We start from the raw sequence: 54724 nt of genomic DNA on the forward strand, positions 1-54724 counted from the left end.
GGTGCGGTTGAGGGGGTGGGGCGCGGGGCTTGGGTGGTTGGTGGGGTTGTGCGCGCGGGTGCGGCTGGGCAGGTGGGGCGCGGGGCTTGGGTGTTGTGGGCGGGGTGGGTTCGCGGGTGGCGGTTGGGTGAGGGTTGGGGCTAGCGCCCCAATGTGGCATTGGGTGCGTGGGACGCACCGAACGCCACATTGGGTGCGTGGGACGCACCGAACGCCACATTGGGTGCGTGGGACGCACCCAATGTGGCATTGGGGCGGGCGCGGGCGGTCGTGAAGGAGCCTTGAGGGAATCTAAGTCCGGGAAGGAGCCCTTCGCGGACCGTCGAAGGTCGTGAGGGGAACCCTGGGGGAATCTGGGTCTGTGAAGGTTCTCCTCACGGAAAGGACTGCCGTGAGGGGAACCTTCACAGCCGAGCGTCAGCCGCGGATGTCGAAGGTCCAGCGGGCGTGGGCGCCGGGGCCGACGGTGAGGGTTGAGTGGCCCAGTTGTTCGACGTGGCGGGTTCCGGCGGGGTGGTTGAGGGCCAGGTCGATCTGGCGCAGGCCGACTTGGCTCGCGGGGACGGTTTCGAAGCGGATGGTGGTCATGCCGTCGGTGGCGACGGCACCGGTCGGGGACTGGCGTACGGACATTCCTCCGGCGCGCAGCAGCGGCAGGGTGTTGCCGAGGTCGCGTGCGGTGATGCCCAGGCGGATGCCGGTGACGTCGCGCATCAGGTGGTCGCGGTAGTCGTCGGGGAGGTAGCGGCTGCGGCTGATGTCGCCGGGGTAGGCCGCCGGGCCGGTGTTGCTGCGCGGGTCGGCGAAGTACTCCGGGCGGTATTCCATGCCCCAGGCGCCGAAGGTGTCGTACTGGTCGGTGGTGAAGACTCCGGTGAACCACGGGACGGGCTTGCCGTCGCCGAAGTCGCGGGTTTGCTGGAACTCCAAGGGGTTCGTGACGCCCGCGTCGTGCAGGTGCTGGATCACTTCGGACAGTTGACCGGTGTGTTCGACCGAGACTCCCAGGCCCGTCGAACCCAGGTCGCCGTCCTTGCCGGGGACGTCGCCGACGCCGAGCAGTTCCAGGTAGGTTTCGCGGCCCATCAGGTAGCGGCCGGTCCACTTCTCGCCGCCCGCGCCGGTCGTCGTGCGGACCTGGAAGTTGGCGAAGTCCTTGAGGTAGGCCGAATGTTCGATGGCGTCGGCGGTCTCGCGGTCGAGGACGCCGTAGGAATGGTTGTAGTGCAGCAGAGTGGACTCGCCCGCTTGCGCGGTGCCGGTCCCGGTCGCGGCCAGTGCCAGGAGGACGGCCAGGAACTGGAGGATCGTCCGGGTTCTTCGCTGTGTCGACATGGCGGAGGAGAGTAAGCCGGACGCGGCGCGCCGGCGGCGTTTTCGGCGAATTCGACCGCAACGGCCTACCGAGAATGTCTTTCTGGTTGTCCGGTCAAGTGGAAATTAGTTCACTTGGAGCAGTGACAGTGCATCACATTTAGTAACAGAATCAGGTCCTCGTGCCGCCTGATCGGGTGGCGCGTCGCGAGGGCATCCGAAAGGACCTGTCATGACCACTCACCACTGGGGACCCGCCGGGAGGGCGCGCCGGCGCCTGACCGGAGCGGTGTTCGCCGCGGCTGCCGCCCTGCTCGTGGCGACCGCGCCGAACGCGTCGGCCGCACCTGCCGCGGCCGCGAGCACCTCGGCCGAGACGCCGGACAACCACCAGATGGGCGCCTCTATCCGGGCGCACGAAGGAGGCGGCGCGCCGGTCGCGCCGGCGGCGGTCGAGGAGACGACGCCGGGCATCGACGTGAGCAGCTACCAAGGGGCGGTCGACTGGCAGTCCTACTGGAACCAGGGCAAGCGGTTCGCCTACGTGAAGGCGACCGAGGGCACCGGCTACCAGAACCCGGACTTCACCCAGCAGTACAACGGTTCCTACAACGTCGGCATGATCCGCGGCGCGTACCACTACGGCCGCCCGGACCTCTCCGGCGGCGCGGCGCAGGCCGACTACTTCGTCGCGCACGGAGGCGGCTGGTCCAACGACGGCAAGACCCTGCCCGGCACGCTCGACATCGAATGGGGGCCCAATTCGGCCTGCTACGGGCTGAGCCAGTCCGCGATGGTGTCGTGGATCAAGGCGTTCAGCGACGAGTACCACGCGAAGACGTCGCGCTGGCCGGTGATCTACACGGCGACCAGCTGGTGGACCCAGTGCACCGGCAACCAGGGCGACTTCAGCTCGACCAACCCGCTGTGGGTGGCGGCGTACTCGTCGTCGCCGGGAGCGCTGCCCTACAACTGGGGGTTCTACACCTTCTGGCAGTACACCTCGACGCCGCTCGACCAGGACTACTTCAGCGCGGGCATCGACCGGCTGAAGGTGCTGGCGACCGGCTGAGCCGGAGCCGTGCGGGAGTCCGGTCCGGCCGGGCTCCCGCACGGGGCCGTGCCCAGGGGCGGGCAGTCCGGTCGCGACTTTCGCGGCGGCAAGGACCGCCGCGGTGCCGACTGCGATCGTGTTGCGCGGTGCGAGGACTGCCGAGGGAATCGCGGAATATCGCCCGGTACAGGCCGGGTTCGGCTATCTCGGACCTGAAGACAGCGTGCGACGTTAAAGGTCGCCCAGCGCGCCCATGACCGCACTGACGATCCGCCGGGTCTGCGGCTGGCAGGCAGCCCAGGTCGTCAGGGGGACGTTCGGCTCGACAAGTTCGCTCCAGGCCCAGCCGGGCAGCAGGCGGTTCGCGCTGTGGCGGCTCAGCAGGACAGCGTCCGCCTCGACGGCTTCCGCGCAGGCCATCGCGTTCTCGCTGAACTGCGCGAACCGCCATTGCGGCGACACGCCGAGTCCTTGCGCCGCGGCGATCATCTGGTCGTATCCGGCCGCGACCTGGGCCCGTGCGTGCGCGAGCACCCGGACCTCGTCGAGGTCGCGCAACCGGCAGCGCGCGCGCCCGAAAAGCGCGTGCCCGGGCCGCATCGCGACCCCGAACGGATGCTCGAACAGCAACCGCCCCTGCAGCGTCGACGGCGGGTTCTGGTGGACCAGCCCGATGTCGATCCGCCCCTCGCGAAGCATCCGCAGCTGCTCGGTGCTGCTGGCGTCCAAAAACGACAAAGCCGCGTCCGGCACCTGACGGCGGATCTCGGCCAGCGCCGCGAGCACCCAGTCCTGCGGGATCCCCGGCGGCAGCGCGATCTCGACCTGCTCCTTGACCGGGGCCGCGGACCGTGTGACCTCCCGGGTCGCGTCGGCGAGCCGCAATAGCTGCCGCGCATGCTCGTGCAGCGCCCTGCCGGCCACCGTCGCCTGGACGCCGGTGGGCACCCGGTCGAACAACGGCGTCCCGAGTTCTCGCTCCAGCACGCGGATCTGCCGGGTCAGCGCGGGTTGCGACATCAGAAGCGACCCGGCCGCCCGGCTGATCGACCCCTCGGTGAAGACGGCGACGAAGTACCGCAGCTGACGCAGTTCCATACCCTGGGGTTATACCCGCTTCGTTTGCGCGACGTCGTCCGGCGGCGGACGCTGGGGCTGACGGAACCTCGACGCGGAAGGAGCCGCTGCCCCGATGAGCGAACGCCGAGTCCAGGTGCGCCGGGTCTACGACCCGCCCGAACCCGCCGACGGCACGCGGGTCCTGGTCGACCGGCTCTGGCCGCGCGGGCTGAGCAAAGACCGCGCGCACCTGGACGACTGGTTCAAGCAGATCTCCCCGTCCACGGAATTGCGCAAGTGGTACGCGCACGATCCGGACCGCTACGACGAATTCGCCGACCGCTACCGCGCGGAACTGGAAGAACCCGGACGCGCCGAAGCGCTGGACCAGTTGCGCGCACTCGCCGAGAAAGGCCCGCTCAGCCTGCTGACCGCGACCAAACGCAGCGACATCAGCGAAGCGGCGGTGCTGGCCGATCTGCTCCGCTCCTAGCCAAGGTCCCTGCCCGGCTCAGCGAACGCCCGGCCGTCGGCGCCGAGGAGTCCCGCCGGTTCAGGAAGCGCCGACCGGAATGCCGTTGCGCTCGGCATACCGGCTGCCCCACTCGTACAGCGCGGTCAGCGCCGGGCGCAGCTCGTCGCCTTCCGGAGTCAGCCGGTACTCCACCGTCGGCACCCGGCCGCCCACCTCGGTCCGGTTCACCAGACCGGCCGCGGCCAGCTCCCGCAGCTGCTCGGTCAGCACCTTCTCGGCGATCGACGGAATGGCCCGGCGCAACTGGCCGTAACGGTGCGGGCCTTCCTTGAGCCGCGCCAGGATCACCGGCTTCCATTTCCCGCCCATGACGTCGACGGCCAGTTCGACCGCACAGGAATAGCGCGCTTTCATTCCGCCATCATCGCCTGCCGCGGGTACGCACCGGCAAGTGCGTACTAGGCGGCCGGTCCGGCGCGTGCTTGGGTGACACGGTGATCATCGAGTACATCCGGTACCGCATTCCGGACGGCGAGCGCGCGGCTTTCGAAGCCGCCTACGCACGGGCGGCCACGTCGCTCGCCGCGGCGGAACAGTGCCACGACTACGAACTCGCCCGCGCCGCCGGCGAACCGGGCAGCTACATCCTGCGCATCGCCTGGACTTCGGCCGAGGCACACCTCCAGGGTTTCCGGGGCGGGCCTCGGTTCGCCGCGTTCCTCGCCGCGATCCGGCCCTATGCCGAGCACATCGAGGAGATGCGGCATTACGAACGCACTGGGGTGGCCGGTGCGGGCGGTGCGGTGCCGACGCTCTACGAGTGGGCAGGCGGATCAGCCGCGCTGGCCAGGCTGACCGAGGCGTTCTACGCGAAAGTGGCCGGGGACGACCTGCTCGCCGAGGTGTTCGCCGGGATGAGCCCCGAACATCCCGCGCACGTGGCGGTGTGGCTCGGCGAGGTGTTCGGCGGCCCGGCCGAGTACACCGCCCGCCACGGCGGGCACGAACACATGATCGCCAGGCACGCCGGCCGCGCGATCACCGAACCGCAGCGGCGCCGCTGGGTCTCGCTGCTGCTGGCCACCGCCGACGAGGCCGGGCTGCCCGCCGACCCGGAGTTCCGCGCCGCGCTGGCGGGATATCTCGAATGGGGCAGCAGGCTCGCGGTGGTGTTCTCCGCGCCGGGAGCCGGAGCGGCGGGCGATCAGCCGGTGCCCCGCTGGGGCTGGGGATCGGCTCCGCCCTGGAACGAACACTGACCTAGGCCACGGTCAGGTCCGCCGATGGCGGGCGACGCGGGACCCGGTCGGACAACCGGCGAATCGAGCGGCGCGTTCCGGGGTGCTGCCGTTTTTCCGGACTGGCGATCACGGCAGGTCCCGGCGGGGAGGTGCGCTTCGCCTGGACGCGGCAGTCAGCCCGGCGGCGATACCCGATCCGCCAAGGGCCTCCGCGGCGTCCGGCTCCGCCGAAGACGACGTCTTGCGCTGACGATTTCGGCCTTTCTCCGGTGCGGCTCGCGGCATAGGTGCCCGCGAATCGGGCAATAAGTGCACGCATCAGCTTTTGTTCCGTGGCCGAAACCAGTTCCGGCGAACGCTGCCCGGCAGGTCGCGTTCCCGCCCGACGGCGCGGGCGTTAATGCCCGACGAACGCGTTCAGCCGGGCAGCCGGTACTTCGTGCGCCAGTCGGTGATCCGGCCTTCCGCGGCGAATTCCGCGGCAGCCGCGACCGCGGTGACGAATCGTTCGTATCCGTGCTGCGCTTCGATGCGGCGGCCGTAGGCGTGGCTCGCCGACGCGATCGTCCCGCGGCCCGCGCGCAGGAACCACCGCCAGTCTATTCCGTGGTCGTGGGTCAGTTCCATGCGCGTGCGCGGGAGATTCGCGCACAGCCATTGGATGGCCGCGACGCATTCCTCCCCGTTCCGGTAGTCGACGGTGCCCAGGCCCAGCGACGCGTTGTTCGTGCCGAGGAGCCGCCACCTCGTCGCGTTCCCCGGGCCGCCGATCAGCTGGAACCGGGGAGTCCGACGTGGACTTCGAGCGCTTTTCATGTGTCGCAACCTCAGTCCGGCTCGGACGGCCGTCCGGTGACGAGCCGTCGCAGTCAGAAAGGACATCGCGGACGTGCCGCCGGAAAGTTACCGTCGACGGTTAAGCGGCGACGGCCACCCGGTGAACAGCGAGTGCGTGCGGGCATTCCACAGTAGACCGTCGGCGGGCGGGCGCCGCGGACGGTCACGCTGGAGATTCCTTTCGCCACTCCTGGCGATGACATCGCCCGTTCCCGCGCCGGTGTTTCGCGTGCGGAGCGGTTCGCGGCGAGTTCGACTGTTCGCCGCAATCGCGATTCGGGCGTTCGGCGGCACCCGAGGCGAGGTCATTGGGGCACTCTCGGTGTCCTTCGGGGCGCGAAAATCCCGCCCGGCGCGGCCGGGAACGGTATTTCGCGTCGTGGCAAAAGGGGAGGGAACCGCGGTGGCGTCTACTGTGGACTTCCGCGGCCGGGTGTTTCGGATATGGTTGGCGGAATGGCTGATCTGACGCTCACCGGCCTGCGGGTCGTGGTCGAGGTGGCCCGCACCGGGTCGTTCAGTGCTGCCGCGCACCGGCTCGGCTACACGCAATCGGCGGTGTCGCGGCAGATCGCGGCGAGCGAACGCGCTACGGGGACCGCGCTGTTCGAACGGCACGCGCGCGGAATCCGTCCCACCACGGCGGGAGAAGTGCTGATCCGGCACGCCGGGCGGGTTCTGGACAGCGTGAACGCGGCCGGAAAAGAGCTGGCCGGACTGCGCGACCGGCTGGCCGGACGGATCTCGGTCGGCGGATTTCCCGCCGCCTCGGCGGTTTTGCTGCCGCGGGCGGTCTCCCGGCTGCTGCGCGCGCATCCGGGCGTGGAAGTGCAGCTCGCCGAATCCGCGACGCCGGCGCAGCTGCAGTCGCTGCGCCGCGGCAGGCTCGAAGTCGCGGTGGCGGTGACCGGGGACGGGCTGCCGGAATACGATTTCGACAGCCTGCGCCGCACCGAATTGCGCACCGGAACCGGCTACGGCGTGGCGGTAGCGGAGTCGCATCCGTTCGCCGGGCGCAGCTGGGTCGAGCCGGACGAACTGGCCGAACAGCAGTGGATCGTCGGCGCGGGCAGTTCCCCGGAATTCGGGGCGTGGCCGGGGATCGCCGGGCCGTCGATCGCGTTCGCGGTGCGCGCGTGGCCGACGCGGTTGGGGCTGGTCGCGGCGGGCCTGGGCATTTCGCTGGTGCCCGGCTTCGCGGCGGATTCGCTGCCCGCCGACGTCCGGTGGATCCCGGTGCGCGACGAATGCGGCGGCCTGCGGCGCGCGCTGTGGGCGGTGACGGGGGATCAGCCGGAACCGGCCGCGGTGGCGATGGTGCGCGCGCTGGAGGAAGAGGCTCAGCGGTCGCTCCAGCCCCAGAGATAGCCGGGGCCTCGTCCGGTGGCTTGCGACGTCGAAATCGCTGCGGTAGAAGATCATCGGCCGGTCGTCGGGCGCGAGCACCCGGCCGGGCGCGGGCAATTCCGGTGTGCGCCACCGGGAATGCTCCCAATCCAGTGCTTCGAAGCGGAGGCCTCGGCGGGATCCGAAGCGACCGCAGAGATCGGCCTGCGGTTCGGCCAGCGCGTTGACGCATAACCACTCGCGGCGCATCTCCGGCGGAGTCGGTGCTTCGGCGGCTTGCCTGGCTTCGCCAGCAGAAGCTGCCGGGTGCCACCTGCTCTCTCGTTTACCGGGGCTTCCGGCCCGCGCATCTGACGGCTGGCTGGCTTCGGCGTGATCCCGCATCCGCGAGCAAGAGGTCAGCCAGGCCGGAACTGAGCCACAACGCGGCGCGGCGCGAACTCCGCGCCGTGCGCTACCACGAAGCAGGCGACGGGTCGCCGGTCCGTACTCGGGTCCCGGCGTCACCCGGATGGCAGAACTCCCGTGCGAATCTGCGTCGTTCACCGCCACCTGCCCCGCGATCGAGCGGCTGGGCGGCGCGGGCAACTGCATCGTCGGGGTGGCGGTCATCCTGCTGATGAAGCACGGCCGCAAACCAGCGCAGGGCGGGTTGGTCGAGGACGCGACCGCCCGGGTGCCCGTCGCGCAAGCCTGACGCCATACTGCGTCTCGTGGAGCAATCGGTGCGGACCGAAGACGGTCTCCGGCTTTGGGCGGCCCGGACAGGCGACGGCGAACCGGTCGTCTTCTGCCACGGCGGCCCCGGGCTATGGGACATGATGGCGGACGTCGCGGCCGACCTGTCGGCAGCCGCGACGGTCTGTCGCTGGGACCAGCGAGGATGCGGCCGGTCGCAGCGGCGGGGACCGTACTCGGTCGAGCGGACAATGGCGGACCTCGACGCGGTGCGGGCCCATTTCGGCTGGGACCGCGTCGCGCTGCTGGGCCATTCGTGGGGCGCGCAGCTGGCCTTGCGCTACACGCTGGCGCATCCGGAACGCGTGACGAAACTGGTTTACGTCTCTGGCACCGGAATCGACGACGACTCGACCTGGCACCCGGACTACCAGCGAAATCTCCGCACCGCACTCGGCGGGCACCTCGCGCGGTGGGAGTCGCTGCGGGACCGGTCACGCTCTGCGGAGGAGGATCGGGAGTACTGCGTCTTGCAATGGTCGGCCGACTTCGCCGACCGGGAGCACGCGTTGCGGCACGCCGAAGCCATGGCGGACCCGTGGTTCGGCGTGAATTTCGAGTGCAACGCAGCGCTCAACCGCGAAGGCAAGCTTTCGCCAGATCTGCGCGCCCAGTGCGAGACGCTGAAGGTACCGACCCTGATCGTGGACGGCTCCGCGGACATTCGCCCGCGCTGGGCCGTGGATTCACTGGAACAGGCGCTGCCGAGCGCCACGCGGGTACAACTGCCCGGTGCTGGTCATCTCCCCTGGGTGGAAGACCCGATGGGCTTTCATGCCGCAGTCAGCGGGTTCCTGGCTGGCCGGGGGTCGTGAGGGAAACCCTGGGGGAAATCAGATTCCGTGAAGGTTCCCCTCGCGGCCCCAACTGGTGCGGAGGCCGTCAAGGCGCGGCCGTTGGCTGCTTCGCCGGGAACCGCTTCCGCGTCGCCTCGTGCGCGGTCAGCGCGAGTTCCGCGCGCGGGACCCCGCGGATGATTCGGGTACCGGACGCTTCCCAGAGTCCGTTGTGGACAGTCAGTTCCAAGCGGGTTCGGCCGTGCGGAGCCGGACCATCGGGTACAGCTCCTGGGTGACCTGCCGCGCGGCGACCACGACCAGCGGCGCGACCCGCTCCAGCGCGGTGTTCTCGTCGCCGACCAAAGAGATCGCCGCTTCCGGCCCCTCCGGGCCTCGGATGGCAGCGGCGACACAAGCGATGTCGGAAAAGCATTCGCCGCGTTCGAAGGCGAGGCCGTTGCGGTCGCGGATCCGGCCGAGTTCGCGGTGCAGGGTCACCATGTCGCAGATCGTCCGGCTGGTCTGGCGGCCGAGCGACGGCATGACCCGGTCCTCGACCTGTTCGGCGGGGAGCCACGCGAGCATCGCCTTGCCGAGCGCGGTGCACTGTGCGGGCGCGCGACCGCCGACGCGCGACGGGACGGCCGCGGCGCACCGGCCGCCGAGCTTGTCGAGATACCGGACGTCAGCGCCGTCGAGGATCGCCAGGTGCGCGACCATCCCCGTGCGCAACTGCAGTTCGTGCAGCACGGCGGCGCTTGCCTCGCGCAGTTCGAGGTGATTGCCGCCAGTGCCGCCGAGATTCAGCGCGCGGGTGCCGAGCGCGTAGCCGAACGACGAATGCGACAGCCACTGCAGCCGCACGAGCTGGTCGAGGATGCGGTGCGCGGTCGAACGGGGGAGATGGGTCGTGCGCGCGACCTGTTCAAGGGTGAGCCGGGTGCTCGGCGCGTCGAAGGCGTCGAGGATCAGCGTCATCCGTTCGACCATCGACGGCGGCAGGCCGCGGTTCCGCGAGGCGTCCGCGGCGATGGGGTCCGTTTCGATCGCGGCAACCGGCATGCTGTGCTCCTCGCGGCCGAAGTGAAATCATTTCTAGTTTGGAACGTAACACGGCGGCTGCGTGCTGCGTCAACACACGGCGGGTCACGACTGCGGCACGGCTCCCGGTCGCTGAGAGGCCCACCCGCGCCGGTGCGGTGGCTGGGGTGCAGGGACATCGGTGTGGTGAGCGTCGCGAATCGTCATGCTGGACAACGGGTTCTACGACAAGGCAGCTTCCGGCTCGCCGGTGACGCTGGCCTGTCGCGCCGCACCAATGTCGCCGCGGCGTGGCGCGCGATGGACGAGGCGGTCGCCCGACGGCAACGGCCTGCGGATGGCCAACCCGGTCCAGCGGTTCTGGTGCGACGTGGGCCTGGCGCCCGCGATCCACGTGCCAGGTTCGGTGTTCCACGCGTCCGCGCTGACCGACCGCGACGTCGAGCCGCCGCCCGGCCCGATGCTCTCGATGATCTGAGGTCTCTTATTTCGCAAGGAGTTTCGCTGTGACCGAGATCCGCGGGCTCGACGGCGAGCAGCGCACCCGACCGGAAACCTCGCCGGGTGCGGTTCCTGGACGTCAACCAGCGCCACCACAGCATGGCGATCTGCCCGGTCCCGCGCGGCGAACCGCCGAGCCTGGCGCACCTGACGGTCGGTCGGCTCCCTCGACGCTCGGGCGGCACACCAACGAGCTACTGGGGAGACGACTGGTCCGCGGCGGAGCACCTGGCCGCCTTCACCCCGCCGAAATGACAGCGCGGTCTAGCGAGTGTTCTCACCGGCGCGAACGCTCACGAGCCCCGCGGCTTCTCCCAGACTGACACATGCTGCTCGCTCTCGTGGGTGAACGGCTCGCCCGTCCAGCTTTCCCACCGCGACCGCAGCCGCAGTCCCGCCAGCTGCGCCATCAAGTCCAGTTCGGCAGGCCACACGTACCGGAACGGAATCGCCCGGAACTCGCCCCGCCCGTCCGCCACCCGCGCGTGGTACGAACTCATCGACTGCGTCGAGACGTCGTAAAGATCGAACCCCCAGTGCGTCGGGCTCAGATCGAACGGCACGACAGTCTGCCCGGGCGGCAGCTTCCGCAGCTCCGGCACCCCGACCTCGATCACGAAACACCCGCCCGGTTCGAGATGTGCCGCGGCATTGCGGAAACAGGCCACCTGCGCGTCCTGAGATGTCAGGTTGCCGATCGTGTTGTACACCAGATATGCCACCGAAAAGGCCCCAGCGACCCGGGTTGTCGCGAAGTCGCCGATCGTGACGTCGATGGCGTCGCCGCCCGGTTTCGCGCGCAATTGCGCGGCCATCGCCGACGACAGGTCGATTCCCGACACCGGCACGCCCCGCGCGGCGAGCGGCAGCGCGATCCGGCCGGTGCCGATGCCCAGTTCCAGCGCCCGGCCGTCGTCGGCGAGCCCGGCCAGGACGTCGACCGCCGGGTTCACCGCTTCCGGCGAAAACATTTCAGCCGACGATTCGTCGTACCGCGCAGCGACACTTTCCCCGAAGTAGTCCTCCACTCCGGAGACGGTAACCGACCCGATCGCCGGCGCGCAGGTCATTTTCCAGCCTGTGCCACCAGATCGTCGACGGCCCGGGCGGCGAACGCCATCGCCGTGCCCAGCGGAATTCCCGGCCCCGGGTAGTACTGCCCGGTCATGGACGCCGCCGAATTGCCGACCGCGTAAAAACCTTTCACCACCGAGCCGTCCGCGCGCAGCACCCGCGCGTCCGGATCGGTCACCAGCCCGCCCTTCGTGCCCAAGTCCGACAGCACCAGCCGCGCCGCGCGGAACGGCGGGCGATCCAACGGCACCAGCACCGGATTCGCGAAATGCCGGGCGTATTCGTCCTCGCCACGGCCGAAATCCTCGTCGCGCCCGGCTTCGGCGAACGCGTTGAACCGGGCGACAGTCTCGGGCAGCTCCGGCGCGTCGATCAGTTTCGCCAGCTCCTCGAGGGTGTCCGCTTCCACCCAGGTCCCCGCCGCCAGATGGTCGTCCGGCCGCCCGCCGGGCAATGCGATGGCGGGCAACCGGCCGCCCTCACGACTGTCGAACACGATGTGCGATGGAATCCGCCGCGCAGGGTCCGCTGCCATCTCACGACCCATCTGGTCGTATGGCAGCGATTCGTTCGCGTACCGCCGCCCGTCGCGGTCGACGACAATTCCGCCGCGGAAGCCGAGAGTGAAGGACGCGCCGCCGTCCGGCATCGCGACCCCCGGGCACCACCAGCCCTCGTCCATCAGGTCGACCGCCGCGCCGAGCGCGATCGCCGCCTCGAGAACCTGGCCGCGGTTGGTCTCCGCGGGCGCCATCGACCAGGCCGCCGAGCCCGGCACTCCGGACTGTTCCCGGAAGCCTGCGTTCCGCTCGAACCCGCCCGCACCGACAAGCACGCCGTACGTCGCCCCGATCCGCTGCGGTCCGACGCCGACCACCCGGCCGTCCTCGACCACCAGCTCGTCGACCGGCGTCCCGGTGAATACGGTGCCGTTGCCGGTCGCGTCGAAAGCCAGCAGCAGCCGCCCGATCAGCGCCCGGCCGCCGTCCAGCGGAGCGTCCCGGTGCCCGCGGCCGGCGCGGTCGCGGTCCACCGGCGGACGCACCAGCTCCGCGCGGTCGCCCAGCTCGGAAAGTGGCAGGTCGACCGGCACGAACGACCGTCCGCCGGGAACCCGGCCCGGCCGGTCGAAGTAGTCCGGGAACGCCCGCCACTCGAACTCGAGCGCCGGATCCGCCTCCAGTGCCGCGACCAGCTCCGGTGCCTTCGCCAGGAACGCCTCCTGCCGCCCGGTCCGGTCCTCGCCGAGCAGCGCGCGCAGGTACTCGCGGGCGGCCTCGGTGGAATCGGCGACGCCGAAGCGCTGCTGGACTTGCGTGCCGGGCAGCCAGCAGGCCGCGCCGGAGTACGCCGACGTCCCGCCCAGCCGGTCCGCGCCCTCGACCACCGCGGTCCGCAACCCGGCCCGGGCGGCGAGGTACGCGCCGGTCAGCGCACCCGCTCCGGATCCGACTACCACCACGTCGAACTGGTCGTCGAAAGCCATGAGTCCTCCAAATCGTCGCGACCTGCCGAGCCAACCGCATCCGCGCCGCGCTGGGCCGCGGTCGTCCCACTGACCGGTAGCGGCGGCTCCCGATGGGAGGATCGTGGGCGAGAATGCCCTGATCACGAGCGGAGGAGTCGCGGTGCCGAGAGTCGCCGAGAACCGGGCGCCGGCCACGCCGAGTTCGCCCGCGCAGCAGGAGCGCTACCGGCGAATCCTGCGAGCGGCCGCGGACCACGGCACCGAGCACGGTCTCGACCGGATCCAGATGCTCGACGTTGCCCGGGACGCCGGCGTCGCCATCGCGACGCTTTATCGCTATTTCCCGTCGAAGACGGTCCTGTTCACCGCGCTGCTGCACAGCCAGGTCGAACAGCTGGACCGGGTCAGCGTCCCGGTCCAGCCCGGTCAGGAACCGGCTGAGGCGGTCGCACGCGTACTGGTCGACGCCGCGCGGCAGCTGCTGAAACGGCCTCGGCTGGCGCAGGCGATGCTGCAGTCGAACAACGCGACGGTCGCGGGGGAATCGCCGAATATGGCCGCGACGGTCGAGTTCGCTGAGTTGATCCTGCGCGTCGCCGGGGTGGCCGACGCCAGCGAGCACGACCGCCGTTTGGTCCGGCTGATCGAGCAGACCTGGTACGGCGTGCTGACCTCGCGGCTGAACGGGCACATCACCGCGGAGGAGGCGGAGGCGGACACAGTGCTGGCGTGCCGGTTGCTGCTGGCGGAACTGGGCCGGGGTGCGCGGTGACGGGGTTGCTGTGGTGTCGTGGTTTGGCGGGTTGATATCTCAGGTGGGATGGCGCTGTCTGGTATGTCAGCTGCTGGCATCGAGCTGGCTGGGCTGGGTCGGGTTGTGGGGTAGCGGGACTGCCGTGATGTCGTGGTTCGGCAGAGTGGTATCTCAGGCGGGCGCCAGTGACGCTGTCTGGCATGCCAGGTGCTCGCGCTGAGCAGTTCTGGGCCGGGTGCGGGGCGGCGGGACTGTTGTGGAGTTGTGGTTCGGTGAGCTGATATCTCAGGTGGGATGGCAGCGACGCTGTCTGGCCTGCAAGGTGCTTGCGTCGAGCTGGTTTTGGTCGGGCTTTGCGGTAGCGGGACTGTAGTGGCGTCGTGGTCCGGCGAGTTGGTATCTCAGGCGCGCGGCAGCGGCACTGCCTGGCATGTCAGGCGCTCGCCCCGAGCTGATCTAGGCCCGGCTGCACGTCTTCCAGGCAGCCGCGGTGCCGTGTCTGCCCCGGTGCGGTGAGATCTCAGCCAGAGGCATTGCGCGGCGGTCGAGTCCGGCCTTCCGGTCCTCCTCGCCCAACCGTTCTTCCCGAAGACCTCCCCGGACCGTAGGCCGCCCGGATCGTTTCTCCCGGTGACCGGGATGAACCAGTCACGCGCGGCGGAGTTCCCCGTAGCGTCGCGGCCGTTCCGGGAACCCCGCCTCAGGAGGCCGTCATGCCGCGCACTGTCGTCGTCACCGGAGCCAGTTCGGGGATCGGTGCGGCGCTCAGCAGCCTCCTCGCCGAGCGCGGCGATCAAGTCCTCGGCGTCGACCTCGCGGGCAGCACCGTCGACGCGGACCTCTCCGCTCCGCCCGGCCGGATCGCCGCCGCCGAGGAGGTCGGCAAGCGCACCGGGCACGTCGACGCGGTGATCACTTGCGCCGGAACGTCGAACCCTGGCGAGGCCATGGTCACGGTGAACTACTTCGGCAGCACCGAGTTCGTCGAAGCCCTCCAGCCGCTGCTCGCGAAGTCCGAAGCACCGCGCGTAGTCCTGGTCGGCTCGATCTCCGGCACCCAGCCGAACGACCCCGCGGTGGTCGACGCCTGCCTGCACGGTGACGAACAAGCTGCGTTGGCCGCCGCGCGCCAGGCGATCGCGGACAACCGCGCGTTCCAGCTGTACCCGTCCTCGAAGTCCGCGATCGCGCAGTGGGCGCGCCGGACGTCCGTTTCGGAAGGCTGGGCCGACGCAGGAATCGCGGTGAACGTGGTCGCGCCCGGTGCGGTGTTGACGCCGATGACCGACGAGCTGTTCGCCGACCCGAAGATGAAAGCCGTGATGGACAAAGCAGTCCCGATGCCGCTGCACGGTTACGCGGACGCGGAGGACGTCGCGCGAGTTCTGGCGTATTTCGCCGACGCCGCGACGACGCATATCACCGGCCAGGTCGTCTACGTCGACGGCGGTGCCGAGGCGACCCTCCGCCCGGCGGCGCATTACTGATGACGACTTACGCCGAAAACGTCCCGTTGTCGCCCGTCCCGAATGACGACGGCATTGACGCTGCTGTCGCGGCGGCCCGACGGGTGGTCAGCGCGCTCCTGCACGCGGGCGCGGACAGCGCCGCGCCGATGGCGGACATCGCCTGCGACCTCAACCGGATCGCTGACCAGCTCGAAGAACACGCGCCGGAGCGACAGGATCGGTTCGTCGGAATGTGGGCAGGGAGACCGCGCCACGATCCCGTCACTGGCCCGGAAAACGCGCTCGCGCCGCCGTTGCACCTGCACGGCCTGCCGGACGGATCGGTGACCGGCACGGTGACGCTCGGCCTGCCGTACCAGGGCCCGCCGGGCTGCGTGCACGGTGGGATTTCCGCGCTGCTGCTGGATCACGCGCTCGGCGTCGCCAACAGCTGGGGGCCCGGGCCGGACGGGATGACCGGCACGCTCAGCGTCCGCTACCACCGGACGACCCCGCTGTTCGAGGAGTTGACGATCCGCGCGCGGCAGCGATCCAGCGAGGGCCGCCGGATCCACACGACGGGCGAAATCCTCGCCGACGGTCAGGTCTGCGTTTCCGCGGACGGGATTTTCGTGGCGAAACACGTCGCGCGACCGGTTGCCCAAGACGAAGGAGGCCGATGAACAAGCTCGCGGGCCGGGTGGCCCTGGTGACCGGTGCCGGACAAGGCGTCGGCCAAGGAATCGCGCTGGCGCTGGCGGGGGAGGGCGCGTCGGTCGCCGTTCTCGGGCGTACGAGGAGCAAGCTGGACGAGACCTGCCGTCTTTTGCGGGAACGGGGTGCTTCCGCGGAACCGTTCGAGTGCGACGTCGCGGAGACCGCCTCGATTCCCGGGGTCGTCGACGAGGTCGTCTCGCGGTTCGGACGGCTGGACATTCTGGTCAATAATGCGTACTCCGGTGCTTTCGGCCCGTTGCTGGAAATGAGCGACGACGATTTCGTGCGCGGTTTCGAAACCGGCCCGTTCGCCGCGTTCGCGTTCATGAAGGCCGCCCACCCGCATTTGAAAGCGACCGGTGACGGGTCGATCGTCAACCTGGTCACCTCAGCGATGGTGCGCTGGGATCCCACGACCTACGGTGCTTACGCGGCCGCGAAACAAGCCTTGCGCTCGCTGTCGCGCACCGCCGCCGTGGAGTGGGCGCGCGACGGGATCCGGGTCAACGCGATCGCGCCGCATGCGTTGTCGCCCGGATTGAAATGGTGGACCGAGCACAATCCTGAAGAGGCCGCCGCATTCGTCTCGACCATTCCGATGGGCCGGATCGGCGAATGCGAGGAGGATATCGGCCGCGCTGTCGTCGCGTTGGTCGGCTCCGATCTGCGCTATCTGACCGGAGCCACCGTGCCGCTCGACGGCGGTCAAGCCTTCTTCGGCTGAGGAGGCAGCGCCGTGCCCGACCCGCCCTCGACACCGCCGCCATCCGTCGCGGCGACCTGTCCGCCCTGGGAGGCTGCCGAACAGGAGATCGTCCGCATCGAAGAGCCGGTGCCTCAGTAGCGGTAGCCGGACGATCCGCTGCCCGGCAGATTGGCCATGATCACGATGATCCCGATCGAGGTCAGGATCGCCCACATCACGACTATGGTGGCGATGACCAGCGCGTGCCGCCGGATCGCCGCGAGCTGTCCCAGGATCTCCAGGTTGATCCGGTTCGCGTAGTCCGTCGGTCCGTCTGTCTCAGACGCGTCCTTGAGCCGCTGAGCGACCGCGACGGGGCCGGTGAACGCGTCGGCGTGATAGCGAGGACGGGGTTTGACGTCGGTCATCGGCGATCTCCTCCGGCGAAGCTCGAACACGGATGCACAGGAGTCGCCGGGGCCGGCCGGAGCGTTACCGCGCTCAGGAGTTCCCCGCAGGTCAGCGAGCTCTCCCGGTCACCGAGATCGCCGGAGCGGGCCTCCCCTCCGTTTCCTACCGTGGCAAGGTGACTTCTACGACCCCCGCCCCGCCCGATCCGCTGGCTCCTGCGCGGCTAGGGCCGATGCGGTTGCGCAATCGCGTTGTTAAGGCGGCGACCTACGAGGGGCTCAGCCACCGCGGCCGGGTCACCCGGGATTTGGTCGATTTCCACGTCGGCTACGCGAAAGGCGGCGTCGGGATGACCACCGTCGCCTATTGCGCGGTCGCCAAGGAAGGCCGCACCGACCGGCATCAGATCTACTGGGCCGACGAAGCCCTGCCCGGTCTGCGCGTGCTCACCGACGCGGTGCACGCCGAGGGTGCGGCGATCTCGGCGCAGATCGGGCACGGCGGGCCGGTCGCGAACCCGAAGGGCAACGGCCTGCCCGCGCTCGCGCCGAGCCGGTATTTCCACAAGGCGACGCTCAGCTGCGCCCGGGAAATCGACCACGCGGGCATCGAACGCGTCAAACGCGCCCATGCCGAGGCGGCGAAACGCGCCATCGAATGCGGGTTCGACGCCGTCGAGGTCCATTTAGGACACAACTACCTGATCAGCTCGTTCCTGAGCCCGAAACTGAATCATCGCACCGACGAATACGGCGGCTCGCTGGAAAACCGCGCCCGGCTCGCGCGCGACACGATGCGCGCGGTGCGCGACGCGGTCGGTGACCGGATCGCGGTGATCGTGAAAATGAACATGGACGACGGCGTGCCTGGCGGTTTCTGGCTCGACGAGGCGATTCCGGTGGCGCAATGGCTCGAAGCCGACGGCACCTGCGACGCGCTCGAGATGACCGCGGGTTCGTCGCTGCTGAATCCGATGTACCTCTTCAAAGGCGACGCGCCGGTCCGCGAGTTCGCGGCGGTGATGCCGCAGCCGCTGAGGCTGGGCGTGCGGGCGGTCGGGAAGCATTTCCTCCGCGAATACCCTTACCGGGACGCGTTCTTGCTCGAAGACGCCCGCCAGATCCGGGCGGCGGTGAACCTGCCGATGGTGCTGCTCGGCGGGATCACCGGCCGCGCGTCGATGGAGCTGGCGATGCGCGAGGGATTCCAGTACGTCGCGATGGGCCGGGCTTTGCTGCGCGAGCCGGATCTGGTGAACCGGATCGCGGCCGAGCCGGGGACGCCGTCATTGTGCATCCACTGCAACAAGTGCATGCCGACGAACTTCACCGGGACGCGGTGCGTGCTGGTGGACCGGATTACGACCCGGGGTGCGGATTGGGGCCAGGTCGCGGGTTACGTGGGCTGAACAGCTCAGGTTTCGCGCGGAAAAAGTTCGATCGCCGACGTTGTCGACCAGGACGTCGATCAGGCCGTGGTCCGGGCGCAGTGCGGCGGCGGTGCTCCGGTGACGATGCTGACCCGTCGGATCACCGTCTGTGCCATGGAAAACCTTGTCGGCATCAACCTAGCACTTGTTTGGTAAGCTGAGTGCTCCCGGCGAGAAGGAGCAGCATGCCTGTCAGCTTCGACCTGACCGATCGCGTCGTCCTCGTCACGGGTGGCGCACGCGGAGTCGGCGACGGCATCGTGGCGACGTTCCTCGAAGCGGGCGCGCAGGTCGAGATCTGCGGGCGCACCGAACCCGAAACCCTCCGCGAGGTGGGCGGCCGCGAACCGCGGTTCACGCAGGTGGACGTGCGGGAGCCGGAGCAGGTGCAGAGGTGGCTGGAGGGGATCGGCGAGCGGCACGGGCGGCTCGACGTCGTGGTCAACAACGCGGGCGGCGCGCCGTTCGCGCAGTTCGCGGAGGCGTCGCCGCGGTTTCATCGCAAGATCAGCGATCTCAACTTCCTGGCCGCGGCGTACGTGCTGCACGCGGCGCATCCGCTCCTGCGAGCGACGCCTGGGGCGTCGGCGGTGAATGTCACGTCGATCTCGGCGCGGCGGCCCAGTCCGGGCACCGCGGTGTACGGGGCGGCGAAGGCGGCGCTGGAAAGTCTCACGACCAGTTTGGCGGTCGAGTGGGCGCCGCGGGTGCGGGTCAACGCGGTCAGTTGCGGATTGGTCGAGACGCCGGGTTCCGAGGATCACTACGGCGATCCTGCGCAGCGCGACGCGGTGGCCCGGACGATCCCGCGTGGACAGTTCGCGTCGCCGGCCGAGGTCGGCCAAGCGTGTTTGCTGCTCGCGTCGCCGCTCGCGAGCCACGTCAGCGGAGCAGTGCTCAATGTGGACGGAGGCGGCGAATGGCCCGCTTTCCTCCAGCACACCCCGAACTCCTGAGGAGGACCTTGCTGTGGCCGAAGCCGTGATCGTCTCCGCCGCCCGCTCGCCGATCGGGCGAGCGTACAAGGGCTCGCTCAAAGGCCTGCGGCCGGACGACCTCGCCGCGCAGATGGTCGAAGCCGCGCTGGCCGCGGTGCCGGAGGTCGGCCGGATCGACGATTTGATGCTCGGCTGTGCGCAACCGGCCGGGGAACAGGCGTACAACCTCGGCCGCATGGTAGCGCTGCGACTCGGCCTCGACGCGGTGCCTGGCACGACGGTGCACCGGTATTGCGCGTCTTCGCTGCAGACCACGCGGATGGCGATGCACGCGATCCGCGCTGGCGAGGGCGACGTGTTCGTGTCGGCGGGCGTCGAGTGTGTTTCGCGGTTCTCCCAAGGCAAGGCCGACGGGATGCCGGACACGAAGAACCCGCTGTACGCCGAGGCGATGGCTGTGACGGAGAAGCGCGCGGGTGGCGGTCTGCAGTGGACGGACCCGCGTAAGGACGGTGCGCTGCCGGACGTCTACATCGCAATGGGCGAGACGGCGGAGAATGTCGCTGACCATTGTGGAGTGTCCCGGGCGGATCAGGACGCGTTCGCGGTGCGCAGCCAGAACCTCGCCGAGGCGGCGGTGGAGTTCTGGCAGAAGGACATCACACCGGTGACTTTGCCGGATGGCACTGTGGTGTCCACAGACGACGGTCCGCGGGCGGACGTGACGCTGGAGAAGGTATCTCAACTCAAGCCGGTGTTCCGACCAGACGGGACGGTTACCGCGGCAAACTGCTGTCCGCTCAACGACGGTGCGGCAGCGCTCGTGGTGATGAGCGACGTCCGGGCGCGGGAGCTGGGTATTCGGCCATTGGCGCGGATCGTCGCTACCGGGGTGTCGGCGCTGAGTCCGGAGATCATGGGGCTCGGTCCGGTCGAGGCGAGCCAGCAGGCGCTGAGCCGGGCTGGACTGTCCGTTAAGGACATTGGGCTGGTGGAGATGAACGAAGCCTTCGCCGCGCAGGTGCTCCCGTGCGTTGACCAGTTGGGCCTCGACATCGACCGCGTCAACGTGCACGGCGGGGCGATCGCGTTGGGGCATCCGTTCGGCTCGACTGGTGCGCGGATGGCGACGACGCTGCTGCACGGCCTCCAGGAGAAGGACGCGACCTTCGGGCTGGAGACGATGTGCGCGGCGGGCGGGCAGGGGATGGCGATGGTGCTGGAGCGGCTCGCGTAATAGCTCGTGAGCGGCTGCTCCGGTTCTAACCGGCGTAGCCACTCACGACGTCAACCCAGCTCGCGCTTCACGATCTTCCCGCTGGCATTCCGCGGCAGCTCGGCAATCGCCACGAACTCGCGCGGCACCTTGAAGTTCGCCAGCCGCTCCCGGCAGTACTCGGTCAGCGCCGCCGGATCCAGCTCGACCCCCGCCCACAGCGTCACGTACGCGCGGCCCGCCGAGCCCATCCGTTCGTCGTCCACGCCGATCACGGCGGCCTCCACGACGTCCGGATGCGTGCTCAGCACGTTCTCCACCTCGGCCGGGTACACGTTGAACCCGCCCACGGTGTACATGTCTTTGAGTCGCCCGGTGATCTTGACGCAGCCGTGCTCGTCCAGCTGCCCGATGTCGCCGGTGTGCAGCCAGCCGTCGGCGTCGATCGCCGCCGCGGTCGCTTCCGGGTCGTCGAAGTAACCGAGCATCACGAACTCGCCCCGGATCAGGATCTCGCCGTCGGTGCCGACCGGCACGTCCTTGCCCTCGCCGTCGACCGTCCGGATCTCCAGGCCGGGCACCGCCGGGCCGGTCGTGTGCGCGACATGCCGCGGGTCTTCGTTCGGCCGCGACTGGGTGGCCACCACGCATTCGGTGAGTCCGTACGCCTGCGCGACCTGCTCGAAGCCGAGGATTTCCCGCATGTCCGAGAACAGGTTCTCCGGCACCGAGGCCGCGCCGGCGATCGCGAAGCGCAGCGACGACAGATCGAATTCTGCGCGGCGCGGGTGATTGATCAACGTGGTGAAGATGGTCGGCGCACCGGGCAGCACTGAGATCCCAGCCCGCTGGATCAGGTCCATCAACGCCACCGGGTCGAAGGTCGGCACCGGGTAGATCGTCGTGCCCGCGGTGATCGCCGCGACCACCCCGGCCTTGTACCCGAAGGAGTGAAAGAACGGGTTGACGATCGCGTATTTGTCGGCCGGGCTGAGCGACGCGCCCTTCGCCCACACCTCCGCGACGCCGATCGTCTGCCGGTGCGTGCTCATGACGCCCTTGGGCACGCCGGTGGTGCCCGAGGTGTACAAGATGTCCGCCACCGTAGAAGGCGTCACCGCGGATTCGTCGACGACCGGCGCTGAGTCCGCGTCGGCGAGGAATTCGTTCCACGGCAACGCAACGCCGTCCTCGCCGAGATCGATCACGGTGTGCAGCTGCGGCAGACCGGGAATAGCGCCGGAAGGGCCGGAACCGGCGCGCGCGGCGGCCTCGGTCAGCATCCCGAGATAGTCGTTGCCGAGGAATCCGTTGCACAGCACCAGCACCGAAGCACCGGACCGTTCCAGCACCACCCGGGCTTCCTCGCCGCGGTACCGGGTGTTGATCGGCACGAGCGCCGCGCCGAGACACTGCGCACCCAGGAACGTCAGGATGAATTCGACCCGGTTCGGCGACCACACCGCGACCCGGTCGCCGGAGCGGACGCCGACCGCGGCCAGCGCCCGGGAAACGGTGCGTACCCGCTCCCGCAATCCGGTCCAGGACAGCTGTGTCGTACCGTCGACCACAGCCGGGGCGCCGCCGTGGCGGCGGGCGGCTTCGTCGAGCAGTGCGGGCATCGTGCGAGGTGTCGACACGCGGGTCTCCTCACTGAACAAGTGCTTGTTCGGTAGCATAAGGGAAAGCAGCGGGCAGGAAGGGATCCATGCGATGACTCCGCGAACCGGCCGGGCTCCGGTCAAGAACGGCGGCACCCGGCGCGGAGAGCTGCTGGGCATCGCCGCGCAGCTGTTCGCGACCCGGGGCTACTCCCAGACCACCGTCCGCGACATCGCCGACGAGGCGGGCATCCTTTCCGGCAGCCTGTACCACCATTTCGCGTCCAAGGAGGACATGCTCCGCGAGATCCTCAAGGAGTTCATGGACGACCTGCTGGCCGCGTTCACCGAGATCGCCGGGAAGGACGGCACTCCGCGCGAGCAGTTCGACGCGCTGGTGCACACCGCTTTCGCGACGATTCACGAACGCCCGTTCGCGGTGGCGCTCTACCAGAACGAATCGGCCGTCGTCGGCAGCCTCGCCGATTTCGAATTCGTCGGGAAAACCTCGCTGAAGATCGAAAAACTGTGGCTCGGCGTGCTGCAGGCGGGCCGCGAGACCGGCGAATTCCGCGACGACCTCGAGGTGAGCCTGGCGTACCGGTTCATCCGGGACACCGTCTGGTCGTCGGTCCGCTGGTACAACCCGCGCGGAAAGCTCCGCCACGACGTCGTGGCGGAGCAGTACCTCGCGATGCTGTACGGCGGTTTGCTCGCTGGCTGAGCGGTTCAGGGCCGAGGCTCCTTGACCTCCCGCTCTCGGACCTCTCGATCCCGCGCGCCCTTCGGGTCGAGCACGGTGCGGATCAGCTCCAGTTCGTGCTCGTCCGGCGTCCGCGACACCCCGGCGTCGCTGAAGTCCAGCTCGAAGCCGGTGTTCGAGCGCACCTCGTCGGCGGTGACGCCCGGGTGCAGCGAACGCACCTTGAGCCGTCCGTCCTCGTCGTAGTCGAGCACCGCCAGGTCGGTCACCACCAGGCCGAGGTCGTGAAACCGCAGCGAGGTCGAGGGATGCGCGCGGGCCCGGTCGTTGCCGACGCCGGACACCACGTCGACCCGGTCGACGAACACCCGGCTCGAATGCCGGCTCACCCAGTAGTCGGTGCGATGGTTGACCGTGTTGCCCGGAGCCCCGCGCATGCCGATCAGCTGGCGTTTCGGCTTCCGCCAGTCGCCGATCAGCGAGATGTTCTGGTTGCCGAACCGGTCGAGCTGGCTCGCGCCCATCATCGAATGCCGCCGCCCGGTGTTGAGGATGTCGAAGATCCGGCCGAACGGGGCCCAGCCCTCGACGGTGCCGCCCGCCGCGGCGGTTTTGCCCAGCGGCGGCGGGTCTGCCATGAAATGGCATTCGCCGTCGGACAGCACAAGCTCGGGGGAGTGGGTGAGCCGGGCCAGCCGCGCGCTGATCGCCGGGACGGTGCCGACCGCGTGGGCCAGCACCTCGCCGGAACCGCGCCACGCGTCGGAGCACGCGGCGATGCAGACCTCGGCGCGGGTCGCGGGGGCACTCATGCGGACTCCTTCTCGGTCGCGCGGTGGAAGGCGCGCACTGCTTCGTGATAGCTGGCTTCGTCGCCGGTCAGGAAGGTTTCGCGGAAGCGCTGCCACGATTCCTCGTCCTGCGCGGACTGTGCGTAATGCCGCTGGAACGCTTCGTCGCGGCCGTAATCCGGGTCGCACGAGGTGAAGTGCGCGCCGTTCGGGGCCTCGATCACGCCGTTCACGAACATCCGGCTGATCAGCAGCGACGTCGACCGCTCAGTGGCGGTGAGGTCCTCAGTGTCCACGATCTTCTCGACGCTCAGCAGCGTCTTGTCCGACGCCATCGCGAACAGGTCGTCGAAGTACGGGTCCGGGCCGAGGAACTGGCCGTTGCCGAGGGTGTCGCTCCGGTTGAGGTGCAGCAGCGAGACGTCCGGGCGCACCGCGGGCACCGCGAGGTAGACGTCGTCGTCATAGGGCGACGCGACCGTGCGCAGCTCCGGGTTCATCAGCAGCACGTCGCTTTCCAGCCCGGCCCGGGTCGGCAGGAACGACAGCCGGTTCGCGCCCGCTCGGAGCGCGGCGACGAACATGCCCTCGTCGTACTCGGTCGTCTCGACCCGGCCGCCCTCGCGCGCGGCGCGGAAATGCGGGTCGAGCGGGATCGTGTCGAGCGAGACGAACCCGTAGATCACCCGGCGCACCTTGCCCGCCGCGCACAGCAGCCCGACCTCGGGCCCGCCGAAGGTGACCAGCGTCAGGTCGTCGACGTCGCTGCGCAGCAGTTCGCGCACCATCGCCATCGGCTTGCGCCGCGACCCCCATCCGCCGATCCCGACGGTCATTCCGGACCGGACGTACTCGGTGACGCCGTCCAGGGTCATGGACTTGCCGCCCATTCGTTCCTCCATTGTTTTTCCGCTCAGGCGGGCAGGTGCCCCGGTTCGGTGCCGCTTCGGAGCCGGGCCCGGTGTTCTCGCGCGTCGCCGAAGAGATGCGCCAGAGCGTGCGCTCGTTTGAAATAGAGCTGGGCGTCGTGCTCCCAGGTGATCGCGATTCCGCCGTGCAGCTGGACAGTTTCGGCCGCTACCGCGGTGAACGCCTCGCTGCACCAGGATTTCGCGTACGCCGCCTGCTGGACGACATCGTCACCGTTGCCGGCCGCGAACCCGGCCGCCCACGAGATCGAGCGGGCGGTTTCGACCCGCACCAGCATGTCCGCGACCCGGTGTTTCAACGCCTGGAACGAACCGAGCGGACGGCCGAACTGCTCGCGTTCCTTGAGATGCGCGACGGTCCGGTCCAAACAGGACTGTGCGCCGCCGACCTGCAGTGCGGTGCAAGCGATCGCGGCGATGGCGTGCAGCCGGGGGAGCGCCTCGGAGAAGTCGGCGGCGAGCAGGGTCGCGGGGGTGTCGCGGAATTCGGCCTTGGCGAACCTGAGGGTCTGGTCGACTGCCGGGGTCGTCTCAGCCGTCGCGGAGGTTTGGAACAGCGCGGGGCGTCCCTCTGCCATGGCAACTACGAGCAGGTGAGATGCCTGTGCGCCGTCCAGCACCAACGTCGCGGCGCCGTTCAGGGTCCCGGCGGAAGCGACCACGTCCGAACCGTCGGTTCGATGGCGTCCGGCACGGTCCGCCCAAGCCAGCGCGACGACCTCGCCCGCCGCGATGCCGGGGAGCAGTGCTGGCGCGTCTGCGGCCAGTAATGCTTGCGCGGCAAGCACTCCGGACCCCAGCAGTGGCGTCGGGGTCAGGCTCGCACCCAGTTCCTCCAGCACGACATGCGTTTCGAACAGGCTGAACCCAGCCCCGCCGTACTCCTCCGGAATGGCCAGCGCCGCGACGCCGATCTGCTCGCACAACGCGGACCACAGTTCGGTGTCGTACCCGGACGGCGAGTCGATCGCCGCCCGCAGATCGGTCTTCGCGGCTCGTCGCTGGACTAGCCCGCGGACGGCGGCGGCGAGTTCCCGCTGCTCGTCGGACAACGCGAAGTGCATCAGCGGCCCCTCATCAGGCTCTCCAGCACCCGCGCGCGGTGCGCGGCGGGCGTGCCCCAGCAGCCCACGAGCGCCCGGACGCGCAACAGCCACAGGCTCAGGTCGCATTCGAGCGTGTAGCCGATCGCGCCGTGCAGCTGCAGTCCGGTGCGCGCGGCGAGCTGGGCCGCGTCCGACGTCGCGACCTTCGCCGCCGAGATCGCGCGAGGGCTCGGTTCGCGGGCCGCGCCGAGCACCAGCGGGCGGGCGAAGTCGAGTGCCACGCGGACGTCTGCGGCGGCGTGTTTGAGCGCTTGGTACTCGCCGATCACGCGGCCGAATTGCCGTCGTTGGCCGAGATAGGCGACGGTGTCGGCCAGCATTCGCTCGCCGCAGCCCAGCAACTCCGCGGCGCAGGCGAGGCTGGCGAGATCGAGCGCTCCTTCGCGCTTTTCCGGGGAAAGCGGCTGAGCCTCGGCAGCGGCGGTGACCTCGAACAGGTGCCGGGAAGGATCGACCGATTCCAGCTTGCGGCCGATTTCCGCCCGAGACAAGGAATCGCCGACCACGAAGACGTCCGTCGCGACATCAGCGTCCAGCGCGTACGGAGTGTCCGGCGCGCTCGCGAAGGTCACCATGGCGTACCCGGAAGCCAGTGCGGACAGCAACGAAGCGTCCGTGAGCAGTGCGGGAGCTGCGGCGATCGACTCGATCACCGGACCCGGCACACCGTGATATCCCAGCCGTTCGAAGGCCACGATCAAATCGACCGGAGTCCCGCCGACGCCGCCGTGTTCCTCGGGTACGCCGAGCGCGGTGACGCCCAGCTCGGCCAGCTGCTTCCACAGCACCAGCCCGGATTCCGGCCGCTCGGCCGCCCAGGACCGGTTCACGCCGGGGACGTCGGCCGCGCCCAGCAAGGCGTCCAGCGCTTCGGCGAACGCGCGCTGTTCGGCGGACAGCCGGAACTTCATGCTTGTGCCTTCCTGCGGTCGCCGCGGGGGAGGCCGAGCAACCGTTCCGCGACGATGTTGCGCTGGATTTCGTTGGTGCCGGCGTAAATCGGGCCGCCGAGAGCGAACAGGTAGTCCTCCGTCCAGCGTCCGCGCAGCTCCTGGCCCGCGCCGAGCAGGTCCAGCGCCGTTTCGTGGATGCCGAGGTCGAGCCCGGTCCAGAAGAGCTTGTTGACGCTGCCCGCCGCGCCGACGTCGCCGCCGTTCTGCACGTGGTCGACGGTGTCCCAGGTGTAGAGCCGGTAAGCCTCGGCCTTGATCCACGCGTCGGCCACCCGGTCCCGCAGCTGCGGCGCTTCGGCGCCCCGCTCGGCCCAGAGGTCCAGCAGCCGGTCCGCCGCCGCGAGGAACCGGCCGGGCGAACGCAGCGACAGACCGCGCTCGTTGCCCGCCGTGCTCATCGCGACGCGCCAGCCGTCGCCGACGCCGCCGAGCACGTCCTGGTCAGGCACGAAGACGTCGTCGAAGAAGATTTCGGCGAATCCGCAGTCGCCGTCGAGTTGCGCGATCGGCCGGACGGTGACGCCGTCGGAGTCGAGCGGGAACAGGAAGTAGGTGAGGCCGCGGTGCCGTTCGGCGTCCGGATCGGAGCGGAACAGGCCGAAACCCCAGTCCGCGAAGGGGGCTCGGGAACTCCAGATCTTCTGTCCGTTGAGGACCCAGCCGCCGCGTTCGTCGTCGCGGACGGCGGTGCTGCGGATCCCGGCGAGGTCGCTGCCCGCCTCCGGTTCGGACCAGGCCTGCGCCCAGATCCGGGTGCCTTTGGCGGTGAGCGGAAGGTGCCGGCGGCGCTGGTCGTCGGTGCCGTGTTCGAAAATGATCGGGGCGAGCAGCGAGATGCCGTTCTGCGCGATCCGGGTCGGCGCGCCGCTGAGGTAGTACTCCTCTTCGAACAGCACCCACTCGGTCAGCGTCGCGTCGCGGCCGCCGTACTCGGCTGGCCAGGCGACCACGGACCATCGGCCTTCAGCGAGTTTCGCTTCCCATTCGCGGTGCGCGCGGGCACCGTCTTCGGTGTCCATCGACGGCAACGGGCCGGGGCTGTTTTCCGCCAGCCAGGCGCGGGCCTCCGCCCGGAACTCCTCTTCCGCGGCGGTGAATTCCGGGCTCATGACTCTCCCGCTGCCTTCTTGTTGGCCTTCGCCATCGAACGCGCGTCGAGTCCGGCGAGCGAATCGCTGTCCAGTTCGGCGTTGTGCGCGTGCGCGGCGTGGTGGAGGCCGAACACCGAGTCCATTCCGGACCGCATGCCCATCAGGTCTTCGGCCTGGTTGACCGCTTTCTTCGTGAGCGCGAGGCCGAGTTGCGGCATTTGCGCGATCCGCTCGGCGATGGCGAATGTCGCCTCTTCGAGTTCGGCGCGCGGCACGACGTGGTTGACCATGCCGAGCGCGTGCGCGCGGTCCGCGCCGAACCGGTCCCCGGTGTAGAGGAATTCCTTCGCCGCACGCGGGTTCATCACCCACGGATGCGCGAAGTACTCGACGCCAGGGATGCCCATCCGCACGACCGGGTCGGAGAAGAACGCGTCGTCGGAGGCCACGATGAAGTCGCACGACCAGGCGAGCATCAGGCCGCCCGCGATGCACGCGCCCTGCACCATCGCGATCACCGGCTTCGGAATCTCCCGCCACCGGCGGCACATGCCGAGATAGACCTCCGACTCGCGGGCGAACCGCGCATCGACGCCGGCCCGGTCGGTGTGGTCCCACCAGATGACCGCTTTGCGCTCGAAGCTCTGGTCGACGTCGCGGCCCGGGGTGCCGATGTCGTGCCCGGCGCAGAAATGCTTGCCGTTGCCCGCCAGCACGATCGCCTTGACGCCCGGATCGTCGACCGCCTTGGCGAACGCGGCGTCCAGCGCGTAGGTCATCTTCGAGTTCTGGGCGTTGCGGTACTGCGGCCGGTTCAGCGTGACGACCGCGACCGGACCGCGCACCTCGTACGTCACGACCTGTTCGTCGGTGCTTGCTTCGGTTCCGCTCAACGCGCATCACTCCTTCTCGGTTCGGCGGCGATGCTACCAAACAAGTGCTTGGTTTGGTAGCGTGGCGGGACCGGGCACCGGCGGACCAGGAGGACGGGTGGATCTTCGCTACACCCCCGAGGACGAGCAGTTCCGCGCCGAGGTGCGGGAGTGGCTGCGCGACCACCTCGCGGGCGAGTTCGCCGCGCTGAAGGGGCTCGGCGGATCCGGGCGCGAGCACGAGGCGCCGGAGGAGCGGCAGGCGTGGAACCAGCATCTGGCGGCGCACGGCTGGACGTGCCTGGGCTGGCCGGTCGAGTACGGCGGACGCGGGCTGAGCCTGCTGCGGCAGGTCATCTTCCACGAGGAGTACGCGCGGTCGAACGCGCCGGCGCGGGTCAACCACCTCGGCGAGGAGCTGCTCGGGCCGACGTTGATCGCACACGGCACGGACGAGCAGCGGCGCCGGTTCCTGCCGGGGATCGCCGGGGTCGCCGAGCTGTGGTGCCAGGGCTATTCCGAACCTGGTGCCGGGTCTGATCTGGCCGGGGTGCGGACGCGGGCCCAGCTGGAGGACGGCGAGTGGGTGATCGACGGGCAGAAGATCTGGACGTCGCTCGCTCAGCACGCGCAGTGGTGTTTCGCGGTGGTGCGGACCGAAGCCGGGTCTCGGCGGCACGCCGGGTTGTCGTATTTGCTGGTGCCGATGGATCAGGCCGGGGTCGAGGTTCGGCCGATCCGGCAGCTGACCGGGACCAGCGAGTTCAACGAGGTCTTTTTCGATCGCGCGCGGACTGAGGAATCGCTGGTGGTCGGCGCGCCCGGGGACGGGTGGCGGGTCGCGATGGCCACGCTCGGGTTCGAGCGCGGGGTGTCGACGATCGGGCAGCAGGTCGGGTTCGCCCGCGAGTTGGCGGGCATCGTCGCCACCGCGAAGGCGAATGGGCGTTATGACGATCCGGTGGTGCGGGATCGGCTGGCTCAGGCCGCGGTGGGTCTCGAAGTGCTTCGAGTGCATGCGTTGCGGACGTTGAGTGCGTATGAGGCAGGGTCGCAAGGGCCGGAGGCTTCGGTGTCGAAGCTGCTGTGGGCCCGGTGGCATCGGGAGCTGGGGGAGCTGGCGATGGACGTCCGCGGGGGATCCGCGCTGACCGCGGAGGGTTCTTATGACCTCGACGCTCAGCAGACGCTTTTCTTGTTCAGCCGGGCCGACACCATTTACGGCGGTTCCGATGAAATCCAGCGCAACATCATTGCCGAGCGGGTGCTCGGCCTGCCGAAGGAGCCGCGACTGTGAATGCCAAACCGGAACAGCCCGCGCCCGATTACGTGCCGGGGCACGGGTTGCTTGCCGAGCGCGTGGTCGTCGTCACCGCGGCCGCGGGGGCGGGGATCGGGGCGGCGGTCGCACGGCGGTGTCTCGAAGAGGGGGCTCGGGCGGTTGTCATCGGGGATACGCACGAGCGGCGGCTTGCCGAGGCGGATTCCAAGCTGGGGGCGGAGTTCGGCGCCGAGCGGGTCGTGTCGGTGGTGTGCGACGTGACCAAAGAGGACCAGGTCGCCGCGCTGCTGGATGCCGCTGAGCCGTTCGGCGGGGTCGAGGTCATGGTCAACAACGCCGGTCTCGGCGGTACGGCGTCGATTACCGAGATGACCGACGAGCAGTGGTCGCTGGTGCTGGACGTGACTTTGACCGGGACGTTCCGGTGCATCCGCGCGGCTTCCCGGCGGATGATCGCTCGCGGCACCCGCGGAGTGATCGTCAACAACGCTTCGGTGATCGGGTGGCGGGCGCAGGAAGGCCAGGCGCATTACGCGGCGGCCAAGGCCGGGGTGATGGCGCTGACCCGGTCGGCGGCGATGGACCTGGCACCGTCCGGGATCCGGGTCAATGCGGTGTCGCCTAGTTTGGCGATGCATCCGTTCCTGGAGAAGGTCACTACTGCCGAGCTGCTGGCCGAACTGAAGGGGCGAGAGGCGTTCGGCCGGGCTGCGGAGCCTTGGGAAGTCGCCAATGTGATGGTGTTTCTCGCTAGTGCGTATTCGTCTTATCTCACCGGTGAAGTCGTCTCGGTGAGCAGCCAGCATCCCTGATCCGGGAGGATTTCGTGCCTGAAGCATATGTGGTCGACGCGGTTCGCACTCCGGTGGGGCGCCGCGGTGGTTCGCTCGCCGGAGTGCATTCCGCTGATCTGGGAGCGCACGCGATCAAGGCGCTGGTGCAGCGGACCGGCATCGATCCCGGGGCGGTCGACGATGTCGTGTTCGGGTGCTGCGACACGATCGGATCGCAGGCCGGGGACATCGCTCGGACTGCTTGGCTGGTGGCCGGGTATCCGGAGCACGTGCCTGGGGTGACTATCGATCGGCAGTGCGGGTCCAGTCAGCAGGCGGTGCATTTCGCGGCGCAGGGGGTGATGTCCGGGACCGCGGATTTGATCGTGGCCGGGGGAGTGCAGAATATGTCGGCGATTCCGATTTCGTCGGCGATGGTGGTGGGGCAGCAGTTCGGGTTCAGCACGCCTTTTGCGGAGTCTCCTGGGTGGGTGGCTCGGTACGGGGATCAGGAAGTTTCGCAGTTCCGGTCGGCGCGGATGATCGCGGAGAAGTGGGGGCTTTCGCGGCTGGCTCTGGAGGAATTCGCGCTGGAGAGCCACCGCCGGGCGTTGGCGGCGATCGATTCCGGGCGGTTTGAGCGGGAGATTTCGCCGGTGGGATCGTTTTCTGTGGACGAAGGTCCTCGGCGGGACACGACGTTGGAGAAGATGGCTGGGCTCAAGCCGTTGGAGGAAGGAAGTCCGATCACGGCTGCGGTGGCGTCGCAGATCAGCGACGGGGCGGGGGCTTTGCTGATCGCTTCGGAGAAGGCGGTTCGGGAGCATGGGTTGACGCCGCGGGCTCGGGTGCATCACATCAGCGTGTATGGGGCGGATCCGGTGTGGATGTTGACTGCGCCTATTCCGGCTACTCAGCGGGCGTTGGAGAAGACTGGGTTGTCGGTGGGGGATATTGATTTGTTCGAGTGCAATGAGGCGTTCGCGCCGGTGGTTTTGGCTTGGATGCGGGAGGTGGGGGTGCCGCATGAGAAGGTCAATGTGAATGGGGGCGGGATTGCGCTGGGGCATCCGATCGGGGCTACTGGGGCGCGGTTGATGACTACGTTGGTGCATGAGCTGGAGCGGAGCGGGGGGCGGTTTGGGCTGCAGGTGATGTGCGAGGGGGGTGGGCAGGCTAATGTGACGGTGCTGGAGCGTCTTTAGCTTGCGAGGGGTGGGGCTGGGGCACCCCGAAGCTGGATTGTGACTACGCGCGGAAGGGCTTGTCAAGGCGGGAAAGCGTGCTTTGACAAGCCCTTCCGCGCGTGTGGGGGCTTCGTATCGGGGTGCAGGGCGGGGGCTGGCTGCCTGGGGTTGGCGGGGTTTGGCGGCGGTGGTTTGTGAAGGGGGCTGACGCCCCCCGGGGATGTGAAATTGGGTGCGTGGGGCGCGCCCCCAATGTGGCGTTGGGTGCGTGGGATGCACCCAATGTGGCATTGGGTGCGTCGGCGGCGGGCGGGCCGCGTGAAAGGGGTTCCTTCCCGGACTCAGATTTCCGGAAGGAGCCCTTCACGCACCGTTGAAGGTCGTGAGGGGAACCCTGGGGGAATCAGGGGCGGTGAAGGGGCCCTCACGGAACGCGGTTCAGTCCAGCAGGGCGGCTGTCGCCTTCAATCGTTCCTCTGCGCTGGTGACGATCCGGGTCACCAGTTCCGCGCAGCTCGGCAGGTCTTCGATCACGCCGACTACCTGCCCGGCGGCGAGCATCCCGGCCCGGGTGTCGCCTTCGACCAGGCCTGCTTTGAGGAGCATGGGGGTGTTCGCGGCCAGCATCGTCTGCGTCCACGAGCGGTCGCTGCCGCGTTTCATGCGCAGGCCGTCGGAGAGCAGGGAGGGCCAGGATTGGCCGCTGAGCCGTTTGAAGTCCGTTGTCCGGCGCAGGGTTCGCGCCATTCGCTGCACGAAGCCTTCCTTCGTGAGGCCTTCGATGAACGGGGTGCGCAGCAGCCGGTGCGGCATGCCGTCGGCCTTCGTGGTGACGACGGTGCCGTCCAGGCCGAAACCCAGGTACGTTTGCTTGATTTCGTCGGGAACCGCGCTGTCGCTGGTGAGCAGGAAACGCGTGCCCATGCCGATTCCTGCCGCGCCGTATGACAAAGCAGCGGCGAGGCCGCGGCCGTCGAAGAAGCCTCCAGCGGCGACTACTGGGATATCAACTGCGTCCAGTACAGATGGCAGCAGCAGGGTGGTGGCGGTCGGGCCGGTGTGGCCGCCGCCTTCGCCGCCTTGCATCATCACCAGGTCCGCGCCCCACGAGGCGACTTTTTCGGCGTGCCGCGCGGCGCCGACGGTCGGCATCACGACCAGGCCGTGGTCTTTCAGGCAGGCGATCAGGTCTTTCTTCGGGGCCAGGGCGAAGGACGCGACTTTGACGCCGTGCCGGATCAGCAGTTCGGCTCGTTCGGCGGCGTCGCCGGCGTCGGCGCGCAGGTTTACGCCGAAGGGGTGGTCCGTGCGCTGTTTGACTTCCTTGATGGCGTGGTCCAGCTCGTCATAGGTCATCGTCGCGGAGGCGAGGATGCCCAGGGCGCCGGCGTTGGCGGTCGCGGACACCAGGCGGGGGCCGGCGACCCAGCCCATGCCGGTCTGCACGATCGGGTGGGTTACGCCGGTCAGCTCGGTGAGCGGGGTGCGGAGAGGCACGGGTCTCCTCGGAGGGGGTCAGTCGTTCGTCGGGCGGCCGGTGGCGACGAAAGCGTCGCGGTGTTCGTCGGCGGCTCCGATGAGGTTGAGTTCGAAGGTGTAGCCCTGTTCGTAACGGTAACTGCGGTTGACGTCGATCGGATCGATGCCGTTCAGCGCGGCTTTCGCGGCGCGGATGACGCGCGGGTCTTTCGCGGCCACCTCGGCGGCCAGGGCGAGTGCGGCGTCGTACAGGTCTGCGGCGGGTACGGTTTCCAGTACTGAGCCGTGCTGTACCAGGTCGTTCGCTGTGATGGTGCGGCTGGTGAAGTACAGCGTGCGCATCAGGTGCTGGGGGACCAGGCGAGCGAGGTGAGTCGCCGCGCCGAGGGCGCCGCGGTCCACCTCGGGGACGCCGAAGTACGCGTCGTCGGCGGCGATGATCGTGTCGCAGTTGCCGACCAGGCCGACGCCGCCGCCGAGGCAGAAGCCGTTCACCGCGGCGATCACCGGCACGGCGCATTCGTAGATCGCCTTGAAAGCCAGGTAACAGCCGCGGTTCGCGCCGACGAGGGCGTCGAATCCGGTGGTGCGCTGCATTTCCTTGATGTCGACCCCGGCGTTGAAGCCGCGGCCCTCGGCGCGGAGCAGGACGACGTGCACCGCCGGGTCCTCGCCCGCCTCCCGCACGGTTTCGGCGAGACGGAACCATCCGGCGACCGGCAGGGCGTTCACCGGCGGGTAGTCCATGGTGACCACGAAGGTGCCGTTGTCGTGGAGCTGCGTGGAAATCGTCACGTGCGTTCCTAACCTAGCGATTGCTTGGTAGCCTAACACTTGCTTGGTTTACGGGGAACCGCCTCGCCTGCCGACGAACGGAGATGATGTGAGCGGGATCTTGGAAGGCCGGGTCGCGATCGTGACCGGGGCCGGCCGCGGGCTCGGGCGCGAGCACGCGCTGGAACTCGCCCGCCAAGGCGCGCGTGTCGTGGTGAACGACCTCGGCACGTCGGGTGCGGGCGAAGGGGCGTCCGACGGTCCGGCCGGGGAAGTGGTCGACGCGATCCGCGCGCTGGGCGGCGAAGCGGTGGCCAACGGCGCGGACGTCGCGGACTTCGCGGCGACGGAAGCGTTGGTGCGGCAGGCAGTCGAGGAGTTCGGCGGGCTGGACATCGTCGTGAACAACGCCGGTTTCGTGCGGGACCGGATGATCGTGACGACCAGCGAGCAGGAGTGGGACGCGGTCGTCGCGGTGCACCTCAAGGGGCATTTCGCTCTGATGCACCACGCCGCGGGGTACTGGCGCGCGGAGGCGAAAGCTGGTCGCACCCGGGCGGCGCGGATCGTCAACACCACCTCCGGCGCCGGGCTTCAGGGCAGCATCGGCCAGGGCAGCTACAGCGCCGCCAAAGCCGGGATCGCGGCGTTGACGCTGGTCGGAGCGGCGGAACTCGGGCGGTACGGCATCACGGTGAACGCGCTGGCCCCGGCCGCGCGCACGCGGATGACCGAGGGTCCGTTCGCGGACAAGATGGCCGCGCCGGACGACGGGTTCGACGTGATGCACCCGGGCAATGTGTCGCCGATCGTCGCGTGGCTGGCCAGCGAGGACGCCGCGGACGTCACCGGCCGCGTGATCGAGGTCGAGGGCGGCCGGATCTGCGTGGAGAACGGCTGGAGCCACGGCCCGTCCCGCGAGCTGGACCGGCGCTGGACCGCCGCCGAAGTCGGCCCGGTCGTGCGCGAACTGCTGAGCGAAGCACCCGCGCCCGAACCGGTTTACGGGGCGCAGTGAACAGCCCCGCCGACTGGAAGGGCCGCGTCCTCGGCGAGCGCACTGTCGCCTACGCCGACCGCGACCCGATCCTCTACGCGCTCGCCATCGGCGCCCGGCCGGACGAACTCGACTTGGTGTTCGAGGACCGGTTGCGGGTGCTGCCGCCGTTCGCGCTGACGCTCGCCCAATGGGCCCCCGACGTCCTCGGCTCGGCTGGAGCGTTCGAGGTCGGCAATGCGGTGCACGGTTCGCAACAGTTGCGGGTCCTGAAGCCGCTTCCGCCCGAGGGTGAGATCTCCATGCAGGCCCGGGTTCCGGAGGTGTGGGACAAGGGCAGTGCGGCGGTGTACGAGGTGGCCGTCGAATCGGATTACTTTGTCGCGACGTGGTCGTTGTTCTGTCCTGGCATCGGCGGTTTCGGCGGCGAACGCGGCCCCGGCCGTCCGTCTTCTTTGGACAATCCGGAGTGGACTGCCCCGTTGTCCACTGCGGACAATCAGGCCGTGCTCTACCGGCTGCTGGGGGACCGGCACCACATTCACGTCGACCCCGCGGCAGCGGCCGGAATCGGCCAGCCGCGCCCGATCCTGCACGGTCTGGCCACCCTCGGCGCGGGGGCGCTGGTCGCGGCCCGGCAGGTCGGCGCGCATCCGGCGGACTTGACGTTGCTCGAAGGACGCTTCGCCGCTCCGGTGTTCCCGGGCGAGCAATTGCAGGTGGAGGGCTGGTCCGACGGCGGGCTTCGGATCACGTCGGAACGCGGTCCGGTGGTCGACGGCGGGCGGGTCCGCTTCGGATAGCGGAATGCCCGCGCTGACCATCCGATGACCACTACAGGAGGCGACCGATGACCGAGCGGGACGACATCATCGCGCGGCTGACCGCGCCGGGCGCGGAGTTCGAGATCCGGGCGGAGCCGGTCTTGGGCCGTCCGGCGAGGGTGTTCGCGCGGCGGCATCGGTGCCTGACCGAATTGCTGGCGGCCTCGCGCGAGTTCGGGGACCGGGAGTATCTGGTCACTGTGGACAGCCGGCTCACTTTCGCCGAGCACTACGACCAGGTCGCCGCACTCGCCTCGGTGCTGCGCACCGAATACGGCGTCGGACGCGGGGACCGGGTCGCGTTGTGCGCCGCGAACTGTCCGGAGTGGATAGTCGGGTTCTGGGCGGCGGTGTCGCTCGGCGCGATCGCGGTCGGGATGAACTCGATGTGGGCCGCACCGGAGGTCGCGCACGGCCTCGGCTTGACCACGCCGAAGGTGGTGCTGACCGACGCCGCTCGGAAACCGCTGGTCGCGGACCGGTGTCCAGTGCTGGAGTTCGGCAGCGTTCATTACCGGGAACTCCTTGGCCGTCACCAGGGCGCTCGGGTGAAGCCGGACCCGGTCGACGAGGACGACCCGGCCGTCGTCCTCTTCACGAGCGGCACTTCCGGCCGCCCGAAGGGGGCGACGCACTCGCATCGCAACGTGCTCGCCGCGGTCTGGTTCCATCTGTTCAACGACGCGCTCGCGGCCGAGTCCGGCTATCCCGCGCGGGACCGCCGGTTCCTGCTGGCGACGCCGTTGTTCCACATCGCCGCCCTGCACAACCTCGCCGTCGTGCGGCTCGCCGTCGGCGACACTGCTGTTCTGCACCAAGGGAAATTCGACATCCACCGGGTGCTGGACCTCGTGCAAACCGAGCGGATCACCAACTGGGGAGCGGTCCCGACCATGCTTTCGCGGCTGGTCGAAGCCGATCTCTCCGGCTACGATCTCAGCACGCTCAAGGCAGTTTCGGTCAGCAGTGCGCCGTCGACCGCCGAGCTGAAAGACCGGCTGCGGACCGCGCTGCCCGGCGCGGGTGCCTCGCTGAGCACGAACTACGGCCTGACCGAGTCGTCCACCGCGGCCACCCTCGCGACCCCCGCCGAACTCCTCGCCGACCCGGACACCGCTGGCCGTCCCGTGCCGAACATGGAAGTGCAGATCCGCGACATCGAAGGCCGTCCGGCTCCCGACGGCACGGACGGCGAGATCCACCTTCGCGGTCCGCAAGTGATGCTCGGCTACTTCAACGATCCGGAGGCGACGGCAGCGGCGTTCACTGAGGACGGCTGGTTCCGGACCGGCGACCTCGGCCAGCTGCGCGACGGCGCGCTGACCGTGCTGAGCAGGCGCAGCGACCTGATCCTGCGCGGGGCGGAGAACATTTACCCGGCGGAGGTGGAAGAACAGCTCGCCGGGCATCCGGCCGTCGCAGAGTGCATTGTGGCCGGGCTGCCGGATTCGGACTACGGGCAGATCGTCGCCGCGAAGGTGGTGGTTCGTCCGGGGTCCGAGGTGGACGCTGACGGCCTGCGTGGTTATCTCGCCGACCGGCTCGCTCGGTACAAGGTGCCGACGACTTGGTTTTTGACCCGGGACCCGTTGCCGCGCAACGCGACTGGGAAGGTGGTCCGGCCGTTGGTGCGGTGGGAGTAGGGATCTCCGGTGCCGCACTCGGGTGCTCGCGGCCGGCCGCTGACCAGAGGAGGAGCCGATGGACACATTCGCGGAAGTCGTCCGGTCCCGGCGCGGAGACGAGCACGAGGGGCTGCGGTTCGAGGGCCGAAGCTGGACCTGGGCCGAAATCGTCCGCGAGGCAGCCGTGCGGGCTTCGCTGCTGCGGACCTTCGAACCAGGACCTGGCCGGACGCAGCGGCACGTCGGGGTGCTGCTGCAGAACCTGCCGGATTTCGTCTTCTGGATCCTCGCCGCCGCGGTGACCGGCGACGTCCTGGTCGGCGTCAACTCCACCCGCCGGGGCGCGGAGCTGGCGGCGGACATCAACCACGCAGACGTCGACGTGCTGCTCGCCGAACCCTTGTACGGCAAGGAAGTCGCGAGCCTGGACCTGACGTCCGTCCGGCGGGTCCTGGACGTGGAGTCGGCGGAGTACCAGGACCTGCTGGCCGCGCACGCGGACGCGGACCTGCCCGCATACCTCCCGGATCCGGCGGCGATCTTCCTGCTGCTGTTCAGCTCCGGCTCGACGGGCACGCCCAAGGCGGTGATCTGCAGCAACGGCCGCCTCGGCCGGTTGACCGGCGCGCTGGCCGAGCGCGTCTCGCTGCACCGCGATTCGGTCACCTATCTGTGCCTGCCGATGTTCCACGGCCACGCGATCATGATGAACCTCGCCGCGGCGGCCAAGGCCGGGGCGACGATCGTGCTGGTGCGGAAGTTCTCCGCGGCGCAGTTCGTCCCGGACTTGCGCGTGCACGGCGTCACCTACTTCAACTACGTCGGCCGCGTGCTGAGTTACGTCCTCGCGCAGCCGGAGCAGCCCACTGACGCCGACAACCGGCTGGAGGTCGCCTTCGGCTCGGAAGCCGCGCCGGGCGAATCTGCCGAATTCCGCCGTCGATTCGGCTGCGAAGTGCGGGAAGGCTACGGCTCCAGCGAAGGCGGAATCCGCATCGTGCCGGACCCGGACGCGCCGCCGAACGCGCTGGGCCGTCCCGCTCCCGGAATGCGCGCGGAAATCCGCGACCAGCGCAACCGGGAATGCCCGCCCGCCGAATTCGACGAGAACGGGTTGCTGCTGAACGCCGAGGAAGCGACCGGCGAGATCGTCGCGGTGGGCCGAGGGAAAACGTTCGAGGGCTACTACCGCAACCCGGCTGCCATGGCCGAACGGCTGAAGTTCGGCGGCGAAGACTTCTGGACCGGCGACCTCGGCTACCGCGACCGCGACGGCTGGCTCTACTTCGCGGGCCGGACGGCGGACTGGCTCCGCGTGGACGGCGAGAACTTCGGCACCGCCCCGGTCGAGCGGATCCTGGGCCGGTACCCGGCGTTCGCGGCGGTGCACTGCTACGGCGTGGCCGATCCGAAAACCGGGGATCTGCTCATGGCGTCCGTCGTGCTGGCTGAGGATGCCGTGTTCGATCCGGTGGATTTCGCCGAATTCCTTGCCACGCAACCGGATCTCGGTACGAAATGGCGGCCGTCGTTCGTCCGGGTCCTCGACGAGGTTCCGGTGACCGGCAGCGGCAAAGCCGACAAGGCGCCGTTGCGCGCGCGGGGCTGGGAGGGCGGCCGGGTCTGGTACGCACCGGACCGGACCAGCCCGTACCGGCTGCTCACCGAGGAGGATCGGCGGCGGCTGCGGGCGGAATTCGTCGCGCAGGGCCGGGAAAACGCGCTGCCGGCGGCGACCCGGAGCTGATCACCGCGGCGGGAGCCCCCGGGAAAGCGCGGCGAACACGTCGCGCAGCGTCGCCGGGACCGTCTTCTCCAGGCTCTCGTCCAGGAACCGGTTCAGCACCGTGGTCATCGCCGCGATCGCGACGTCGGACACCAGCTGCGGATACAGCTCGCCGACGCGAGTGCCGGTGCGTTCGGCGATCGCTTCGACCAGGGCACCGGTCTCCACCCGCGCCAGGGCGGTGCGCATCTCCGGTGTCGCGCTCCACGCCTGCACCGCGCTGAGCTGGTCGGACGCGGGTTGTCCGTACGGGACCCCGTCGGCACGCAACGGCTCGATGAGCGCTTCGGCGAGCGCGGTCCACAGCGGTTCGTCCACCGGACGTTTCCGGAGCAGATCCGCGCTGAGCCGGATCCGGTGCTCCTGCCGGTAGGCGACCGCGTCGTATTTCGTGGCGAAGTAGTTGCTGAACGTCCGGAGCGACACCCCGGCGCGCTCGGCGATGTCCTCGCGGACAACGTTGTCTGGACCTCTCTCGTACATCAGCGCCACAGCGGCGTCGCTCAGGGCTTTGCGCGTGTCGAGCTTCTTGCGCTCTCGCAAGCCGAGCGGTCGTTGGTCAGCCATGCCGACCACGGTATCCAATTGCGCACCGCATTCGCCGGACCGACCGGTTTCGTTATGGACGCGCGCCGCGCAGGAACTGTTCGACGGCGGTCTCCACGAGCCCGTCGAGCAATTCCGGCGGTACGAGGTCGCCGTTGACGAGCGTCGCGATTCCTTGCAGCGTCGCGAACAGCACGACCCCGATCCGCTGCGGCGGCCCGTCCTGCAGCGCGCCCTGTTCCTGGCCTTCGACGATCAGGCCGTTCATCAGCCCGAACGGCGCTTCGGCGGCCTGCACGATCCGTGCCGCGCCGGGGCGATGCTTGCTGGTGTACATCAGTTCGAGCAGCGCCGAGTTCTCAGTGGCGAAGCGCGTGTACGCGGTTGCTGCGGCGCGTACGCGGCCCGGGAAGTCGTCGGCGGTCTTCAACGACGCGCGCAACGCGTTGTCCAGGCGGGCGAAACCGGCTTCGGCGAGGGCGTCGAGCAACGCTTGCCGATCCGGGAAGTGCCGCCGCGGCGCGGCGTGGCTGACGCCGATCTCCCTGGCGAGGTCGCGCAGCGACAGCTGGTCGGCCCCGTGTGCGCGCAACCCGCGTTCGGCCGCGTCGAGCAAGGCGGTGCGGAGGCTGCCGTGGTGGTAGGGGCGGTCGTCGGGCTGGTCGGGCACCCGGTCAGTCTAGCAGCATGTTTCCGTTGACAACATTGTTGTCGATGCCTACTTTGGAGGCATGGACCCCATCGCGGAAAACCAGACCGGCCGCACCGCCGTGATCACCGGTGCGAACAGCGGATTGGGCCGGGCGACAGCCATGGCTCTGGCCGCCAAGGGCGCGCGGGTGGTGCTCGCGGTGCGCAACCCGCGCAGCGGCCGCGAAGTCGCCGACGAATTGCCCGGGGACGCCGAAGTCCGCCAGCTCGATCTCGCCGACCTGGCGTCGATCCGCGCGTTCGCCGCGGAGTTCACCGAGCCGATCGACCTGCTGATCAACAACGCCGGCATCATGATCCCGCCGCTGTCGCGCACCGCGGACGGCTTCGAATCGCAGTTCGGGACCAATCACCTCGGCCATTTCGCGCTCACGAACCTGCTTCTGCGGCAGATCCGGGGCCGGGTGGTGACGGTTTCGTCGAACGGGCACCGGGTGGGCTCGATCGATTTCGCCGACCTGAACTGGGAACGCCGTCCGTACCGGGCGACGGCGGCCTACGGGCAGTCGAAACTCGCGAATCTGTTGTTCACCGCGGAACTTCAGCGTCGGCTGACCGAAGCCGGTTCCTCCGTGCTCGCGACCGCCGCGCATCCCGGCTTCGCGGCGACGAACCTGTTGAAAGTCGAGCGGCCGGTGCTCTCCTCGCTGGCGAAATTCGGTACCCGCCTGTTCGCGCAAACCTCCGAGGAAGGCGCCCGGCCGACGCTGTACGCCGCGCTAGCGGACATTCCGGGAAACAGCTACGCGGGCCCGCACGGTTTCTTGCAGAATCGCGGCGAACCGAAACTGGTCGGCCGGTCGGCGAAAGCGCGTGACCTCGAAACTGCCCGTCGCTTGTGGACAGTCTCCGAAGAACTGACGGGAGTGCGTTTCCCGCTGGCCGTATCGGCCTGATTCCTTATCGCGCGCTGGTTTCGGCCAGGAACGCGGTCAGCTTCTTGGCCAGAAGTTCCGGCTGGTCCTCGGGAATCAACGTGCCGCTGTCGGGGATTTCGGCCAACCGTCCGTCCGGGAACAGTTCGGCGAGCCGGCGTCCGTGGTCGGCGGGCATCATCCGGTCTTTGCCCGCCCAGACGACCAGCACCGGCCGGTCGAAGGACCGCAGCCGCTCGGTCCAGGCGAGCAATTCTCGCCGCGGCGGGCTTCCGGTGGCGAATTTGACCATGTCCCGGCGGATTTCCTTGTCCCGCAACGCCGGGCCGAACCAGCCTTCGAGAATGTCGTCCGGGATCCGGCTTTCGCACATCCCGCCGTACGCGGCTTTGGCGTGCCGGTAGAACGACGTACGGGTGAGTTGGGCGTGCAGCGACGGTCCGCCGGGGAGCCGGAGCAGATTCACCGCCAGTCGCGCGGGTTTGGGCGGGAAGTTGTCGAAGGCCTCGCAGGCGACCAGCGCGAGCCGCCCGACCCGGGCGACGTGCTCGGCCGGGGCCATCCCGTCGGCGACGAGGAATTGGCCGCCGCCCCAGTCGTTGAGGACGAGTGTCGCGTCGTGCAGGTCGAGTGCGGCGAGGAATTCGCCGAGCAGCCGGGCGAGGCCGAACTGCGTGAGGTCCGCGCCGGGCCGCATCGGCGCGAGGTGGGCGCCGAGCGGCAGCGTGGGCAGGAGGCAGCGGTAGCCGTCGAGCAGCGGGACGACCTTGCGCCATTGCGTGCCGGACATCGGGAAACCGTGGCCGAACACCAGCGCCGGGCCGGAGCCGCCGGTGTCGGTGTAGTCGATCGGCCCGGCGGACAGTTCCACGCGCGGCATCGGACCTCCTTCGGGTCGTGCGACTAGAGCGATCGCTCTAGTCGCGACATTAGGCCGGTCCGGGCGGGCCGGTCAAGCCGGAAGATCTCCGGTACGCGGCTGCGGCGAGGCCCGGTTCACTTCCCGCTGAAGACCACGCGGTTTCCGTCCGGGTCGGCGAGCGGCAGAATGCGCGCGCCGCCGCCCGGCTGCGGTCCGTCGTGGACGGCCCCGGCCTTCGTCGCGTGCGCCGCGGCGGCGTCGAGATCCGTTTCCTCGAAGACGACCGTCGACCGTCCGGCTCGTTCGGGTTCGGACCACACCTGGAGCCCGAACGTGTCGCCGAGGTGCCATTCCAGCAGTCCGGGCATCGGCCGGGCATCGGGGCCGCGGTCGAACAGGGCGGTGTACCACTTCTCGGCCCGCGCGAGATCGGAGACGGTGCACTGGGCGAGTACTCGGCGAATCATGGCGGCCCTTTCGGAGTGATTGTCATCTGCAAGCGCTTCCAGGGGACCATGAGTGCTAGCGAAATGCAAGCACTTCGCGACGAATGGGCAGCCGGTAGCTGGTCAGCGGCGTATTATGAGCAAAAGCTCACCATTGCGGAGGAGTCTCGCGATGCCGGGAAAGCGCCTGCGGCCGCGCAAGGAACCCCAGCAGGTGCGCGGCGAGCTGACCCGGCAGCGGATTCTCGCGGCAGCCGCTCAGGTTTTCGCCGAGCTGGGTTACGCCGCGGGCACCACGAACCGCATCGCGGAGCGGGCGCGGGTGTCGATCGGATCGCTGTACCAGTACTACCCGAACAAGGACGCGATCCTCGTCGCGTTGACGTCCCGGCATCTCGCCGCGGGCGAGGAAACCCTGCGCCGCCAACGGGAAACCGCCGGGCCGCCGGAGACGCTGGACGGCGCGCTCCGGGAACTCGTGCACGCGGCGATCCAGAACCACCGCGACGATCCGCAGCTGTTGCGCGTGATGGCCGAGCAGGCTCCGCGCTCCGCGGAACTGCTGGAACAGGTCGCCCGGTACGAGGAGGAGCAGATCGCGGAGGTGCGCGGTCTGCTCGAACGGAGCCCGGAGGCGCAGGTGTCCAATGTGGACATGGCGGCGCGGCTCATCGTCCACACCGTGGAACTGCTCGTGCACAAGCTGATCGCCGGGCCGCGGCCGCTCGATCTCCCCGCTTTCGAGGACGAGCTGGTCGCCATGGTGACCCGGTACGCGACAGCGGGCTCCGAGCGGAGCAGCGGGTTGGGCCGTTGAGTCGGCGGCCGCCGCGGAGGCGTTTGTCAAGTGGCGGACATCACTGCGGACCTCGTGATCGATCCGGCGATCGATTCCGCGGCCGCGTCCTGGACGCCGAAAGCCTGGAACCAGCGAGGCGGGGGACCCGGCCGCCGCGACCGCCCGCGGCTATGACCGTGCTCTCTTCCCGTTCGCCGGCGAAAAAGGGCCTCCGGTTGGCTGCCGGAGCCGGGGCGGCATGGGAGTATCCAGCGCATCTGTACCTGAAGCGGGCGAAGTCGGACCAGGTGGCGACCCAAAACGCCGTCAGGCCCGGCCGGCGGATCTTCCGCGAACGAAGCGGGAAGGAGACAGCATGCTGATCGGGGTGCTCAAGGAGGCCCAGCCGGGGGAGACGCGCGTCGCGGCGACCCCGGAGACGGTGGGCAAGCTGCGCGGGCTGGGTTACGAGGTGACGGTCGAGCCGGGAGCGGGGCTGGCGTCCGGATTCTTCGACGAGGCCTTCGCGGACGCTGGTGCGGCGGTCGGGCCGATCGCGGACGCGGACATTGTCTTCGGGGTGAACGCGCCGTCTTCGGAGCAGCTCGACGCGGTGAAGTCGGGCGGGACGGTGGTGAGCCTGCTGGCTCCGGCGTTGAAGCCGGAACTGGTGGAGGACCTGGCGAAGCGGCCGATCACGGCGCTGGCGATGGACGCGGTGCCCCGGATCAGCCGGGCGCAGTCGCTGGACGTGCTGTCCTCGATGGCGAACATCGCCGGATACCGGGCCGTGGTGGAGGCGGCGCACACGTTCGGGCGGTTCTTCACCGGGCAGGTGACCGCGGCGGGGAAGGTCAACCCGGCGAAGGTGCTGGTCGTGGGCGCGGGGGTGGCCGGGCTGGCGGCGATCGGCGCGGCGGGGAGCCTCGGGGCGATCGTGCGGGCAACGGACCCGCGGCCGGAGGTCGCCGATCAGGTGAAGAGCCTGGGCGGGGAATATCTGTCCATCGAGGACCCGAACGCGGAGGTTTCCGCGACGGGTTACGCCAAGGAGATGGGCGACGACTACAAGGCGCGCGAGAAGGAGCTGTACGCGGCGCAGTGTCGTGAGGTGGACATCATCGTGACGACGGCGTTGATCCCGGGGCGTCCGGCGCCGCGGATCATCACCGGCGAGATGGTCGCGTCGATGAAGGCCGGTTCGGTCATTGTGGACATGGCCGCGGCGAACGGCGGCAACGTCGAGGGCTCGGTCGCGGGCGAGAAGGTCGTCACCGAGAACGGCGTGACGATTCTCGGGTACACCGATCTCGCCGGACGGCTTCCGGCGCAGGCGTCCCAGCTGTACGGGACGAACCTGGTGAACCTGATGAAGCTGATGACGCCGGAGAAGGACGGCCAGCTGGTCGTGGACTTCGAGGACGTGGTGGTCCGGTCGATCACCGTCGTGAAGGGCGGCGAGCTGACGTGGCCGCCACCGCCGGTGCAAGTCTCGGCCGCACCGCAGAAACCCGCGGCAGCGCCGGAGAAGAAGGAGGAACCGGAGAAACAGCCGATGTCCTCGGGGCGCCGGCTGGGGATCGTGCTCGGGATCGCTGCGGTGTTCTTGTTGCTGGCGGCGCTGGCCCCGGCGGCATTGCTGCCGCATCTGACGGTGTTCGCGCTGGCGATCGTGATCGGGTACTACGTGATCGGGCACGTGCACCACGCGCTGCACACGCCGTTGATGTCGGTGACGAACGCGATTTCCGGGATCATCGTGGTCGGTGCTCTGCTGAATCTGGTCAGCGGCAACACAGTGGTAGTCGTGCTGGCGGCGGTGGCGACGCTGCTGGCGACGATCAACATCTTCGGCGGCTTCGCGGTGACACGCCGGATGCTCGCCATGTTCTCCCGCAGCTGACCCGAGAGGCCTCCTTCAGATGACTGTGCACACTGCGAGCCAGGCCGCCTACATCGTGGCCGGGCTGTTGTTCATTCTCGCGCTGGCCGGGCTTTCCCGGCACGAAACCGCGCGAGTCGGAAACTATTTCGGCATCGCCGGGATGGTCGTCGCGCTGATCGCGACCATCGCGCAGGCGGTGTCCGGGGAGATCACCGGGACGTCGATCGCGCTGATGATCGTCGCGATGGTGATCGGGGCCGGGATCGGGCTGCGGCGCGCGGCGGTGGTCGAGATGACCGGGATGCCCGAGCTGATCGCCCTGCTGCATTCGTTCGTCGGTCTCGCCGCGGTTCTGGTGGGCTGGAACGGCTACCTGCAAGTCGAATCCGACCCCTCCGGCGGGGAAGCCCGGCACCTGGATGCGCTGGGGACGTTGGGGATCCACCATGCCGAGGTGTTCATCGGGGTCTTCATCGGAGCGGTGACGTTCACCGGGTCGATCGTGGCGAACCTGAAGCTGTCGGCGAAGATGAAGTCCGCGCCGCTGATGCTGCCCGGCAAGAACTTCCTGAACCTCGGCGCGCTGGTGCTGTTCGTGGCGTTCACCGCGTGGTTCGTGGTCAGCCCCGCGCTGTGGCTGCTGGTCGTCGTCACGGTTCTCGCGCTGGCGCTGGGGTGGCATCTGGTCGCGTCGATCGGCGGCGGGGACATGCCGGTGGTCGTGTCCATGCTGAACTCCTATTCCGGCTGGGCCGCGGCAGCGTCGGGGTTCCTGCTGGAGAACGACCTGCTGATCATCACCGGCGCGCTGGTCGGTTCCTCCGGTGCGTACCTGTCCTACATCATGTGCAAGGCGATGAACCGGTCGTTCATCTCGGTGATCGCGGGCGGTTTCGGGATCGAGGCCGGGCCGAGCGGGGACAAGGATTACGGCGAGCACCGGGAAATCACCGCCGAGGGCGCGGCGGAACTGCTCACGGCCGCGTCGCGCGTGATCATCACGCCGGGGTACGGAATGGCGGTCGCGCAGGCGCAGTACGGGGTGGCTGAACTGACGCGGAAACTGCGCGACAAGGGCATCGAGGTCCGCTTCGGCATCCACCCCGTCGCCGGACGCCTGCCCGGCCACATGAACGTGCTCCTCGCCGAGGCCAAGGTGCCCTACGACATCGTGCTGGAGCTGGACGAGATCAACGACGATTTCGCCGATACCGACGTGGTTTTGGTGATCGGCGCGAACGACACCGTCAACCCCGCCGCGGCCGAGGACCCGGGCAGCCCGATCGCGGGCATGCCGGTGCTGACCGTGTGGGAAGCGGAGAACGTCGTGGTGTTCAAGCGTTCCATGGCGTCGGGGTACGCGGGCGTGCAGAACCCGCTGTTCTTCCGGGAAAACTCGGCGATGCTCTTCGGCGACGCCAAGGACCGGGTCAACGACATCCTCTCCGCGCTGTGAACCAGGAGAAACGCATGAAAGCCGTACACATCAAGGATCTCGAAGGCCCGTCGACCGTTTCCGTCGTCGAGGCCGACGCTCCCGCGCGCGCCGGCGACCAGGTGCTGATCGACGTGCACGCGGCCGGGGTGGCGTTCCCGGACCTGCTGCAGACTCGCGGGCTGTACCAGGTGAAGCCGGAGCTGCCGTTCATCCCGGGCGCGGAGGTCGCCGGGGTCGTGGCGGAGGCCCCGGAGGGCGCGGCGGTCAAGGCCGGGGACCGGGTGGCGGCGCTGCCGTTCCTGGGCGGGTTCGCCGAGCAGGTCGCGTGCGCGGCCGACGCGGTGTTCCCGATCCCGGACGAACTCGGCTTCGACCAGGCGGCGGCGATTCCGTTCAACTACCTGACCGCGCATTTCGCGCTGTGCCGGCGCGGCCGGATGACGGCCGGGGAAACCGTGCTGGTGCACGGAGCCGCCGGCGGGGTCGGAACGGCGGTCATCCAGGTCGCGAAGGCGTTCGGCGCGGGCAAGGTGCTCGGCGTGGTTTCGACGCCGGAGAAGGGCGAAGCGGCGGTCGCGGCCGGCGCGGACGAATACGTGCTGGCGGACGGCTTCAAGGACGCGGTGAAAGCGGCGACCGGCGGCCGCGGCGTCGACGTGATCGCGGACGTCGTCGGCGGCGACCGGTTCACCGATTCGCTGCGCTGCCTGGCCGCGGACGGGCGGATGCTGGTCATCGGGTTCACCGGCGGGGCGATCCCCGAGGTGAAGGTGAACCGGTTGCTGCTCAACAACTTGGACGTCGTGGGCGTCGGATGGGGCGCGTACGCGCTGCCGCGGCCGGGCTACCTGCAAGGGCAGTGGGCGGAGCTGCTGCCGAAGCTGGCGGACGGGGCGATTGTCCCGCCGCTGGGCGGAAGCTACTCGCTGGCGGAGGTTCGGGAGGCTTTGGAGGCCATCGAAAACCGGAAGGCGATGGGGAAGCTCATCCTCACTGTGCGTCCATAGCGGACTGCTCGGGTGCGAGGTCCTGAGTGCCGACGGCGGCCAGCAGCTCCAGCTGGTCGAGTGCGGCGCTGCCGGGAGGTGCGGTGAACCACAGGAGGCGCTGGCCGCCGTCCTCGCTGAGCAGGTTCATGCAGTCGAGTTCGAGGACGCCGAGCGCCGGGTGCACGAGCCGTTTGCGGTCCGTGCGCCGGACGGCGACCTCGCGCCGCTCCCACAGCTGCGCGAATTCGCCGCTGCGGGCGCGGAGCGTCGTGAGCAAGTCGTCGGCCAGGGCGTCGCGGCCGCGTTTGGCGATCGCGGCGCGCAGGTCGGCGACGAAGACGCGCGACTGGTGTTCGTGTTCGTCCGGGTGGTACCGCTCGCGCGCGGCGGGGTCGGTGAACCACTGGTAGACGAAGCTGGCCTTGATGCCGTCGCCGGGCGCCGGGGCGCCGAGCAGTGCCTCGGCGAGCCGGTTCTGCACGAGCGGGACGCTGAGGTCGGTCATCACCTGCGCCGGTGTCGCGGGCAGCTGTTCGAGGAGGTTGAGCAGGGCGGGCTGGACGTGCGCGTTGCCGCTCGACGCCGGCGGCAGCGGACGGCCCGCCAGGTGGTAGAGGTGGTCGCGTTCGTCGCTGGTCAGCCGCAGCGCGCGGGCCAGCGCGGCGAGCATCTGCTCGGACGGCTGGGCGCCGCGGCCCTGTTCCAGCTGGACGTAGTAGTCCACCGAAGCGCGGGCCAGCACGGCGACCTCGTCGCGGCGCAACCCGGCCACCCGGCGGCGCGGCCCGGCGGAAAGGCCGACGTCCGCCGGGCTGATCCGGTCGCGCCGCGACTTGAGGTAGACGCCTAGTTCGCGCAGGTCCATGCCGCCACTATGCCTCCGTGCGGCGGGCCGCAGCCAGGCGTCGTCAGCACCACCTACGCGATTTCCAGCAGGACCTTGCCCCTGGCGTGGCCTTCGGCGAGGTAGGCGAGCGCCTGCGCGCCGTCCGCCAGCGGGAAGGTGCGGTCGACGAGGACTTCGAGTTCTGCCACTTTCGCGAGCCGGGCCGCGTCCGAGGTGTGGAACACGAACTCGGCCCCCTCCGCTGGGGCGGGAGTGGTCACGAGCAGCCCGCCCGGCTTGAGCACCTGCCGCGAGCGGATTCCGACTTCCCCGCCGACGGTGTCGAGCACGACGTCGATTCCGCGGAGCTGGCTTTCGAAGGCGACTTGACGGTAGTCGAGGACGGAGTCGGCGCCGAGCTTCTCCGCGATAGCGACACCTGAACCGGAGGCGGTCGCGACGACCCGCGCGCCGAGCCGCCGGGCGATCTGGACCGCGAAACTGCCGACACCTCCGGCTGCGCCGTGCACGAGGACTGTCTGTCCAGACTGGACGTTCGCGACTTCAACCAGCGCCTGCCACGCGGTCGCGGCGGCGGTCGGGAGGCCTGCCGCGTCGGTCAGGCTGGTGTGCGACGGAGCGGGGGCCAGGTGTGCTGCGTCGATCACGATCTTTTCGGCGAAAGCGCCGCCGTTGACGGGATCGAGGCGGCCGATGACCGGGTCGCCGACCTGCCAGCCGGGGCCTGCTGTCGCGACGCGGCCGGAGAAATCGGTGCCCAGGATGTAGGGGAGGGCGGAGGGGAAGTAGTCGTGCATCGCGCCGGAGGCGATTTTGAGGTCGAGCGGGTTGAGTGCCGCCGCCACGACGTCGACGGCGACTTGGTCTGGTCCAGGGGTGGGGGTGGGGAGGTCGGCGAGGGTGGCTTCGGTGCCGAAAGCGGTGATGTGCAGGGCTTTCACGGGGTGCTCCAGTCCGGTCGGGGGTCTGGTGCCAGGATGCGGCTGCTGGAGCGGGGGAGCTAGGCGGCGGTTGTCCTGGTGACGGCGTCGCTACCCAGGAGAAGCAAGAGCGGCTGCGGTCTGGACCGGCAAGCGAGCGCCGCGTTCGAACGCTTCGGCGAAGCCAGAGCCGAGAACTGCTTGCGCCGCTTCGGTAATCCGGTCCACGTCGCCCCGCTCGGCAGCCGGGAGCGGTGCGTCGACACTACGCCGCGCCGCGTCGGCGGCCCCGAGCAACAGCGCAGCGGACCCGGGATCCACGGTGCCCGCCAACCCCTCCAACGACAGCGCGAAAGCTCGCGGCTCACCAAGCACCCGCGCGTACTCCAACCCCCGCAGGTGATATCTCCTCGCCTGAACCGCATCTCCCCGAAGCTCGGCGATGAAACCGAGTTCCGCGTACAGCAAATGGTCGCCCGCCGTCGAGGACAGATCGCGGTATTCGTCGCGAATCCGGGTCAGGTGGCGCTCGGCGGCGTCGAGGTCGCCGGAGCGGCGGGCACCCAGTGCGAGGCCCATTTCGGCGTGGATCCGGCCGTAGGCGTAACCGTGGGCGGCCGCGATGCCGAGGGCTTGTTCATGCAGTTCGCGGGCTCGCTGCCAGTCGCGTTCCAGCAACGCCAGGCGGCCAAGACCGGACAGTCGCGCGGACACTTCCGCTTGCAAGTCCAGTTCGCGCGCGATGGCGAGTCCTTCGTGCTGGCGGCGCGCGGCTTCGGCGTAGTCGCCCTTGATTTCGGCGAGCGCGGCCAGCGGCGGGATGGTCTGCATCTCGCCCCAGCGGTCGCCGAGGCGGCGGAAGAGCCCGGCACTGCGCAGGCCGTCCCGGTCGAGTCCGGCGAGATCGCCGCGGACCAGGCTGAGCATCGAGCGCAGGGCGAGCGCCGCGGCGACGCCCCATTCGTCGTTCTCGGCGGTCGCCAGGGAGAGGGCGCGCGCGTTCATTTCGTGGCTGGCGGCGAGGTCGCCGACACTGAACAGGCTGTAGGCGCGCAGCCACCGCGCACGAACGCTGTCCGGGGAATCGGACGGGGCCGGGCCGCCGGTCAGCAGGGCGAACGATCCATTGAGGACAGTGAGTTCCGGATCCGGTGCGGCGACCCGCGAAACGGCTGACAGCATCCGGTGGCCTTCGGTGAGCCTGCCTCGCAGCAGCCACCACCAGGACAGTGCTTTCGCGAGCCGCACCGCTTCGCTGGGCGACCGGCAGATCGCCTCGTCCAGTGCCGCGCGCAGGTTGCCTGCTTCGACGTCGAGCCGGGTCAGCCAATTCCGCTGTTCGGTGCCGTGAAGCTGGGCGTTCTCGGCGATTTCCAGGTAATGGCGCAGATGCCGGGTGCGCGTGGCAACGGGATCAGCCAGCCGCTCGACGGCGTACGCGGCAACGGTTTCCAGCAGCCGGTACCGAATTCCGGTCGATGCGTGCGCGACGGTCACCAGCGAGCGGTCGACCAGCCGGAGCACGAGATCGAGCACGTCGCCGTCTCCCGCGCAGACGGCTTCGGCGGCGGCGAGATCGAAACTGTCGCGGTGGACGGCCAGCCTGCTCAAGACGATCCGCTCCGGCTCGCTGAGCAACTCCCAGCTCCAGTCGAGCACCGCGCGCAAGGTCTGCTGCCGCGCCGGAGCGCCGCGCGACCCCCGGGTCAGGACGGTGAACCGGTCGTTGAGCCGGGCGGCCAGTTCCCGCACGCCCAAGCCGCGCACGCGGGTGGCCGCCAGTTCCAGGGCGAGCGGAAGACCGTCGAGGCGGCGGCAGATCTCGGTGATCGCGTCGGCATCGCCCGCGAAATCCGGGGCGGAGGCGGCGGCGCGTTCGGTGAACAGCCGCGCGGCGTCCTCGGGCGAGAGCGGTTCGACGGGGAACACGGCTTCGCCCGGCAGTCCGAGCGGTTCCTGGCTGGTGGCGAGGATGCGCAGGTCCCGAGTGTGGCGGAGGAGTGTTTCGGCGAGTTCGGCGGCGGCTTCGACGACGTGCTCGCAGTTGTCCAGGACGAGCAGCGTCCGCCGGTCGCGCAGGGCTGTCGCGAGTCGTTGGACTGGGGAGGCAGGGGTGGCCGAGTCACGGATTCCGAGTACCGCGGCGACCGTTTCGGCGAGTTCGGCGGCGGAGCCGCGCACGCCCGCGAACTCGACCAGCCACGCACCGTCCGGGAACTCGCCTGAAGCTCGTGAGTGAGCACTCACGACCCCCGCCGCGGCCACTGCCAGCCGGGATTTGCCGACCCCGCCCGGCCCGGTCAGCGTCACCAATCGGGCCGGAAGCCCGGCCAGCCGCGCGAGCGCCTCCTCCCGGCCGATCAACGGCGTCAGCGGACGGGGGAGGTTGCCGCGCGGTTCGGCCGCCAATCCGGGGTCCTGCCGGAGCAGCGATTCGTACAGCGCGCGCAGTTCCGGGCTCGGGTCGACGCCCAGCTCCTCGGCGAGCCGGGTGCGGAGATCCGTGTAGGAGGCAAGGGCTTCGCTCTGCCGCCCGCGCGAATACAGCGCGCGCATCTGCGCCGCCCGCAGGCCTTCCCGGAGCGGATTCTGCGCGATGGCGTCCGCCAGATCGTCCGCAGCGGAGTAGTCGCCTGCTTCGACCTGCGCCGCGGCTTGCTCCTCCACCGCAGCCAGCCGCAGTTCGGACAACCGATGTGCGGCTGATCGCACGAACTCCTCGTCGGCGAAGTCGGCGAACGCCTCGCCCCGCCAGAGGTCCAGGGCTTCGGCGAAGCGCGCGGCCCGGGCCTGCGGGTCCGCCGTCGCGCGCGCCTGGGCGACGAGAGCGCGGAACTGGGCGGCATCGGAGTGCTCGATCCGCAGCCGGTAGCCCGCCGGTTGCCGTTCGACGCCGTCGCGGCCGACGATCCGCCGCAGCTGCGACACCTTGGCCTGCAACGCGCCCGCCGGTTTGCCGGGCGGACGATCGCCCCAGAGGTCCTGGACGAGCCGGTCCGCGGTGACGGGTCCGCCGTCGTTGGCCAGGAGCGTCGCGAGCAGGGCGCGCACTTTCGCTTCGGGCACAGTGACCTGCGCGCCTGTCTCGTCCCACACCGCGAGCGGGCCGAGCACCCCGAACCGCATGCGTCGCTCCCGTCGCGCCATCAGGTCACCGTCAGCCGATCGTAAGCATTCCCGAAGACCCGGTCCGCACAGTGGGCGCATGAGCCCCACCTCAGCAGCCGTCGCACCGACCCAGCGGCTTCCGCTTTTCGCGCTACTGGCCCTCGCCACCGCGGTGTTCATCACCAGTCTCACCGAGACGCTGCCCGCCGGGCTGCTTCCCGCGATGAGCGGATCGCTCGGCGTCAGCGAATCCGCGACCGGGCAGACCGTCACGGTTTACGCGCTGGGCACCGTGCTGACCGCGATCCCACTGTCCACCATCACCGCCGGCTGGCGACGCAAACGGTTGCTCCTGACCGCGATGGCCGGATTCGCCGTGGCCAACACCGTCACCGCCGTGTCGTCGGAGTACCTCCTGACGATGGTCGCGCGGTTCGTCGCCGGCGTCGCGGCCGGTCTCGCGTGGGCGCTGCTGGCCGGGTACGCCCGCCGCCTGGTCGCTCCCGTCCTGCAAGGCCGGGCCATCGCCATCGCGATGGCTGGCATCCCGGTCGCGTTGTGCCTCGGCGTGCCCGCCGGAACTTTTGTCGGCCAGCTCGCCGGCTGGCGTACCGCGTTCCTCGCCATGACCGTCCTCACCGTGCTGTTGCTGGCCTGGATCGGCGCGGCGGTGCCGGACTATCCCGGGCAGCCCGGGGGAGCGCGCCCGAAGATGCTGCCTGCGCTGCGGATCCCCGGAGTCGCGGCGGTGCTGTTCGTCACGCTGGTGTTCGTGCTGGCGCACACCGTGCTGTACGCCTACCTCGCCACCTTCCTCACCGGTCTGGGCATGGGCGGCGACACCGACTTGGTCCTGCTGGCCTTCGGCCTCGCTTCGATCGCGAGCATCTGGATCGTCGGCGCGCAGATCCACCGGCGGCTTCGGTTGCTGACGATCGTCAGCGCGTTGCTGGTCGCGGTTGCCGCGGTGTTGCTTGCCACCGTCGCCCAGGAACCCGCGCTGGTTTACGTGGCCGCCGCGCTGTGGGGTCTCGGCTGGGGCGGGGTGCCGACTCTGCTGCAAACCGCGGCCGGGGAGGCGGGCGGCGAGTCCGCGGACACGGTCCAAGCGATGCTCGTGACGCTGTGGAACGCCGCGATGGCCGCCGGGGGAGTCGCTGGCGGGGTGTTGCTTGACGTGTCTGGCAGCGGTTCGTTTCCGTGGGCCGTGCTGGTGTTGATGGCACCTGTGCTGGCGGTCGTCGTGCTCGCGCGGCGGCGTGGCTTTCCGGCGCGGGATTCCGTCGCTTGACGCACCGGTCTCCGGAGCGGACCGGCGCGTTCGCCTGGAGCGGCAAGGAAAACGCTAAACGGCCTTCGTCAGGTAAACCGCCCCGCGAATGTGCTTCCCGAGCGTGTTCGCGGGCGGTTCGGCAGGCTGATACCCGGCGCGGCGGTACATCGTCAGATTCCGTTCGCTGCCTGATCCGGTGTAGAGCACCAGACTGGCCGCCTGCGGCGGGGCCTGCTGTTCGGCGTAGCTCAGCAGCCACCGGCCGACGCCCTGCCCGGCGAGATCGGGCGCGACCATCAACCGGCCGATCTCCCAGCGGTCCTCTTCGAGATGGGCGCGCACCGCGGCGACGAGCCGCCCGCCGATCCGGACGGTCCACACCCGCGAGGACTCGATCCAGCCGCGCACGGTGTCCAGGTCCTCGTGCAGGGCGGGGACGTCGAAGGTGTCGTTGACGATCGCCTGCGGGACCCAGCAGCACCGTTGCAGCACCAGGAGTTCGGCGGCGTCGGCGGCTCGGGCTTCGGACAGCTGGGCATCGGCGAGAGGCAAGGCGGCGAGGTCGGTCACGTTTCTTGATCTTGCGTGCCGGGAGGTGGGTTGTCCACCGAATATCCGGTTCGCCGCGGCTGCGCCACCGCCAGACCCCCGGGGGTGGGGCAGCCGCGCGTGTTTGCCGGACACGCGCCCCCCGGGGCGCCCCCGGGCGCGCGGCCCGCCGGGTTACCGGCCCGGTGGGCCACGCGT

General features: G+C 69.5%; 55 protein-coding genes. 30 read left to right on the plus strand and 25 right to left on the minus strand.

What is annotated here, in order from left to right; all coding sequences use genetic code 11:
- Positions 1-417: 417 nt before the first annotated feature.
- Positions 418-1335: a DUF5829 family protein gene (locus ACWGIC_RS18480; protein WP_452077148.1), complete on the minus strand. Its 918-nt coding sequence runs from the start codon at positions 1333-1335 to the stop codon at positions 418-420.
- A gap of 211 nt (positions 1336-1546) precedes the next feature.
- Between ACWGIC_RS18480 and ACWGIC_RS18485 the strand changes: the two genes are divergently transcribed.
- Positions 1547-2386 carry a GH25 family lysozyme gene (locus ACWGIC_RS18485; protein WP_452077149.1) on the plus strand — a complete coding sequence of 280 codons (840 nt, stop codon included), beginning with the start codon at positions 1547-1549 and terminating at the stop codon, positions 2384-2386.
- A gap of 213 nt (positions 2387-2599) precedes the next feature.
- Here the strand turns inward: ACWGIC_RS18485 and ACWGIC_RS18490 are convergent, their stop codons facing one another.
- Entirely contained in the window at positions 2600-3466 is an 867-nt protein-coding gene (locus ACWGIC_RS18490) for a LysR family transcriptional regulator (protein WP_452077150.1), read from the minus strand.
- A gap of 94 nt (positions 3467-3560) precedes the next feature.
- Here ACWGIC_RS18490 and ACWGIC_RS18495 point away from each other — a divergent pair, with 94 nt between their 5' ends.
- On the plus strand, positions 3561-3920 hold the full coding sequence (locus ACWGIC_RS18495; protein WP_452077151.1) for a DUF488 domain-containing protein: 360 nt from the start codon (positions 3561-3563) through the stop codon (positions 3918-3920).
- Positions 3921-3980: 60 nt separating this feature from the next.
- On the opposite strand, the gene ACWGIC_RS18500 is transcribed toward ACWGIC_RS18495, so the two are convergent.
- Positions 3981-4316 (minus strand): winged helix-turn-helix transcriptional regulator, encoded by a 336-nt coding sequence (locus ACWGIC_RS18500; protein ID WP_452077152.1) that lies wholly within the window; start codon positions 4314-4316, stop codon positions 3981-3983.
- Positions 4317-4396: 80 nt separating this feature from the next.
- On the opposite strand from ACWGIC_RS18500, the gene ACWGIC_RS18505 reads away from it, so the two are divergent.
- Positions 4397-5161, plus strand: coding sequence for a globin domain-containing protein (locus ACWGIC_RS18505; RefSeq protein ID WP_452077153.1), 765 nt, complete (start codon positions 4397-4399; stop codon positions 5159-5161).
- A 399-nt stretch (positions 5162-5560) separates the two neighbouring features.
- On the opposite strand, the gene ACWGIC_RS18510 is transcribed toward ACWGIC_RS18505, so the two are convergent.
- Positions 5561-5959: a DUF1508 domain-containing protein gene (locus ACWGIC_RS18510; protein ID WP_452077154.1), complete on the minus strand. Its 399-nt coding sequence runs from the start codon at positions 5957-5959 to the stop codon at positions 5561-5563.
- Between the two features lie 477 nt (positions 5960-6436).
- Between ACWGIC_RS18510 and ACWGIC_RS18515 the strand changes: the two genes are divergently transcribed.
- The 3 genes from ACWGIC_RS18515 (at position 6437) to ACWGIC_RS18525 (ending at position 8880) form a co-directional block, all read left to right on the plus strand.
- Positions 6437-7348 (plus strand): LysR family transcriptional regulator, encoded by a 912-nt coding sequence (locus ACWGIC_RS18515; protein ID WP_452077155.1) that lies wholly within the window; start codon positions 6437-6439, stop codon positions 7346-7348.
- A 490-nt stretch (positions 7349-7838) separates the two neighbouring features.
- The gene (locus tag ACWGIC_RS18520) at positions 7839-8024 is read left to right on the plus strand and encodes a hypothetical protein (RefSeq protein ID WP_452077156.1); all 186 of its coding nucleotides are present in this window, start codon (positions 7839-7841) and stop codon (positions 8022-8024) included.
- Positions 8025-8052: 28 nt separating this feature from the next.
- The gene (locus ACWGIC_RS18525; RefSeq protein WP_452077157.1) at positions 8053-8880 is read left to right on the plus strand and encodes an alpha/beta fold hydrolase; all 828 of its coding nucleotides are present in this window, start codon (positions 8053-8055) and stop codon (positions 8878-8880) included.
- A gap of 201 nt (positions 8881-9081) precedes the next feature.
- Here ACWGIC_RS18525 and ACWGIC_RS18530 read toward each other — a convergent pair whose 3' ends face one another.
- Complete coding sequence (locus ACWGIC_RS18530; RefSeq protein ID WP_452077158.1) at positions 9082-9906, minus strand: IclR family transcriptional regulator; 825 nt, start codon at positions 9904-9906, stop codon at positions 9082-9084.
- 184 nt (positions 9907-10090) lie between these two features.
- Between ACWGIC_RS18530 and ACWGIC_RS18535 the strand changes: the two genes are divergently transcribed.
- Both ACWGIC_RS18535 and ACWGIC_RS18540 read left to right on the plus strand, forming a co-directional pair.
- Complete coding sequence (locus tag ACWGIC_RS18535) at positions 10091-10363, plus strand: hypothetical protein (RefSeq protein ID WP_452077159.1); 273 nt, start codon at positions 10091-10093, stop codon at positions 10361-10363.
- An 86-nt stretch (positions 10364-10449) separates the two neighbouring features.
- A complete protein-coding gene (locus tag ACWGIC_RS18540; protein ID WP_452077160.1) occupies positions 10450-10641 on the plus strand; it encodes a hypothetical protein in 192 nt (63 codons plus the stop codon).
- A 38-nt stretch (positions 10642-10679) separates the two neighbouring features.
- Here the strand turns inward: ACWGIC_RS18540 and ACWGIC_RS18545 are convergent, their stop codons facing one another.
- Together ACWGIC_RS18545 and ACWGIC_RS18550 are read right to left on the minus strand one after the other, a co-directional pair.
- Positions 10680-11456, minus strand: coding sequence for a class I SAM-dependent DNA methyltransferase (locus tag ACWGIC_RS18545; protein WP_452077161.1), 777 nt, complete (start codon positions 11454-11456; stop codon positions 10680-10682).
- Positions 11453-12946: an FAD-dependent oxidoreductase gene (locus tag ACWGIC_RS18550; RefSeq protein ID WP_452077162.1), complete on the minus strand. Its 1494-nt coding sequence runs from the start codon at positions 12944-12946 to the stop codon at positions 11453-11455. Before ACWGIC_RS18550 ends, ACWGIC_RS18545 begins: the two co-directional genes overlap by 4 nt.
- Before the next feature lie 142 nt (positions 12947-13088).
- On the opposite strand from ACWGIC_RS18550, the gene ACWGIC_RS18555 reads away from it, so the two are divergent.
- The 4 genes from ACWGIC_RS18555 to ACWGIC_RS18570 all read left to right on the plus strand — a co-directional run bounded on the left by ACWGIC_RS18555 (position 13089) and on the right by ACWGIC_RS18570 (position 16571).
- Positions 13089-13700, plus strand: coding sequence for a TetR family transcriptional regulator (locus ACWGIC_RS18555; protein WP_452077163.1), 612 nt, complete (start codon positions 13089-13091; stop codon positions 13698-13700).
- A gap of 695 nt (positions 13701-14395) precedes the next feature.
- Positions 14396-15169 carry an SDR family oxidoreductase gene (locus ACWGIC_RS18560; protein ID WP_452077164.1) on the plus strand — a complete coding sequence of 258 codons (774 nt, stop codon included), beginning with the start codon at positions 14396-14398 and terminating at the stop codon, positions 15167-15169.
- Positions 15169-15813 (plus strand): PaaI family thioesterase, encoded by a 645-nt coding sequence (locus ACWGIC_RS18565; protein WP_452077165.1) that lies wholly within the window; start codon positions 15169-15171, stop codon positions 15811-15813. Before ACWGIC_RS18560 ends, ACWGIC_RS18565 begins: the two co-directional genes overlap by 1 nt.
- Positions 15810-16571, plus strand: coding sequence for an SDR family NAD(P)-dependent oxidoreductase (locus ACWGIC_RS18570; protein WP_452077166.1), 762 nt, complete (start codon positions 15810-15812; stop codon positions 16569-16571). Before ACWGIC_RS18565 ends, ACWGIC_RS18570 begins: the two co-directional genes overlap by 4 nt.
- A gap of 113 nt (positions 16572-16684) precedes the next feature.
- Here ACWGIC_RS18570 and ACWGIC_RS18575 read toward each other — a convergent pair whose 3' ends face one another.
- Complete coding sequence (locus tag ACWGIC_RS18575; protein ID WP_452077167.1) at positions 16685-16960, minus strand: hypothetical protein; 276 nt, start codon at positions 16958-16960, stop codon at positions 16685-16687.
- A 215-nt stretch (positions 16961-17175) separates the two neighbouring features.
- Here ACWGIC_RS18575 and ACWGIC_RS18580 point away from each other — a divergent pair, with 215 nt between their 5' ends.
- The 3 genes from ACWGIC_RS18580 to ACWGIC_RS18590 all read left to right on the plus strand — a co-directional run bounded on the left by ACWGIC_RS18580 (position 17176) and on the right by ACWGIC_RS18590 (position 20547).
- Complete coding sequence (locus tag ACWGIC_RS18580) at positions 17176-18351, plus strand: NADH:flavin oxidoreductase (protein ID WP_452077244.1); 1176 nt, start codon at positions 17176-17178, stop codon at positions 18349-18351.
- 206 nt (positions 18352-18557) lie between these two features.
- Positions 18558-19328, plus strand: a complete 771-nt coding sequence (locus ACWGIC_RS18585) for an SDR family oxidoreductase (protein WP_452077168.1) — start codon at positions 18558-18560, stop codon at positions 19326-19328.
- A gap of 13 nt (positions 19329-19341) precedes the next feature.
- Entirely contained in the window at positions 19342-20547 is a 1206-nt protein-coding gene (locus ACWGIC_RS18590; RefSeq protein WP_452077169.1) for an acetyl-CoA C-acetyltransferase, read from the plus strand.
- A gap of 50 nt (positions 20548-20597) precedes the next feature.
- Here ACWGIC_RS18590 and ACWGIC_RS18595 read toward each other — a convergent pair whose 3' ends face one another.
- Positions 20598-22166: an AMP-binding protein gene (locus ACWGIC_RS18595; RefSeq protein WP_452077170.1), complete on the minus strand. Its 1569-nt coding sequence runs from the start codon at positions 22164-22166 to the stop codon at positions 20598-20600.
- Positions 22167-22239: 73 nt separating this feature from the next.
- On the opposite strand from ACWGIC_RS18595, the gene ACWGIC_RS18600 reads away from it, so the two are divergent.
- Complete coding sequence (locus ACWGIC_RS18600; RefSeq protein WP_452077171.1) at positions 22240-22851, plus strand: TetR/AcrR family transcriptional regulator; 612 nt, start codon at positions 22240-22242, stop codon at positions 22849-22851.
- Between the two features lie 5 nt (positions 22852-22856).
- Here the strand turns inward: ACWGIC_RS18600 and ACWGIC_RS18605 are convergent, their stop codons facing one another.
- Genes ACWGIC_RS18605 through ACWGIC_RS18630 form a run of 6 tightly spaced genes read right to left on the minus strand, consistent with a single transcriptional unit; the run spans position 22857 to position 28593 of the window.
- Positions 22857-23642 (minus strand): CoA-transferase subunit beta, encoded by a 786-nt coding sequence (locus ACWGIC_RS18605; protein WP_452077172.1) that lies wholly within the window; start codon positions 23640-23642, stop codon positions 22857-22859.
- Positions 23639-24511, minus strand: a complete 873-nt coding sequence (locus ACWGIC_RS18610) for a CoA transferase subunit A (protein ID WP_452077173.1) — start codon at positions 24509-24511, stop codon at positions 23639-23641. Before ACWGIC_RS18610 ends, ACWGIC_RS18605 begins: the two co-directional genes overlap by 4 nt.
- Before the next feature lie 23 nt (positions 24512-24534).
- Positions 24535-25614 carry an acyl-CoA dehydrogenase family protein gene (locus ACWGIC_RS18615; protein ID WP_452077174.1) on the minus strand — a complete coding sequence of 360 codons (1080 nt, stop codon included), beginning with the start codon at positions 25612-25614 and terminating at the stop codon, positions 24535-24537.
- On the minus strand, positions 25614-26567 hold the full coding sequence (locus ACWGIC_RS18620) for an acyl-CoA dehydrogenase family protein (protein WP_452077175.1): 954 nt from the start codon (positions 26565-26567) through the stop codon (positions 25614-25616). Before ACWGIC_RS18620 ends, ACWGIC_RS18615 begins: the two co-directional genes overlap by 1 nt.
- Positions 26564-27718: an acyl-CoA dehydrogenase family protein gene (locus tag ACWGIC_RS18625; RefSeq protein WP_452077176.1), complete on the minus strand. Its 1155-nt coding sequence runs from the start codon at positions 27716-27718 to the stop codon at positions 26564-26566. The genes ACWGIC_RS18620 and ACWGIC_RS18625 overlap by 4 nt, the downstream gene beginning before the upstream one ends.
- Positions 27715-28593: an enoyl-CoA hydratase gene (locus ACWGIC_RS18630; protein ID WP_452077177.1), complete on the minus strand. Its 879-nt coding sequence runs from the start codon at positions 28591-28593 to the stop codon at positions 27715-27717. Before ACWGIC_RS18630 ends, ACWGIC_RS18625 begins: the two co-directional genes overlap by 4 nt.
- 97 nt (positions 28594-28690) lie before the next feature.
- Here ACWGIC_RS18630 and ACWGIC_RS18635 point away from each other — a divergent pair, with 97 nt between their 5' ends.
- Genes ACWGIC_RS18635 through ACWGIC_RS18645 form a run of 3 tightly spaced genes read left to right on the plus strand, consistent with a single transcriptional unit; the run spans position 28691 to position 31832 of the window.
- The gene (locus ACWGIC_RS18635; protein WP_452077178.1) at positions 28691-29869 is read left to right on the plus strand and encodes an acyl-CoA dehydrogenase family protein; all 1179 of its coding nucleotides are present in this window, start codon (positions 28691-28693) and stop codon (positions 29867-29869) included.
- Positions 29866-30666, plus strand: a complete 801-nt coding sequence (locus ACWGIC_RS18640) for an SDR family oxidoreductase (protein WP_452077179.1) — start codon at positions 29866-29868, stop codon at positions 30664-30666. The genes ACWGIC_RS18635 and ACWGIC_RS18640 overlap by 4 nt, the downstream gene beginning before the upstream one ends.
- A gap of 14 nt (positions 30667-30680) precedes the next feature.
- The gene (locus tag ACWGIC_RS18645) at positions 30681-31832 is read left to right on the plus strand and encodes an acetyl-CoA C-acetyltransferase (RefSeq protein ID WP_452077180.1); all 1152 of its coding nucleotides are present in this window, start codon (positions 30681-30683) and stop codon (positions 31830-31832) included.
- A gap of 420 nt (positions 31833-32252) precedes the next feature.
- Here the strand turns inward: ACWGIC_RS18645 and ACWGIC_RS18650 are convergent, their stop codons facing one another.
- Positions 32253-33311: an NAD(P)H-dependent flavin oxidoreductase gene (locus tag ACWGIC_RS18650; protein WP_452077181.1), complete on the minus strand. Its 1059-nt coding sequence runs from the start codon at positions 33309-33311 to the stop codon at positions 32253-32255.
- 18 nt (positions 33312-33329) lie between these two features.
- The gene (locus tag ACWGIC_RS18655) at positions 33330-34088 is read right to left on the minus strand and encodes an enoyl-CoA hydratase family protein (protein ID WP_452077182.1); all 759 of its coding nucleotides are present in this window, start codon (positions 34086-34088) and stop codon (positions 33330-33332) included.
- A gap of 88 nt (positions 34089-34176) precedes the next feature.
- Between ACWGIC_RS18655 and ACWGIC_RS18660 the strand changes: the two genes are divergently transcribed.
- The 4 genes from ACWGIC_RS18660 to ACWGIC_RS18675 are packed head-to-tail and all read left to right on the plus strand — an operon-like array spanning position 34177 to position 39260.
- Positions 34177-35085 (plus strand): SDR family oxidoreductase, encoded by a 909-nt coding sequence (locus ACWGIC_RS18660; RefSeq protein ID WP_452077183.1) that lies wholly within the window; start codon positions 34177-34179, stop codon positions 35083-35085.
- Positions 35082-35867, plus strand: a complete 786-nt coding sequence (locus tag ACWGIC_RS18665) for a MaoC/PaaZ C-terminal domain-containing protein (RefSeq protein WP_452077184.1) — start codon at positions 35082-35084, stop codon at positions 35865-35867. Before ACWGIC_RS18660 ends, ACWGIC_RS18665 begins: the two co-directional genes overlap by 4 nt.
- A 47-nt stretch (positions 35868-35914) precedes the next feature.
- Positions 35915-37531: a class I adenylate-forming enzyme family protein gene (locus tag ACWGIC_RS18670; RefSeq protein ID WP_452077185.1), complete on the plus strand. Its 1617-nt coding sequence runs from the start codon at positions 35915-35917 to the stop codon at positions 37529-37531.
- Positions 37532-37589: 58 nt separating this feature from the next.
- Positions 37590-39260, plus strand: coding sequence for an AMP-binding protein (locus ACWGIC_RS18675; protein ID WP_452077186.1), 1671 nt, complete (start codon positions 37590-37592; stop codon positions 39258-39260).
- On the opposite strand, the gene ACWGIC_RS18680 is transcribed toward ACWGIC_RS18675, so the two are convergent.
- Positions 39261-39866, minus strand: coding sequence for a TetR/AcrR family transcriptional regulator (locus ACWGIC_RS18680; protein ID WP_452077187.1), 606 nt, complete (start codon positions 39864-39866; stop codon positions 39261-39263).
- A 52-nt stretch (positions 39867-39918) separates the two neighbouring features.
- Positions 39919-40515 (minus strand): TetR/AcrR family transcriptional regulator, encoded by a 597-nt coding sequence (locus ACWGIC_RS18685; protein WP_452077188.1) that lies wholly within the window; start codon positions 40513-40515, stop codon positions 39919-39921.
- A gap of 61 nt (positions 40516-40576) precedes the next feature.
- Here ACWGIC_RS18685 and ACWGIC_RS18690 point away from each other — a divergent pair, with 61 nt between their 5' ends.
- Positions 40577-41452: an oxidoreductase gene (locus tag ACWGIC_RS18690; protein WP_452077189.1), complete on the plus strand. Its 876-nt coding sequence runs from the start codon at positions 40577-40579 to the stop codon at positions 41450-41452.
- Positions 41453-41456: 4 nt separating this feature from the next.
- Here ACWGIC_RS18690 and ACWGIC_RS18695 read toward each other — a convergent pair whose 3' ends face one another.
- Both ACWGIC_RS18695 and ACWGIC_RS18700 read right to left on the minus strand, forming a co-directional pair.
- Positions 41457-42311 (minus strand): alpha/beta fold hydrolase, encoded by an 855-nt coding sequence (locus tag ACWGIC_RS18695; protein WP_452077190.1) that lies wholly within the window; start codon positions 42309-42311, stop codon positions 41457-41459.
- Between the two features lie 116 nt (positions 42312-42427).
- Entirely contained in the window at positions 42428-42760 is a 333-nt protein-coding gene (locus tag ACWGIC_RS18700) for a VOC family protein (RefSeq protein ID WP_452077191.1), read from the minus strand.
- Positions 42761-42911: 151 nt separating this feature from the next.
- Here ACWGIC_RS18700 and ACWGIC_RS18705 point away from each other — a divergent pair, with 151 nt between their 5' ends.
- From ACWGIC_RS18705 to ACWGIC_RS18725, 5 genes are all read left to right on the plus strand, one after another.
- A complete protein-coding gene (locus ACWGIC_RS18705) occupies positions 42912-43556 on the plus strand; it encodes a TetR/AcrR family transcriptional regulator (RefSeq protein ID WP_452077192.1) in 645 nt (214 codons plus the stop codon).
- A gap of 30 nt (positions 43557-43586) precedes the next feature.
- Positions 43587-43712, plus strand: coding sequence for a hypothetical protein (locus ACWGIC_RS18710; protein WP_452077193.1), 126 nt, complete (start codon positions 43587-43589; stop codon positions 43710-43712).
- A 181-nt stretch (positions 43713-43893) separates the two neighbouring features.
- Complete coding sequence (locus tag ACWGIC_RS18715) at positions 43894-45420, plus strand: Re/Si-specific NAD(P)(+) transhydrogenase subunit alpha (protein ID WP_452077194.1); 1527 nt, start codon at positions 43894-43896, stop codon at positions 45418-45420.
- A gap of 19 nt (positions 45421-45439) precedes the next feature.
- Entirely contained in the window at positions 45440-46858 is a 1419-nt protein-coding gene (gene pntB, locus ACWGIC_RS18720; protein ID WP_452077195.1) for a Re/Si-specific NAD(P)(+) transhydrogenase subunit beta, read from the plus strand.
- Positions 46859-46872: 14 nt separating this feature from the next.
- On the plus strand, positions 46873-47847 hold the full coding sequence (locus ACWGIC_RS18725; RefSeq protein WP_452077196.1) for an NADPH:quinone oxidoreductase family protein: 975 nt from the start codon (positions 46873-46875) through the stop codon (positions 47845-47847).
- On the opposite strand, the gene ACWGIC_RS18730 is transcribed toward ACWGIC_RS18725, so the two are convergent.
- The 3 genes from ACWGIC_RS18730 to ACWGIC_RS18740 all read right to left on the minus strand — a co-directional run bounded on the left by ACWGIC_RS18730 (position 47831) and on the right by ACWGIC_RS18740 (position 52722).
- Positions 47831-48694 carry an MmyB family transcriptional regulator gene (locus tag ACWGIC_RS18730; protein ID WP_452077197.1) on the minus strand — a complete coding sequence of 288 codons (864 nt, stop codon included), beginning with the start codon at positions 48692-48694 and terminating at the stop codon, positions 47831-47833. The two genes, ACWGIC_RS18725 and ACWGIC_RS18730, sit on opposite strands and share 17 nt — an antisense overlap.
- Before the next feature lie 53 nt (positions 48695-48747).
- The gene (locus tag ACWGIC_RS18735) at positions 48748-49617 is read right to left on the minus strand and encodes an NADP-dependent oxidoreductase (protein ID WP_452077198.1); all 870 of its coding nucleotides are present in this window, start codon (positions 49615-49617) and stop codon (positions 48748-48750) included.
- Between the two features lie 90 nt (positions 49618-49707).
- Positions 49708-52722 carry a BTAD domain-containing putative transcriptional regulator gene (locus ACWGIC_RS18740; protein ID WP_452077199.1) on the minus strand — a complete coding sequence of 1005 codons (3015 nt, stop codon included), beginning with the start codon at positions 52720-52722 and terminating at the stop codon, positions 49708-49710.
- Between the two features lie 79 nt (positions 52723-52801).
- Here ACWGIC_RS18740 and ACWGIC_RS18745 point away from each other — a divergent pair, with 79 nt between their 5' ends.
- Complete coding sequence (locus ACWGIC_RS18745) at positions 52802-53995, plus strand: MFS transporter (RefSeq protein ID WP_452077200.1); 1194 nt, start codon at positions 52802-52804, stop codon at positions 53993-53995.
- Between the two features lie 54 nt (positions 53996-54049).
- On the opposite strand, the gene ACWGIC_RS18750 is transcribed toward ACWGIC_RS18745, so the two are convergent.
- Entirely contained in the window at positions 54050-54547 is a 498-nt protein-coding gene (locus ACWGIC_RS18750) for a GNAT family N-acetyltransferase (protein ID WP_452077201.1), read from the minus strand.
- Between the last annotated feature and the right edge of the window lie 177 nt (positions 54548-54724).

It is taken from the genome of Amycolatopsis sp. NPDC054798 (assembly GCF_053611505.1).

Excerpts from the sequence above, each read along its gene's own strand:
- ACWGIC_RS18680 (WP_452077187.1), bottom strand. The coding sequence starts at position 39,866 with ATGGCTGACCAACGACCGCTCGGCTTGCGAGAGCGCAAGAAGCTCGAC.
- ACWGIC_RS18485 (WP_452077149.1), top strand. The coding sequence starts at position 1,547 with ATGACCACTCACCACTGGGGACCCGCCGGGAGGGCGCGCCGGCGCCTG.
- ACWGIC_RS18730 (WP_452077197.1), bottom strand. The coding sequence starts at position 48,694 with ATGGACCTGCGCGAACTAGGCGTCTACCTCAAGTCGCGGCGCGACCGG.
- ACWGIC_RS18570 (WP_452077166.1), top strand. The coding sequence starts at position 15,810 with ATGAACAAGCTCGCGGGCCGGGTGGCCCTGGTGACCGGTGCCGGACAA.
- ACWGIC_RS18745 (WP_452077200.1), top strand. The coding sequence starts at position 52,802 with ATGAGCCCCACCTCAGCAGCCGTCGCACCGACCCAGCGGCTTCCGCTT.
- ACWGIC_RS18675 (WP_452077186.1), top strand. The coding sequence starts at position 37,590 with ATGGACACATTCGCGGAAGTCGTCCGGTCCCGGCGCGGAGACGAGCAC.
- ACWGIC_RS18480 (WP_452077148.1), bottom strand. The coding sequence starts at position 1,335 with ATGTCGACACAGCGAAGAACCCGGACGATCCTCCAGTTCCTGGCCGTC.
- ACWGIC_RS18700 (WP_452077191.1), bottom strand. The coding sequence starts at position 42,760 with ATGATTCGCCGAGTACTCGCCCAGTGCACCGTCTCCGATCTCGCGCGG.
- ACWGIC_RS18600 (WP_452077171.1), top strand. The coding sequence starts at position 22,240 with ATGACTCCGCGAACCGGCCGGGCTCCGGTCAAGAACGGCGGCACCCGG.
- ACWGIC_RS18705 (WP_452077192.1), top strand. The coding sequence starts at position 42,912 with ATGCCGGGAAAGCGCCTGCGGCCGCGCAAGGAACCCCAGCAGGTGCGC.
- pntB (WP_452077195.1), top strand. The coding sequence starts at position 45,440 with ATGACTGTGCACACTGCGAGCCAGGCCGCCTACATCGTGGCCGGGCTG.
- ACWGIC_RS18490 (WP_452077150.1), bottom strand. The coding sequence starts at position 3,466 with ATGGAACTGCGTCAGCTGCGGTACTTCGTCGCCGTCTTCACCGAGGGG.
- ACWGIC_RS18740 (WP_452077199.1), bottom strand. The coding sequence starts at position 52,722 with ATGCGGTTCGGGGTGCTCGGCCCGCTCGCGGTGTGGGACGAGACAGGC.
- ACWGIC_RS18715 (WP_452077194.1), top strand. The coding sequence starts at position 43,894 with ATGCTGATCGGGGTGCTCAAGGAGGCCCAGCCGGGGGAGACGCGCGTC.
- ACWGIC_RS18695 (WP_452077190.1), bottom strand. The coding sequence starts at position 42,311 with ATGCCGCGCGTGGAACTGTCCGCCGGGCCGATCGACTACACCGACACC.
- ACWGIC_RS18690 (WP_452077189.1), top strand. The coding sequence starts at position 40,577 with ATGGACCCCATCGCGGAAAACCAGACCGGCCGCACCGCCGTGATCACC.
- ACWGIC_RS18520 (WP_452077156.1), top strand. The coding sequence starts at position 7,839 with ATGGCAGAACTCCCGTGCGAATCTGCGTCGTTCACCGCCACCTGCCCC.
- ACWGIC_RS18585 (WP_452077168.1), top strand. The coding sequence starts at position 18,558 with ATGCCTGTCAGCTTCGACCTGACCGATCGCGTCGTCCTCGTCACGGGT.
- ACWGIC_RS18510 (WP_452077154.1), bottom strand. The coding sequence starts at position 5,959 with ATGAAAAGCGCTCGAAGTCCACGTCGGACTCCCCGGTTCCAGCTGATC.
- ACWGIC_RS18725 (WP_452077196.1), top strand. The coding sequence starts at position 46,873 with ATGAAAGCCGTACACATCAAGGATCTCGAAGGCCCGTCGACCGTTTCC.
- ACWGIC_RS18615 (WP_452077174.1), bottom strand. The coding sequence starts at position 25,614 with ATGCACTTCGCGTTGTCCGACGAGCAGCGGGAACTCGCCGCCGCCGTC.
- ACWGIC_RS18500 (WP_452077152.1), bottom strand. The coding sequence starts at position 4,316 with ATGAAAGCGCGCTATTCCTGTGCGGTCGAACTGGCCGTCGACGTCATG.
- ACWGIC_RS18530 (WP_452077158.1), bottom strand. The coding sequence starts at position 9,906 with ATGCCGGTTGCCGCGATCGAAACGGACCCCATCGCCGCGGACGCCTCG.
- ACWGIC_RS18670 (WP_452077185.1), top strand. The coding sequence starts at position 35,915 with ATGACCGAGCGGGACGACATCATCGCGCGGCTGACCGCGCCGGGCGCG.
- ACWGIC_RS18575 (WP_452077167.1), bottom strand. The coding sequence starts at position 16,960 with ATGACCGACGTCAAACCCCGTCCTCGCTATCACGCCGACGCGTTCACC.
- ACWGIC_RS18495 (WP_452077151.1), top strand. The coding sequence starts at position 3,561 with ATGAGCGAACGCCGAGTCCAGGTGCGCCGGGTCTACGACCCGCCCGAA.
- ACWGIC_RS18560 (WP_452077164.1), top strand. The coding sequence starts at position 14,396 with ATGCCGCGCACTGTCGTCGTCACCGGAGCCAGTTCGGGGATCGGTGCG.
- ACWGIC_RS18580 (WP_452077244.1), top strand. The coding sequence starts at position 17,176 with ATGCGGTTGCGCAATCGCGTTGTTAAGGCGGCGACCTACGAGGGGCTC.
- ACWGIC_RS18625 (WP_452077176.1), bottom strand. The coding sequence starts at position 27,718 with ATGAGCCCGGAATTCACCGCCGCGGAAGAGGAGTTCCGGGCGGAGGCC.
- ACWGIC_RS18605 (WP_452077172.1), bottom strand. The coding sequence starts at position 23,642 with ATGAGTGCCCCCGCGACCCGCGCCGAGGTCTGCATCGCCGCGTGCTCC.
- ACWGIC_RS18620 (WP_452077175.1), bottom strand. The coding sequence starts at position 26,567 with ATGAAGTTCCGGCTGTCCGCCGAACAGCGCGCGTTCGCCGAAGCGCTG.
- ACWGIC_RS18565 (WP_452077165.1), top strand. The coding sequence starts at position 15,169 with ATGACGACTTACGCCGAAAACGTCCCGTTGTCGCCCGTCCCGAATGAC.
- ACWGIC_RS18610 (WP_452077173.1), bottom strand. The coding sequence starts at position 24,511 with ATGGGCGGCAAGTCCATGACCCTGGACGGCGTCACCGAGTACGTCCGG.
- ACWGIC_RS18545 (WP_452077161.1), bottom strand. The coding sequence starts at position 11,456 with ATGACCTGCGCGCCGGCGATCGGGTCGGTTACCGTCTCCGGAGTGGAG.
- ACWGIC_RS18550 (WP_452077162.1), bottom strand. The coding sequence starts at position 12,946 with ATGGCTTTCGACGACCAGTTCGACGTGGTGGTAGTCGGATCCGGAGCG.
- ACWGIC_RS18515 (WP_452077155.1), top strand. The coding sequence starts at position 6,437 with ATGGCTGATCTGACGCTCACCGGCCTGCGGGTCGTGGTCGAGGTGGCC.
- ACWGIC_RS18535 (WP_452077159.1), top strand. The coding sequence starts at position 10,091 with ATGCTGGACAACGGGTTCTACGACAAGGCAGCTTCCGGCTCGCCGGTG.